The sequence below is a fragment of the Acinetobacter sp. 70_2 genome (assembly GCF_056736115.1).
This window is the reverse complement of sequence record NZ_JBWZIP010000005.1, coordinates 1-49,440: the sequence shown is the minus strand read 5'-3', so window position 1 is coordinate 49,440 and position 49,440 is coordinate 1. Positions and strand designations below refer to the sequence as shown.

45 protein-coding genes and 2 pseudogenes are annotated in these 49,440 nt (G+C 38.3%); 27 read left to right on the top strand and 20 right to left on the bottom strand.

All coding sequences use genetic code 11. The features are described 5' to 3' along the window. Positions 1 to 344: 344 nt before the first annotated feature. Positions 345 to 902 carry a peptidylprolyl isomerase gene (locus tag AC1PJ9_RS03320; RefSeq protein ID WP_311087018.1) on the bottom strand — a complete coding sequence of 186 codons (558 nt, stop codon included), beginning with the start codon at positions 900 to 902 and terminating at the stop codon, positions 345 to 347. A gap of 145 nt (positions 903 to 1,047) precedes the next feature. Then, complete coding sequence (locus AC1PJ9_RS03315; protein WP_311087019.1) at positions 1,048 to 2,118, bottom strand: alpha/beta hydrolase; 1,071 nt, start codon at positions 2,116 to 2,118, stop codon at positions 1,048 to 1,050. Between the two features lie 210 nt (positions 2,119 to 2,328). Here AC1PJ9_RS03315 and AC1PJ9_RS03310 point away from each other — a divergent pair, with 210 nt between their 5' ends. Further along, on the top strand, positions 2,329 to 2,655 hold the full coding sequence (locus tag AC1PJ9_RS03310) for a hypothetical protein (RefSeq protein WP_086223627.1): 327 nt from the start codon (positions 2,329 to 2,331) through the stop codon (positions 2,653 to 2,655). Between the two features lie 168 nt (positions 2,656 to 2,823). On the opposite strand, the gene AC1PJ9_RS03305 is transcribed toward AC1PJ9_RS03310, so the two are convergent. Further along, positions 2,824 to 3,054: a hypothetical protein gene (locus AC1PJ9_RS03305; RefSeq protein ID WP_002051903.1), complete on the bottom strand. Its 231-nt coding sequence runs from the start codon at positions 3,052 to 3,054 to the stop codon at positions 2,824 to 2,826. Between the two features lie 392 nt (positions 3,055 to 3,446). After that, entirely contained in the window at positions 3,447 to 4,313 is an 867-nt protein-coding gene (locus tag AC1PJ9_RS03300) for an MBL fold metallo-hydrolase (protein WP_311087020.1), read from the bottom strand. Positions 4,314 to 4,420: 107 nt separating this feature from the next. On the opposite strand from AC1PJ9_RS03300, the pseudogene AC1PJ9_RS03295 reads away from it, so the two are divergent. The 6 genes and pseudogenes from AC1PJ9_RS03295 (at position 4,421) to AC1PJ9_RS03270 (ending at position 10,942) form a co-directional block, all read left to right on the top strand. Further along, a pseudogene (locus AC1PJ9_RS03295) lies at positions 4,421 to 5,349 on the top strand (LysR family transcriptional regulator). A 128-nt stretch (positions 5,350 to 5,477) separates the two neighbouring features. Next, positions 5,478 to 6,032 carry a nucleotide exchange factor GrpE gene (gene grpE, locus AC1PJ9_RS03290; RefSeq protein WP_039250138.1) on the top strand — a complete coding sequence of 185 codons (555 nt, stop codon included), beginning with the start codon at positions 5,478 to 5,480 and terminating at the stop codon, positions 6,030 to 6,032. A gap of 152 nt (positions 6,033 to 6,184) precedes the next feature. Continuing rightward, on the top strand, positions 6,185 to 8,125 hold the full coding sequence (gene dnaK / locus AC1PJ9_RS03285; RefSeq protein WP_019456665.1) for a molecular chaperone DnaK: 1,941 nt from the start codon (positions 6,185 to 6,187) through the stop codon (positions 8,123 to 8,125). 331 nt (positions 8,126 to 8,456) lie between these two features. Then, positions 8,457 to 9,374, top strand: a complete 918-nt coding sequence (locus AC1PJ9_RS03280) for a matrixin family metalloprotease (RefSeq protein WP_311087021.1) — start codon at positions 8,457 to 8,459, stop codon at positions 9,372 to 9,374. Between the two features lie 82 nt (positions 9,375 to 9,456). Continuing rightward, positions 9,457 to 10,466: pseudogene (locus tag AC1PJ9_RS03275) on the top strand (M57 family metalloprotease). Between the two features lie 101 nt (positions 10,467 to 10,567). Beyond that, positions 10,568 to 10,942 carry a hypothetical protein gene (locus tag AC1PJ9_RS03270; protein ID WP_311087022.1) on the top strand — a complete coding sequence of 125 codons (375 nt, stop codon included), beginning with the start codon at positions 10,568 to 10,570 and terminating at the stop codon, positions 10,940 to 10,942. A gap of 63 nt (positions 10,943 to 11,005) precedes the next feature. Here AC1PJ9_RS03270 and AC1PJ9_RS03265 read toward each other — a convergent pair whose 3' ends face one another. From AC1PJ9_RS03265 to AC1PJ9_RS03250, 4 genes are all read right to left on the bottom strand, one after another. Continuing rightward, positions 11,006 to 12,304, bottom strand: coding sequence for a lytic murein transglycosylase (locus AC1PJ9_RS03265; RefSeq protein ID WP_311087023.1), 1,299 nt, complete (start codon positions 12,302 to 12,304; stop codon positions 11,006 to 11,008). Positions 12,305 to 12,975: 671 nt separating this feature from the next. Then, entirely contained in the window at positions 12,976 to 14,097 is a 1,122-nt protein-coding gene (locus AC1PJ9_RS03260; RefSeq protein WP_032041595.1) for a 5-(carboxyamino)imidazole ribonucleotide synthase, read from the bottom strand. A gap of 9 nt (positions 14,098 to 14,106) precedes the next feature. Next, complete coding sequence (gene purE / locus AC1PJ9_RS03255; RefSeq protein WP_000994663.1) at positions 14,107 to 14,619, bottom strand: 5-(carboxyamino)imidazole ribonucleotide mutase; 513 nt, start codon at positions 14,617 to 14,619, stop codon at positions 14,107 to 14,109. 183 nt (positions 14,620 to 14,802) lie between these two features. Continuing rightward, positions 14,803 to 15,165, bottom strand: a complete 363-nt coding sequence (locus AC1PJ9_RS03250; protein ID WP_004711246.1) for a DMT family protein — start codon at positions 15,163 to 15,165, stop codon at positions 14,803 to 14,805. 241 nt (positions 15,166 to 15,406) lie between these two features. Between AC1PJ9_RS03250 and mpl the strand changes: the two genes are divergently transcribed. Continuing rightward, a complete protein-coding gene (mpl, locus tag AC1PJ9_RS03245) occupies positions 15,407 to 16,780 on the top strand; it encodes a UDP-N-acetylmuramate:L-alanyl-gamma-D-glutamyl-meso-diaminopimelate ligase (RefSeq protein ID WP_311087024.1) in 1,374 nt (457 codons plus the stop codon). 70 nt (positions 16,781 to 16,850) lie between these two features. Here the strand turns inward: mpl and AC1PJ9_RS03240 are convergent, their stop codons facing one another. Further along, a complete protein-coding gene (locus AC1PJ9_RS03240) occupies positions 16,851 to 18,101 on the bottom strand; it encodes a low temperature requirement protein A (RefSeq protein ID WP_233930763.1) in 1,251 nt (416 codons plus the stop codon). A 137-nt stretch (positions 18,102 to 18,238) separates the two neighbouring features. On the opposite strand from AC1PJ9_RS03240, the gene AC1PJ9_RS03235 reads away from it, so the two are divergent. From AC1PJ9_RS03235 to AC1PJ9_RS03200, 8 genes are all read left to right on the top strand, one after another. Continuing rightward, positions 18,239 to 18,835: an undecaprenyl-diphosphatase gene (locus AC1PJ9_RS03235; protein WP_311087025.1), complete on the top strand. Its 597-nt coding sequence runs from the start codon at positions 18,239 to 18,241 to the stop codon at positions 18,833 to 18,835. Positions 18,836 to 19,153: 318 nt separating this feature from the next. Beyond that, complete coding sequence (locus tag AC1PJ9_RS03230; RefSeq protein WP_005120728.1) at positions 19,154 to 20,110, top strand: TerC family protein; 957 nt, start codon at positions 19,154 to 19,156, stop codon at positions 20,108 to 20,110. A 187-nt stretch (positions 20,111 to 20,297) separates the two neighbouring features. Further along, positions 20,298 to 20,663, top strand: coding sequence for a hypothetical protein (locus AC1PJ9_RS03225; RefSeq protein ID WP_311070323.1), 366 nt, complete (start codon positions 20,298 to 20,300; stop codon positions 20,661 to 20,663). 21 nt (positions 20,664 to 20,684) lie between these two features. Beyond that, positions 20,685 to 21,845, top strand: coding sequence for a glutathionylspermidine synthase family protein (locus AC1PJ9_RS03220; protein ID WP_311070324.1), 1,161 nt, complete (start codon positions 20,685 to 20,687; stop codon positions 21,843 to 21,845). Positions 21,846 to 22,136: 291 nt separating this feature from the next. After that, the gene (locus AC1PJ9_RS03215) at positions 22,137 to 23,192 is read left to right on the top strand and encodes a Rieske 2Fe-2S domain-containing protein (protein ID WP_311087026.1); all 1,056 of its coding nucleotides are present in this window, start codon (positions 22,137 to 22,139) and stop codon (positions 23,190 to 23,192) included. Between the two features lie 56 nt (positions 23,193 to 23,248). Continuing rightward, a complete protein-coding gene (gene guaD, locus AC1PJ9_RS03210) occupies positions 23,249 to 24,574 on the top strand; it encodes a guanine deaminase (RefSeq protein WP_311070326.1) in 1,326 nt (441 codons plus the stop codon). Positions 24,575 to 24,788: 214 nt separating this feature from the next. Further along, a complete protein-coding gene (hpt, locus tag AC1PJ9_RS03205) occupies positions 24,789 to 25,316 on the top strand; it encodes a hypoxanthine phosphoribosyltransferase (RefSeq protein WP_002051884.1) in 528 nt (175 codons plus the stop codon). A gap of 172 nt (positions 25,317 to 25,488) precedes the next feature. After that, positions 25,489 to 25,740, top strand: a complete 252-nt coding sequence (locus tag AC1PJ9_RS03200; RefSeq protein WP_000269732.1) for a GlsB/YeaQ/YmgE family stress response membrane protein — start codon at positions 25,489 to 25,491, stop codon at positions 25,738 to 25,740. A 47-nt stretch (positions 25,741 to 25,787) separates the two neighbouring features. On the opposite strand, the gene AC1PJ9_RS03195 is transcribed toward AC1PJ9_RS03200, so the two are convergent. Then, a complete protein-coding gene (locus tag AC1PJ9_RS03195) occupies positions 25,788 to 26,486 on the bottom strand; it encodes a DsbC family protein (protein ID WP_311070327.1) in 699 nt (232 codons plus the stop codon). A 242-nt stretch (positions 26,487 to 26,728) separates the two neighbouring features. Between AC1PJ9_RS03195 and AC1PJ9_RS03190 the strand changes: the two genes are divergently transcribed. After that, the gene (locus AC1PJ9_RS03190) at positions 26,729 to 26,992 is read left to right on the top strand and encodes a metal/formaldehyde-sensitive transcriptional repressor (RefSeq protein ID WP_100291111.1); all 264 of its coding nucleotides are present in this window, start codon (positions 26,729 to 26,731) and stop codon (positions 26,990 to 26,992) included. Positions 26,993 to 27,037: 45 nt separating this feature from the next. Here the strand turns inward: AC1PJ9_RS03190 and mnmE are convergent, their stop codons facing one another. The 5 genes from mnmE to rpmH form a co-directional block, all read right to left on the bottom strand. Continuing rightward, positions 27,038 to 28,393 carry a tRNA uridine-5-carboxymethylaminomethyl(34) synthesis GTPase MnmE gene (mnmE, locus tag AC1PJ9_RS03185; RefSeq protein WP_311087027.1) on the bottom strand — a complete coding sequence of 452 codons (1,356 nt, stop codon included), beginning with the start codon at positions 28,391 to 28,393 and terminating at the stop codon, positions 27,038 to 27,040. A 91-nt stretch (positions 28,394 to 28,484) separates the two neighbouring features. Beyond that, positions 28,485 to 30,245: a membrane protein insertase YidC gene (yidC, locus tag AC1PJ9_RS03180; protein WP_311087028.1), complete on the bottom strand. Its 1,761-nt coding sequence runs from the start codon at positions 30,243 to 30,245 to the stop codon at positions 28,485 to 28,487. Between the two features lie 5 nt (positions 30,246 to 30,250). Then, a complete protein-coding gene (gene yidD, locus AC1PJ9_RS03175; RefSeq protein WP_311087029.1) occupies positions 30,251 to 30,571 on the bottom strand; it encodes a membrane protein insertion efficiency factor YidD in 321 nt (106 codons plus the stop codon). Positions 30,572 to 30,581: 10 nt separating this feature from the next. Beyond that, positions 30,582 to 30,974, bottom strand: a complete 393-nt coding sequence (gene rnpA / locus AC1PJ9_RS03170; RefSeq protein ID WP_311070331.1) for a ribonuclease P protein component — start codon at positions 30,972 to 30,974, stop codon at positions 30,582 to 30,584. 30 nt (positions 30,975 to 31,004) lie between these two features. Next, positions 31,005 to 31,139 carry a 50S ribosomal protein L34 gene (gene rpmH / locus AC1PJ9_RS03165; RefSeq protein ID WP_000831329.1) on the bottom strand — a complete coding sequence of 45 codons (135 nt, stop codon included), beginning with the start codon at positions 31,137 to 31,139 and terminating at the stop codon, positions 31,005 to 31,007. 670 nt (positions 31,140 to 31,809) lie between these two features. On the opposite strand from rpmH, the gene dnaA reads away from it, so the two are divergent. From dnaA to cybC, 5 genes are all read left to right on the top strand, one after another. After that, entirely contained in the window at positions 31,810 to 33,207 is a 1,398-nt protein-coding gene (gene dnaA / locus AC1PJ9_RS03160) for a chromosomal replication initiator protein DnaA (protein ID WP_311087030.1), read from the top strand. A gap of 97 nt (positions 33,208 to 33,304) precedes the next feature. Next, complete coding sequence (gene dnaN / locus AC1PJ9_RS03155) at positions 33,305 to 34,453, top strand: DNA polymerase III subunit beta (RefSeq protein ID WP_263612616.1); 1,149 nt, start codon at positions 33,305 to 33,307, stop codon at positions 34,451 to 34,453. 14 nt (positions 34,454 to 34,467) lie between these two features. Then, entirely contained in the window at positions 34,468 to 35,550 is a 1,083-nt protein-coding gene (recF, locus tag AC1PJ9_RS03150) for a DNA replication/repair protein RecF (protein ID WP_311087031.1), read from the top strand. A gap of 52 nt (positions 35,551 to 35,602) precedes the next feature. Beyond that, a complete protein-coding gene (gyrB, locus tag AC1PJ9_RS03145) occupies positions 35,603 to 38,071 on the top strand; it encodes a DNA topoisomerase (ATP-hydrolyzing) subunit B (protein ID WP_311087032.1) in 2,469 nt (822 codons plus the stop codon). A 37-nt stretch (positions 38,072 to 38,108) separates the two neighbouring features. Then, positions 38,109 to 38,504, top strand: a complete 396-nt coding sequence (gene cybC, locus AC1PJ9_RS03140; protein ID WP_311087033.1) for a cytochrome b562 — start codon at positions 38,109 to 38,111, stop codon at positions 38,502 to 38,504. An 88-nt stretch (positions 38,505 to 38,592) separates the two neighbouring features. Here the strand turns inward: cybC and AC1PJ9_RS03135 are convergent, their stop codons facing one another. Together AC1PJ9_RS03135 and AC1PJ9_RS03130 are read right to left on the bottom strand one after the other, a co-directional pair. Beyond that, positions 38,593 to 39,150, bottom strand: a complete 558-nt coding sequence (locus AC1PJ9_RS03135; protein ID WP_002051888.1) for a VTT domain-containing protein — start codon at positions 39,148 to 39,150, stop codon at positions 38,593 to 38,595. A gap of 266 nt (positions 39,151 to 39,416) precedes the next feature. After that, positions 39,417 to 41,351, bottom strand: a complete 1,935-nt coding sequence (locus tag AC1PJ9_RS03130) for an ATP-binding cassette domain-containing protein (protein ID WP_311087034.1) — start codon at positions 41,349 to 41,351, stop codon at positions 39,417 to 39,419. A 252-nt stretch (positions 41,352 to 41,603) separates the two neighbouring features. Here AC1PJ9_RS03130 and AC1PJ9_RS03125 point away from each other — a divergent pair, with 252 nt between their 5' ends. The 4 genes from AC1PJ9_RS03125 (at position 41,604) to erpA (ending at position 45,682) form a co-directional block, all read left to right on the top strand. Then, positions 41,604 to 42,608, top strand: a complete 1,005-nt coding sequence (locus AC1PJ9_RS03125) for a putative solute-binding protein (RefSeq protein WP_311087035.1) — start codon at positions 41,604 to 41,606, stop codon at positions 42,606 to 42,608. A 255-nt stretch (positions 42,609 to 42,863) separates the two neighbouring features. After that, positions 42,864 to 43,871: a putative solute-binding protein gene (locus tag AC1PJ9_RS03120; RefSeq protein WP_311087036.1), complete on the top strand. Its 1,008-nt coding sequence runs from the start codon at positions 42,864 to 42,866 to the stop codon at positions 43,869 to 43,871. 346 nt (positions 43,872 to 44,217) lie between these two features. Continuing rightward, positions 44,218 to 45,222: a putative solute-binding protein gene (locus AC1PJ9_RS03115; RefSeq protein ID WP_311087037.1), complete on the top strand. Its 1,005-nt coding sequence runs from the start codon at positions 44,218 to 44,220 to the stop codon at positions 45,220 to 45,222. A gap of 124 nt (positions 45,223 to 45,346) precedes the next feature. After that, on the top strand, positions 45,347 to 45,682 hold the full coding sequence (erpA, locus tag AC1PJ9_RS03110) for an iron-sulfur cluster insertion protein ErpA (RefSeq protein WP_000993572.1): 336 nt from the start codon (positions 45,347 to 45,349) through the stop codon (positions 45,680 to 45,682). 56 nt (positions 45,683 to 45,738) lie between these two features. Here the strand turns inward: erpA and AC1PJ9_RS03105 are convergent, their stop codons facing one another. After that, positions 45,739 to 46,584 carry an alpha/beta fold hydrolase gene (locus AC1PJ9_RS03105; RefSeq protein WP_311087038.1) on the bottom strand — a complete coding sequence of 282 codons (846 nt, stop codon included), beginning with the start codon at positions 46,582 to 46,584 and terminating at the stop codon, positions 45,739 to 45,741. A gap of 126 nt (positions 46,585 to 46,710) precedes the next feature. Then, the gene (locus AC1PJ9_RS03100) at positions 46,711 to 47,838 is read right to left on the bottom strand and encodes an anhydro-N-acetylmuramic acid kinase (RefSeq protein ID WP_004711281.1); all 1,128 of its coding nucleotides are present in this window, start codon (positions 47,836 to 47,838) and stop codon (positions 46,711 to 46,713) included. A 61-nt stretch (positions 47,839 to 47,899) separates the two neighbouring features. On the opposite strand from AC1PJ9_RS03100, the gene tyrS reads away from it, so the two are divergent. After that, positions 47,900 to 49,132 carry a tyrosine--tRNA ligase gene (gene tyrS, locus AC1PJ9_RS03095; protein WP_311087039.1) on the top strand — a complete coding sequence of 411 codons (1,233 nt, stop codon included), beginning with the start codon at positions 47,900 to 47,902 and terminating at the stop codon, positions 49,130 to 49,132. Positions 49,133 to 49,226: 94 nt separating this feature from the next. On the opposite strand, the gene AC1PJ9_RS03090 is transcribed toward tyrS, so the two are convergent. Continuing rightward, a partial coding sequence (locus AC1PJ9_RS03090) for a hypothetical protein (protein ID WP_400200562.1) occupies positions 49,227 to 49,440 on the bottom strand: 214 nt, incomplete at its 5' end.

Sequence of the window (49,440 nt, the reverse complement as noted above, 5' to 3'; positions counted from 1 at the left end):
TCAATTACTGACTTAAATTTCGCTCAAATAAACTTCGAGTAATTTAAACCAATCAATCAATGAAAATTATTTCGATTAATCAATCAGTAAAAATCCACACAAGTTGTTCTTCAATTCTCTTAATGATTTTTCTGCTCTTCGTCAGAGACAGATTCGACACAATACTAAGCTTTTATCTTAACCCTGTAAGCTAAGATATTCTCGTGTATCGCGTCGGGATGAGTGCATTATAGGGAAAAAAAACCGGTACGCAAGCACTTTTATAAATATCCGTGTTCGACCGGTTCTTTTTCACTCAAATAAAACTTTTTAAAATTATTAAACAATTGATTTATATCATTAATTTATTTTTTCGCTGTTTTAATCTTTATATCTACAATCTTTATAGGCTGTTTTGGCACGTTTTGATGCATGCCATAGTTTGATGTAGGAACCTGAACAATACGGTCAACTACATCCATTCCTTTTACCACTTTACCAAAAACGGCGTATCCTGGATTTCCCGGTGAACGGTTAAGAAATTTATTATCTGCAACATTTATAAAAAACTGACTAGTAGCTGAATCTGGATCTGATGTACGAGCCATAGCTAAAGTACCGCGTGTATTTGCAATACCATTTCCTGCTTCGTTCTTAATAGGTGCTCGTGTTGTCTTTTCCTGCATATTTGCAGTCATACCACCACCTTGCGCCATGAAACCAGGAATGACTCGATGAAAGATTGTCTCTTTATAAAAACCAGACTTTATATAGCTTTTAAAGTTATTCACACTAATCGGTGCTTTGTCATCATATAACTCTATTTCGATGTTGCCCAAATTTGTTTGCATCTCAACTAAGCTATTAGCCCATACTGAGTGACTACTTAGACCTAGACAAAACAACATCAATAGCTTTTTCATATTTTCCTACAATAAACTTTATAAAAAGATAATCATTAAATCTAATCGTCTAAAGCAAAGAATTCTAGTGAGTATTTATTAAGAATTTTAATGCTACTTTTTATTTAATCCATGTTCCACGTGAAACATGGATTGTTGAGTTTGCTTAACTATTTTTATCCCAGAATTTTCTAAAATTTTTACTAATTTCGATAGTATGGCGTTTTGCTTTTCTAGAAATTGGTGTCAGGTTAATAAAACCATGGGTCTGTTCCGGAAATTCTTCGTAATACATTTTTACGCCATTTTGTCTTAATTTATGACTATATATTTTTGCTTCGTCATGTAAGACATCATGTCCAGCTGTAATCACAAAAGCCGGTGGATTTTTCTTTAGGTTGCCATAGGTAGGTGAAATAATTGGATCGTCAAGTTCTACATTATGCTGAGTTGCATAATATTGTGTGACGTAATCAATATCGGTATTTGTTAACACCAACCCTTCGTTATAAGCATAAAAAGAAGGATGTCTGCTTTTGAAATCCACTGTTGGATAGATAAGTAATTGTGCTTGCGGAGCATAAGCTTTATTTACTGATCTTTGCGCAACAACAGTACTAATATTTCCACCTGCACTGTCCCCTGCAACCGCAATTCTATTTTTTAATATTTTTAATTGTCTGCGATTTTGATAAACCCATGCTAATGCATCTTCACACGACTGAATTAAATATTGTGGTGAAACTTCTGGAGCAAGAGGATAGTCGATACTGAGAACCTGTACTCTGGCGTATTTAGCTAATAAACGACAAACCTCATCATGAGTATCTAAACCACCTACGACAAAACCACCTCCGTGATAAAACACAATTAATGGCAGTTTCTTGTTAGGAGCAGGATGATAATGTCTGGCAAAGATTGTGCCGCTTTGGAGTGGTAGACGAATATCCTCTACCGACTCAATATAGGTTGGTTTTTGGCGTATGGCATGCATTTGTGAATCAAACATTCTTCTTGATTCAATTGGGTCAGAACCAATAAAGCCCACTCTCCCCTGTTTAATTTGCACAGCCATCATGCATTTAGTAAATGAATCGAGATCTGGATATTGATAAGAATATCCTAAAATTTTAGCGAGAGACTCTTGGGCTATTCGAGGCAACCTATCGAGTGCTCGAGCAGCGGGGCCCTGCCCCTTATCTAGCAATGTTTGAATTTTTTGATTAAATGCTGTCATGCCTGTCTCCTTGAATCCCTCTTATCCTTCATATTTTCTACAGAATTCTTTGTTGTTTGACTATATTCGCATACAACTCATGCAATCAAGATACAAAGGTAAAAACCAATCTACGCTAATCTGATTTATAGCAAATGTCATTAACAAATCTGTCGATTAAAACAGGACTTTTTTGCCAATTATTGTTAACAGACAAAAAGAGGTACTGCTATGTCAGCAAAACTAGTTGTTACTATGTTAGCAACCAGTCTTTTAACTGTAGGCTGTGTTGCTTATCCAGATGACCCTTATTATCGTGGTGGCGGATATGGTTACCATGATCATGATCGTCGCTATGATCGTGACGATCAACGTCGATATAATGATTGGGAACGGAAACGTTGGGAAGAGCGTCAACGAGTATATGAACAACAACGTAAAGATATTCGTGAACAAGAAAAAGATCGTCGTGAATGGGAAAAAAGGCACCGTGATTGGGATAAAAAACGGGTAGAAGATCGAGATCATGATCGCCGAGATTATCGTCATGATGATTAAATTCACTATTATATAAAAAGCCCCAAAGAGATAAGTCTTCTGGGGCTTTTTTGAGAAATATAAATTCTATTTCATTTATAGAAAATGAGTAGCAGCTCATTTCATATATGTATCGGCATCTTGAACATATATGCTCTATAAACTCATATCTCTTATTTTAGCAGTGAATTACTGAGCAGTTGCAGAACCTGAAACTGAACCAGAAGCACCAGCATCTACTTGACCTGGTTGAGCTTGACCAGAAACACCTGCGTCAATACCAGCACCAGCGTGTACACCAGATGGGCTAGCACTTGTTTGAGCAGAACCTGATGCGTTTAAACCAGCTTCAGATGCACAACCAACAGCTGTAAGAGCAACACCAGCAAGTACTACAGAGATAAGACCTAATTTTTTCATGATTGCTTTCCTTTCATTACGACAAACGTTTAAATGCAAAGTTCATCTTCGCGCTGCCTATAATTCACAATTTTTTTTTCTGACGTGCGTATCATTGGTTGTCTTTTGTAGTAGTAGAAGTACAAATTCTGCAATTTTTTATTAAATTCAATTTTTTAATCTGACCAACCTAATTTATAAATTAAACCATAGATAAACGTTTGTTTAATTTTATCAATTTTTTCTTTTTATTTTGCTGAGCCTTTATATTTAAAAATTTTTCATTTATAGAAACGCTATATAAGGTACGTAGACTGTTACAGAGCTTTTTTACCCTTAAAAGTGGTTTCTTCACAAAAAAGCCGCGAATGATCGCGGCTTTTTTTGAAAGTGAATATGGCTTAAACGTTAGATTATGGCCACTGCATTTCACCTTTTACAACTTTAGCCCCTAACTCTAAACTATCCACGCTTTGAAGAGTTGGATATTGCTTTTGCATAAGTTTACTCAACTCAGCAGAGTTTTTAGTTGCCTTAGCTGCTTTTTCATAACTATTTAAATAATTAATTGAGAAATTAACCGCATCAAGACCTTGCGGAGCTCCTTGAACCATATGAGCAGGTACAACAATTTTAGGCTGAAGAGCTTTGATACTTTCTAAAGATTGAATAACTTCGGCACGATCTTTAGTTTTAGGGGTATCGGCCATCCATAAATGAATGCCTGAAGATACAGGAATCCCCCCTACTACTGCTTTTGCAGACGGTACCCATAAATAGGTAAGTTCTTTTTTACCTTTAATCTCGATTGATTCATTTTCAAGTTTTAAAGTCTTAGCTGTATAAGCTTGAGGCACAATAATTTGGCTAGGTGCATTTGCACCCATTTTTGGTCCCCAATATTTAACTTTAAGCGTTTGAGTATCTTGGATATGTTTTACTGTTTCCGGCGTAGCAATGATCTGTACATTCGGGAAATACTGTTTAAATGCGTCTAAGCCGAAATAATAGTCCGGGTCACCATAGCTTACAAAAATAGTTTTTAATGTTTTACCGCTATCGAGAATATTTGCGGCAATGCGCAATGCTTCAGATTTTGAAAATTGTGCATTAACCAATAAAACTTCCTTATCCCCTTCTATTAAGGTTGAAGTCACACCGAAGTGTTCCGGTTTAGCCAGAAAACTCTGGATTTTTAGGTCTTGAGCAAAAGCTGACTGAGCCATAGTGAATGCCATTGCAGTAGCAAGCGCAGAAGCGGTTAATTTAAATAATTTCATTAGGTATTCTCCTGTTTCATGAAGAACACTTTAAATTGCAATTTATGTAAGATAAATGCACTAATTTAAGATAAACTGTTGCATATATTGTAATAATAGCTAGACATATGGATACTTTAAAAGCGATTCAGGTCTTTGTTTCTATTGCACAACATGGCAATTTGACCAAAGCCGCAGAGCATCTTAATTATTCTCGTGCCATGGTTTCGCGTTATCTTGAGCACCTTGAACACACGTTCTCAACTCGACTTTTTCAGAGAAATACCCGAAAAATATCTCTTACTCCCGCAGGTGAGAAAGCTCTGCTCTACTGTGAAAATATTTTACAGCAACAACAACTTTTACAAGAGCTCGCAGCGCCTGAGCAACATAACGGTACAATCCGTTTTACATGCGGTTTATTTTTATTTGAACTTGGGGTAGCAGAATGTATTCGTCAATTTAAGCGACAGCATCCTCATATTCAGTTTGATGTTTACCTAACTGAAAGCACAATTGATCTTATAGATGCACAAGTGGACTTGGCACTACGTATTACTCAAAAGGTAGCTGATGGTTTAATTGCTCGGCCAGTTTGTCAGATCGAGTCTGTTTTCTGTGCTCATCCGGATTATTTAAAACAGCACAGTCCCCTGCTGCATCCTCGTCAGCTGATTCAGCATGAATGTATTGCTCACCATAGCCAGCATCAATTCTGGACACTTTTTGATAATGAACAACAACCTCAGAACTATCCGTTAAATGTTACTTTTAAAAGTAACGATGTGAATGCGCTTTACGATATGTGCTTACATGCCCAGGGAGTTGCGATGTTACCGTCATTATTAGTTGAGAAAGATTTAAAAGAAAAACGCCTGACAGCTTTATTTAAAAATTTTACGGCTCCTGCGTTAAGTTTGTCGGTTGTGTATGCTTCTAGACAACATTTACCCCGAATCACTCAAGAATTTATAGCTTTTATGATCGAAAATCTGGATTTTTACTTAAAACCGCAAAATTAAAAGCTTTAAATTGCCGTGTACGCTTGAATTTTTAGGCAATGCCCATACTTCATCCCTATTAATGAATTACAGCATATGCATGGCAGTTCAGGTTTTACACAGTAAATACTGATGCCAAAAAGGACTGTACATGTTTAAAAACCCATTTAAACGGAGATCATCAATGGCTAATGAGCAAAATGAGCAAGCTCAAGACATTCAAAATGAGCAAGCTGAGCAATCTAACGAGCAAACTCAAGCTGAAGGTGTAGAGCAAGCAAACGACGTTACCGTTGAATCTTTACAAGCGCAAATCACCAAACTAGAAGAAAATCTTAAACTTGAAAAAGCTCGTACAGCAAATGCAGTTTATGAAGCACAAAAAAGTGTAGAGCGTATTCAACGTGAGTCTGAGAAGCATAAAGAAACTGTGCTTGAAAAATTTGCAAAAGAATTGTTGGACTCTGTCGACAATTTAGAACGTGCAATTCAGGCTGCTGGTGGTGAAGAAACACCTGTACTTGAAGGTATTAAGCTAACCTTGAAGTCACTATTAACAACTCTTGAGAAATTTGGCGTTGTAGAAGCTGATACTCAAAATGGATTCAACGCAGATTTACATCAAGCTGTTGGCATTGATCCAAATGCCAAAGCCAATGAAATCGGCACCGTTTTACAAAAAGGCTATACCTTAAATGGTCGTTTGTTGCGCCCTGCTATGGTTATGGTTGGTCAATAAAACGAACAAAAGCGAAGCATCGCTTTGCTAAAAGCACAAGAATTTGAGAGTTTTTTGATTTTTTTTCATAAAAATGCTTGAAAAAAACCGATTGACTCTCATATCGAATAACAAGCAAAACATTGCAACAGAATTTTAGAGGAACACACCAAATGGCAAAAATTATTGGTATTGACTTAGGTACTACCAACTCATGTGTTGCTGTACTTGAAGGCGATAAAGTAAAAGTAATCGAAAACGCTGAAGGCGCACGTACAACTCCATCGATCATTGCTTATAAAGATGGCGAGATCTTAGTTGGTCAAAGCGCTAAGCGTCAGGCAGTAACAAACCCTAAAAATACATTATTCGCGATCAAGCGTTTAATTGGTCGTCGTTATGAAGATCAAGCAGTACAAAAAGACATTGGTCTTGTACCATATAAAATCATCAAAGCAGACAATGGTGATGCTTGGGTTGAAGTAAACGATAAAAAATTAGCACCTCAACAAATCTCTGCTGAAATCTTGAAAAAGATGAAGAAAACTGCAGAAGATTATTTAGGTGAAACAGTTACAGAAGCAGTTATTACTGTTCCTGCTTACTTTAACGATGCTCAACGTCAAGCAACTAAAGATGCAGGTAAAATTGCTGGTTTAGATGTTAAACGTATCATTAACGAACCAACTGCTGCGGCTCTTGCGTTCGGTATGGACAAAAAAGAAGGCGACCGTAAAGTTGCTGTTTACGACTTAGGTGGTGGTACTTTTGACGTATCTATCATTGAAATCGCAGACCTTGATGGCGACCAACAAATCGAAGTGTTATCAACTAACGGTGATACTTTCCTTGGTGGTGAAGACTTTGATAACGCATTAATTGAATACTTGGTTGAAGAATTCAAGAAAGAACAAAGTGTGAACTTGAAAAATGATCCACTTGCGTTACAACGTTTGAAAGAAGCTGCTGAAAAAGCAAAAATCGAGCTTTCTTCATCTAATGCAACTGAAATCAACCTTCCATACATCACGGCTGATGCGACTGGTCCTAAGCACTTAGTGATCAACGTAACTCGTGCAAAACTTGAAGGTTTAGTTGCAGATTTAGTTGCTCGTACAATTGAACCTTGCCGTATTGCTCTTAAAGATGCTGGTCTTTCGACTTCTGACATCTCTGACGTAATTTTGGTTGGTGGTCAGTCTCGTATGCCACTTGTACAACAAAAAGTACAAGAATTCTTTGGTAAAGAGCCACGTAAAGACGTGAACCCTGACGAAGCAGTTGCAATCGGTGCTGCAATTCAAGGTGCTGTATTGTCTGGTGACAAGAATGACGTATTGCTTCTTGATGTAACACCATTAACTTTAGGTATTGAAACAATGGGCGGTGTATTAACACCAATCATTGAGAAAAACACTACGATTCCTGCGAAGAAATCACAAGTGTTCTCTACTGCTGCTGATAACCAACCAGCTGTAGATATTTCGGTTTACCAAGGTGAACGTAAAATGGCTCAACAAAACAAATTGTTGGGTAACTTCCAATTAGGTGATATCCCACCTGCTCCACGTGGTGTGCCGCAAATTGAAGTATCGTTTGACATCAACGCTGACGGTATCTTGAAAGTATCTGCGAAAGATAAGAGCACTGGTAAAGAGCAATCGATTCAGATTAAAGCAAACTCAGGTTTATCTGATGCTGAAATCGAAGCGATGATTAGAGATGCTGAAGCGAATGCTGAGGAAGACCGTAAGTTTGAAGAACTTGCAAAAGCTCGTAACGAAGCTGATGCATTAATTTCAAGCTCGAACAAAGCTGTTAAAGATCTTGGTGACAAAGTGACTGAAGATGAAAAAACAGCGGTAAGCACAGCGGTTTCTGAACTTGAAGCAGCAACTAAAGAAAATGATGTTGAAGCGATCAAAGCAAAAACTGAAGCTTTACAAAACATTTTGATGCCGATCACTCAACGTGCTTATGAACAAGCGCAACAAGCTGGTGGTGCTGAAGGTTTTGATCCTAATGCATTCCAAGGCGGTGAAGCTGGTCAACAAAAAGCTGATGATGGCGTTGTAGATGCTGAATTTACAGAAGTAAAAGACGACAAAAAATAATTTGTCTCTTTAAAAAAAGACCGCGCGAAAGCGCGGTTTTTTTATTGTTTACAAAAAATAACAATTGCAATTTATATATTTTTTGAAATAATTTATTGTCAAAATAGTCACTTATAAAAACTAACTATTTATTATTTATTGTATTTTTTAAAAAATAAAACCACTGTTATTAAATCCATTAATTTTAAAATTAATGCCAAATAAATAGTTTTATTTATTCCGTTTCTTTAGCAAGATCACAAAATGATCGCCTTCTTTGGTCTCCTTTATCACTTTGACGAATCTAAATTACTCACTAACAATAAGAATTTATTAATATTTATATGTTGCCATGAAAAAATTTCTATGGTGGGGAATGAGCTTTTACTTAAGTATGAGCTTACACACATTTGCTTTTGCTCAAAGCAACTTATCAAGTGTTACTTTTAATCAGCCTTTAAAATATAAGATTGATTTCATAGATCCACGCTTTCATCTTACTAAAGAACAATTTATGCAAATTGGTCAAGAAGCTGCTGAAATCTGGCAGAAAGAAACAGGAAAAACTTATTTTATTTATGATGCTCAAGCAGAGCTTACAATTAACTTAGTATTTGATGATTATCAAGCTGTTCAGAACGAAAAGAAAAGTAATATAAACAATTTATTAGAACAACAGAAAGAATGGCATAAGAAAAATGAAGCTATTCATTTGTTAAAACAACAAATAGATCAGGAAACTGTACTTTTGAATGAAGAAAAACTTCAGCTTAATAATAAATTTGAACAGTATCAGCAAGATGTAACTCTTTATAATCAAGGAAATTTGGGAAAATTCAATCAAGTTGATTTAATCAAACGTCAAACTCAGTTAAATCAACAATCATTAGAGTTAAAAGTTAAATTTATTCAACATAGCAATAAGATAGAAAGTCTTAATTCTCAAATTAAGCAAATAAATCAACAGCAAAGCCTGCTTAATGAAGCTATTAAACAAATTAATTTAGCCACGACTAGTGGTCCAGAAACTTTTCATAAGGGCTTATTCAGTCATAATCAAATTCAGATTTATGGTTTTAGTTCATTCGATGATTTACGCTTAACCCTTGCTCATGAGTTTGGACATGCATTAGGTCTAAAACATACAACCGACCCAAAGTCTCTAATGTATCCTCGTTTAAAAGAGCAAGATATTCATAACTTCAAATTAACAGATTCCGATCTAAATTTATTAGGCTCATTTTATAAATCAAATAGTGAAAACTATTAAAGCTAACCAGTTAAATAAACTAAATAAAATATAAATTAATCAAATTTTACTAATAAATGATTTTTTCAAAGGGTAAAAAATAATGAGACTAAAGTCTCATTTATTTATTCAAATTGTACATTTTTTGATTGATTTTTCACTTTATATTCTTATAATACGTTTTTTTTTAAATCTCCCCCATCAATTATGCGTTTAACATCTTTGTTACTAGGCGTAGCCTTTGCTTTTTCTAATTTTCAGGCCAATGCTCACTTGGCTACTTCTGCAAATACTCAAGTTCAGCAAAAAAATGCTCAACATTTGACATATAGAATTGCTGAAGTTGATCCTCGTTTTGGTTTAAGTCAAGATCAATTGCTTGAGATTACTCAGCAAGCTGCTGATATTTGGAAAGAAGGAACAGGTAAAAATTACTTTACTTATGACCCAAATGCAAAGTTAGAAATTCGTCTTGTATATGACGACAGCCAAAATCGTTCAGCAGAGCGTCAGAAAATCTCTGCTCAGTTTAAACAAGATCAACAACGTATCATTGATGAACAGCAGCAAATTAAGCAGTTGAAGCAAAATTTAAGTCAAACTCAATCTGATCTTGAAAATAAAAAACAGATCTTAAATGAGAAGTTGAAAAATTTTGATCAACAAATGATGCAGTTTAATCAAGGTAAATTAGCACCTGAATACACAGCAAAATCGCTTGGTAAAACTCAGAAAGATTTACAGAAACAGACTGTTGCTTTAAAGAAAGATATTGCTGCTTATAATCAACAAGCTGCAGACTTAAATAAAAAGGTTAATCACTTTAACCAAATTAATGATAAGTTCAATCAATCTTTAAATCAGTTTAAGCAAAATGCACAAGCTGATGTATTTAAGAAAGGCATTTATAACGGTAAACAAATCACAATCTATGAATATAGCTCTATCGATGATTTACGTTTAACGATTGCTCATGAGTTAGGCCATGCGCTTGGTTTGAAACATAGCGATCAACCTGGTGCCTTAATGTACTCAGTTCGCAAAGACAGTGATAAAAAAACTAATGTTTTAACTGACGCTGATCGTGATCTACTAAACGCTTTAACTCAATAATTAGATATGAAACATCAATGATGTATCTATTTTATAAGTAGATACATCGAAATTCATGTCAAAGTCATGTTATTGTGGTTGTAAGAGCTGACTAAAATAGAATGGAGATCAAGATGAGTTATTATCATATCCTGATTGAAGTAAATGACCACATTAGTACGATTGAACAAACTCGAGATATCGAAATATTTGATATTATTGAACTTAAACCGTACCTTCATTCTATTTTGTTGCCTTACTTTAACGAGCAAGAAATTGAGCTTGAAGATGAAAATATTGAATATAAAGATATTTTACATCTTGAAGTTAAGCAAACCTTACTCCCTATCGAGCATTTAATCGAAGAAGAACAAAAGCAGTTGCCAAGTGACACTGATGTCACTATTACTGCTTATGAAATCTTTAATGATCGTGATTTAAGCCAAGATGTCACTTCAGTTATTTTGGACATTTTGGAAGCTGTAAAGCTAGATTAATTCATAGTTTAACTGCTAAATAAAAAGGTCTGCATATGCAGACCTTTTTATTTGGTATCGTTATTACTGCATCATTTTTCGAGCTTGCTCTTGGCGAAATGCACGTAAAATCTGTTGCCCTGCCCGTCCATTTGGATTTAAACCTAAACGAGTTTGTTCCTGACGGATAGCAACGCGAGTTTTATCACCAATTAAACCATCCACAGCACCAATATCATAACCACGATTAATCAAAAACTGCTGAATTTCTCGACGTTCTGCTCGTGAAGTACCAGGGTCATCTGTTGGCCAAGAAGCAACGAATGGTTTACCACCTTTCAAACGATCAGATAAATGTGCAATCGCAAGTCCATAACTTTCTGCTGCGTTATAACTATAAATAGCATCAAAATTTTTAAATACTAAAAAGATTGGGCCATTTGCTCCTGCTGGTGCCATTAAACCAGCAGGCGTATTATCAGACAACGCACCTTGAATTAAAGGTGTACCATCAATTCGGGTTACTCCACGAGCACTCCAGCTACTCAATGATTTTTTAGAGCGACGCCCTTCTCCATCAATTGACATACCTGCTGGGATTTTGACTTCAAAGCCCCATGGCATACCCGTTTGCCAACCAGCTTTATTCAAGAAATTAGCTGTTGATGCCAATGCATCTGCTGTACTAGACACTAAGTCACGACGACCATCACCATCAAAATCAACAGCTAAGCGTTCATAAGTTGATGGCATAAACTGTGTATGACCGAATGCGCCAGCCCATGAGCCTTTAAGCTGATCTTCGGTTAAATCACCACGTTGTAAAATACGCATAGTGGCAAAAAATTCTGTACGAAAATAACTTTGTCGGCGCCCTTCACAACTTAAAGTTCCAAGTGCTTGCAATAAAGGATATTTTCCAGAAATATCCCCAAAATTACTTTCAACGCCCCACACTGCCACAATTGTTTCTGGCGGTACGCCATAAGTTTGAGATGCACGATTTAAAATATCTCGATATTGCGCTAATTTCTGTTTCCCAAGCTCAACACGCTCTTCATCTACAAGACCAGATAAATAGTCCCAAATCGGTGTCGAAAATTCTGGCTGATAATTTAACTTATCAATTACTGAGTAGTCTGGCGTTAAATTTTGTGTATAGCGGTCATAAGTGCTACCTGAAACACCTGCAGCAATCGCTTGCGAACGTAAATTTGCCAAACAACTCTGAAAATTATTATTAGACGTGTAAGTATTGCTATTCGTTACAGGAACAGTCGCATTACTAGATATTGTAGAAGTAGAACCATTAATTATCAGCTCTGCTTGAGCCTGAGTCATTGTCAAAAATATAGACCCAACAATACAAGAAAAACGTCGCATATTATCCTAGTTCAATTTTTAAATTTGTCTTTACCATACCATTATGGACTCAAAATTTTCAGAGAGAAATCGTAAATTTGAATTCATAATTAATTCTTTAAATTCATTTCCAGAGTTTTAAATTCAAATTTTGCATCTAGTTTTGAATTTAAAACTTCTTACACAAGATTAATTGGTTTTTAAATTCAGAAATCTCTCCTGTAGTTTAAATTCAAAATGCTTCTTTAAATTTAAAACTATAAGCCCAATCCATCTGTGGATAACTTATAAAACCACAGCTCTAAACTGCCTCAACCCCTATATTAGCTATGCTCTTCATCATCTTTATATGCTACAACCCCTTCACCACTCAGAGAGATATTTTAAATTTAAAAGTTAGATATAGTTTTGAATTCAAAACACCACCGAGATAACATGCATCTTTTTAAATTCAAAACAAACATAAGCTGATCTACTAGATTTAAATTCAAACTTTAGGTGCTGGGGATAACTTATTTTAAATTCAAAACCACTAAAACACCTTGTTTCATTTTTTAAATTCAAAATAAAAGTCCTCATTTAAATTCAAAAAGCTTAATAAAAGTTATCCACAACAGAACAAGCTTAGATTTTTTAAATTTAAAAGACAAAAAAAGCGATCCAAAGATCGCTTTTTAGAAATTTTAACTTAATTAAATAGTCATATCAGCTGTTAATGCGAGTGGTTCTGGCAAAATTTTCGCTAATTGACGGCATAAATTCGTCAATTCATTACTATCCACAGGCATTAACGTAATGTGACCCAACTTACGACCAGCACGTTCTGATTTGTTATAAAGGTGCAGATGAGCGCCATGTAGTGCTAAAACATCTTCAGTTTTAGGATGCTGACCAATAATATTGATCATAACCGTTGGGCGAACAACGTCTGTTGAACCCAATGGTAGTCCTGCAACAGCTCGAACATGGTTTTCAAACTGTGAACATACGGCGCCTTCAATTGACCAGTGGCCTGAGTTGTGCACACGTGGTGCCATCTCATTTGCACATAAGCCTTGTTCTGTCACGAATAGCTCTAGAGTCAACACGCCAACGTAGTTGAGATGATTCAACAAACGCGTAATGTAGTCTTGAGCAACTGGTTGTAGAGCTTCACTGTTCGGTGCAGGCACGATTGAGTGCGACAAAATACCGTTGTGATGATGATTTTCAGCCAATGGCCAAGTTTTTACTTCACCATTTTGGCCGCGTACTGCAATAATTGAAACTTCGCGAGAAAATTTAACAAAACTTTCAGCAACTAAGCTTTTTGCAGGGCCAAGTTCAGACCAAGCAGTATCAATTTGGTCTTCTGAACGAAGTACAAACTGACCTTTGCCGTCGTATCCACCAGTTGCCGTCTTAAGTACAATCGGCAAACCAAGTTCAGCAACAGCTTTTTTCAAGCTTTCTAAGCTATCTACAGCGCGATACGGCGCAACAGGAATCGCAAGTTCATCAAACAATGCTTTTTCAGATAAACGATTTTGTGCAGTTGCTAAAGCAATACGGGGAGGGTGCAATGTTTTGGTTTGTGTTAAAACATCCACGTCCGCAACAGGTGTATTTTCAAACTCAAGGCTGAAAACATCAGCACTTTCAATAAACTGTTTTAAACCTTGTTCATCTTGGCTAGAAAAAACTTGACCTAGAACACCTGCTGGACAATCTGTATTTGCTTCAAAAAAAGTACATTGAATATTTAATGGTAAAGCTGCTTGCGCCATCATACGGCCCAGTTGTCCACCACCAAAAATACCGATAGTTTTATCCATTTCAGCCTCTTAAACTTGTCCCGGAATGTTGTTGCTTGCAACTTTATCAGTTTGTGCAGCACGGAAATCAGCAACATTTTTTGCGATTTCAGGACGAGTTAAACCTAAGATTTGAGCAGCCATAATCGCAGCATTAGTCGCACCAGCCGGACCAATTGCCAAAGTACCGACTGCGATACCTGCTGGCATTTGTACGATTGAAAGTAATGAATCTACACCATTTAAAATTGATGATTTAACTGGTACACCCAACACAGGTAAGTCAGTTTTTGCAGCACACATACCTGGTAAGTGCGCAGCACCACCAGCGCCTGCAATAATCACTTGAATACCACGATCACGCGCAGTTTCTGCATATTCAAATAAACGGTCTGGAGTACGATGAGCAGATACCACTTCCGCTTCAAATGGGACACCAAGCTGTTTAAGCATATTGGCAGTATGTTCAAGCGTTGCCCAATCGGACTGGGAACCCATGATAATTCCGACTAAAGGTTGGGTATCTGTTGCGACCGCGTTCATTGGCATTTCCAAAGCGTAAAAATGGTAAAAACTCGACTTGCACCAAGCCAAGCATGAGAGAAAAAGATGAGGCCAATATTATAGCTGTTTTTTCACTCACCCCAAAGCCCAAGTTTATGAGGAAAAAGCATGAATCCGATGGATTTAACAACGATCTGTCTGAAAACCCGATTTCAAATAATTTTACTGGCTTCTAAATACAAAATAGACGCAGCCAAACAGGCATAACATGGCCCAAACATAGTCTAATTTAAACGGCTGCTTAAATAGCAACACCATGAATGGCACAAATACAATGAGAGTGACTACTTCTTGGGTAATTTTCATTTCACCCAAGGTCCAGTTTTGATCACTCAAGATTCGAGTTGCTGGAATCATAAAACTATATTCCAGTAGGGCGATAATCCAACCGAATAAAATCGCTTGCCAGAATGGAGCATGGTGCAAAAATTTAAGATGCCCATACCATGCAAGTGTCATAAAACAGTTCGAAATAATTAATAGCACAAAAGCTAAAACCGTTGGGCTCAAAGGCACATCCTTCATCGTCACGATGATTTAAGTATTAATATGGATCAAAAACATTATAAAAGATAAAACTATAATTCAGCTTAAATCTAAAAAATAAAGCTGTACTTTTATGAGTGCCTCAAACACATAGAACAACAACGAATTTTGACTATCTTTTCCAGTTGAGCCTTGCTATCGTTGCTGGCAAATTTATCAATAATGAAAACACAGTAATTCACATTAATACTGTGTACAAAAGCAGTGGAGAAGGCGAGCAATGCATCTGCATATCTTGGGTATTTGTGGCACTTTTATGGGCTCTTTAGCACTTTTAGCTCGTGATTTAGGACATAAGGTAACAGGTTCCGATTCAAACGTTTACCCGCCAATGTCTACCCAGTTAGAAAACGCAGGTATTGAACTCATGCAAGGCTATGATCGTAGTCATTTACAGCCTCATCCAGATTTAGTTATTGTCGGCAACGCCATGAAACGTGGTATTGATGCCGTGGAATACATGCTCAATGAAGGCCTGCCATATATTTCTGGTCCACAGTTCCTTGCTGATCACGTTTTACAAGGCAAACATGTGCTTGGTGTGGCAGGTACTCATGGAAAAACCACGACTACCACCATGTTAGCTTGGGTACTTGATCAAGCTGGTTTAAATCCGGGCTTTTTAATTGGTGGTGTCCCACTTGGTTTTAGTGAAAGTGCTCGTTTAGGCGGTGGAAAATACTTCTGCGTTGAAGCCGACGAATATGACTCAGCTTTCTTTGATAAGCGTTCTAAGTTTGTTCACTATCATCCAAAAACGGCGATTTTAAATAACCTTGAATTTGACCATGCCGATATTTTTGATGACCTAGCAGCGATTCAAAAACAGTTCCATCATCTGGTTCGTACTATTCCAAGTGAAGGCCGTATTATTGCGCCAATTACTGAAACTCATATTGATGAAGTGCTTGAAATGGGTTGCTGGACGCCAGTGATCCGCACAAGTTTAGAAGCAAATGAAAAAGCGGCTTTGTCTGCCGAATTAATTTCAATTGATGGCAGCCATTTTAAAGTCCTCGAAAATGGCAATGTCGTTGGCGAAGTGAAATGGAGCATGACAGGGCAACATAGCGTAGCGAATGCTTTAGCAACTATTGCAGCAGCTCAACATGTGGGCGTTGCTCTTGAAACGGCTTGTGAAGCTTTATCTAACTTTGGCGGTGTAAAACGCCGTATGGAGTTACTCGGTACCGTAAATGGTATTGAGGTTTATGATGACTTCGCTCACCATCCAACAGCAATTGACACCACTTTAGATGGCGCACGTAAACGTTTAGGCGAACGACGTTTATGGGCCATTATTGAACCGCGTTCAAATACCATGCGTATGGGTAGCCATAAAGATGGCTTGGCGCATTCAGCACGCTTAGCAGATGATGTTATCTGGTACCAGCCAGAAGGTTTAGACTGGGATTTACAACCTGTAATTGCAGCTGCATCAAACCGTGCTCAAGTCAGCCGTTCACTTGATGAAATTATTGACCGTATTGTCAATGAAGCAGGTGAGGGTGATGCTGTGGTGATTATGTCTAACGGTGGCTTTGGTGGCTTACATCAAAAACTTTTGAGTGCATTAAAAGCAAAAGCTGCTTAACTTTCTCTCTAGATGATTTAATAAAAAAACGGGTTTCAGTTTGAAACCCGTTTTTTTAGTTTAATGGTTTTTAAACCTGCTTTGGCTCTATATCTTCTATAAATTTATTCGAGATGAATAAACGTAAGGTATAGACGATACCCATTGCAAACACGCTATATCCCACGTTATTACAAATGAACGGAATACATAAAATAATAAGCGCGGTAATAGGATAAAACCATTTAGAAATTCCAGCTAAACATTCAAACTCGTATAACATCCATATACAAGTGGTATAAAGCACTACACTTACTGCGACAATTACACCCATATATAAATCAGAGATATGTGCATGATGGGTAGTAACATCCACGGCGGCGGCAAGCGCAGCACCTACGGCAGCAATACTCACAAAAACAAAATAATGGCCATAACCCCATACAAATGGACGCACACCTTTAAAATGATGATGTTGTTCACTGCGATCAAAGTAAGCCCACCACATTGCAAACATCAACATTAATCCGCCAATCATTAAAAAAACAGCCGGAATATTGATAGATTGAGCCGCAAGCGCATCACGTATGGCATTAAAACTACCTACAATTGATTCGCCCAAAACAATAATGGTGAGGAGAGCATAGCGCTCTACAATATGATGAGGGTGCCACGGCGTAGGCGAATGTTTTTCTGCATAGATCGGAACGAATAACTCGAACACAACTAGACATAAAAATAGAGGTATAGAAAGGACATGAGCAAAGTTAGCTACAAGCCAACCAATTTGTACCAAGACTATACCGATCGCATAGCGGTAAGCCGTAACTCGCCGTTCAGGATCATGTTTTGCTGCTCGGAGCCACTGGGTGACTAAAGCCAAGCGCATAATCACATAGCCCACAATAATGATGTCAAAATCCTGACTACGAAACACATCAGGAATACCTGCGGCCATCACCAATGAACCTACAATCTGTACAAAAGTAAGGCACCGATACAATGCATCATCATTATCGTAAGCTGAAGCGAACCATGAGAAATTCATCCATGCCCACCACAGCGCAAAAAACACCATTAGGTAGCTTGGCAGTGCATGCCAGAGATGATTTTCAATAATCGCGTGGTGTAACTGCTGACCTGCTGTTGCAATCGCGACCACAAAAATTAAATCGAACAATAATTCGAGGGGAGTTGCTGCTCTATGCGGCTGTTTAGGATCTCTTGGAGATAAAGGCCTCAAACTTAATTTTTTCTGTTTTTCTTGAGTAGTCATAAAATAACGTTCTCGAATAAAGTGCCAACACGTTAACACTTTAATATTAACCACCAGATCACGCATTAAAAATTATTTAGGTCTGCTGATTAATCTTTACTCATTAGCAAACTATATTTCATTTTTGTGACAATTCTTTATCAAGACAATAGGTTTAATTCTTTATCATAGCTCACGTTTTTTTGTTCTTGTTTGGAATATGAATGTCTTTAGAAACACTCAACCTTAGCTTATTCCATGTCATAAATGGTGCTCAGGATGCGAGTCAATTTATCATTCGTCTTGCTATCTTTTTTGCTAATGATCTCCTCTATATCCTGTTATTCATCCTTACATTTTTATGGTTTTATGGCGATCAAGATTTAAAAAATAGGGTCATTAAATCTGTCTTTTTAACCTGCATATCACTTTTAGTGGGTTATGTTATTTCTTTGTTTTATCACCATCCAAGACCATTTGTAATGGGTATGGGCACCACCTTTATTGAACATGCACCAACAGCGTCTTTTCCAAGTAATCATATGCTGATTTTCAGCACCATCGCGTTGTCTTATTTGTTTGCTCAGCGCAAAATGATTGGAATGATTCTGTTATTTTTGTCATTTGTGGTGGCGTGGTCACGTATTTATTTAGGTGTGCATTTCCCTTTAGACATGTTGGGGGCTTTTATTGTCGCGCTTCTGGTCAACACAGCAGGTTATTACTTCTGGAATGCTTACGGTACAAGTTTGACCGCATTCTTTATTCACCTTTACCAGATTATATGCAAACCGCTTTTAGACCGCGGTTTGATTAAATAATGCGTAGATCTTTTTGGGATTAAAAGCACCCTCTTAAGTTCAGTTGCGTAATACAAAAAAATCTGCCATTCTATATGAAATTGGATAGGTTTTATCCAATACAGAATTTAGTTTGACAAGGGGAGTAGCCTCCTCCAAACATAACAGCAATGTTATGTGTCAGATATCGTCAATACACTTTTATTAAAAAGTCGGTATCTGAGCATCGTGAAATTCATGATGTAGGCAAGACCTTGATCATGTTGATACAGATGTTTAATTCATCTGGCAACTGGTCGAGGTTTTTTTATGCCCAGTTGCCGGATGTATGGAGGATTTATGGAAACAATCGGCAATTTATGGCTGTACGTAGCATTCTTTGGCATAGTCATTGTCATGCTTCTGATTGACTTCTTGGGCTTTAAGCAAAAACAAGGTCAAGATGTCTCAATTAAGCAAGCTGCTTACTGGAGCGTGGCGTGGGTAAGCGTTGCAGCCTTATTTGGTGGTGGTTTATGGCTCTACCTACAACAAACGGTTGGGGTGACCTTAGCAAACCAAAAAACCATGGAATACTTTGCGGGTTACTTACTCGAAAAATCCCTCGCAATTGACAACGTTTTCGTCTGGTTAATGATTTTTGCGGCGTTTGCTATTCCAGCTGCGCTACAACGTAAAATTTTGCTCTACGGTGTATTAGGCGCGATTGTACTGCGTACCCTTTTTATTTTTATTGGTGCATGGTTCGTACAAGAGTTCTCTTGGGTGCTTTATATTTTCGGTGCGTTCTTGGTATATACAGGCTTTAAGTTCTTAAAGGGCCAAGAAGAAGAAACCAATATCGAAGACATCAAAATTTTAAAATGGCTACGTAAGCACATGCGTATTACCCCACAGCTTGATGGTGACAAATTCTTTGTACGTCAAAATGGTTTATTGTGGGCAACGCCGTTATTTCTAGTGTTGATTTTGGTTGAAGCTTCAGATGTAATTTTCGCGGTAGATTCTATTCCTGCTATTTTCGCTGTTACTAGCGATCCGTTTATTGTTTTAACGGCGAATTTAATGGCAATTTTAGGTTTACGCGCAATGTTCTTTTTACTTGCTGGCGCTGCTTCTAAATTGCATTACTTACCGTATGGCTTAGGCATCATCTTATTGTTCATTGGCGCGAAAATGTTGTTGCTTGATGTATTCCACATGCCAATCTGGATCTCGTTAAGCTTTATCGTAATAGTGTTAGCAATTACTGCTTATCTCTCTTTACGACACAACAAAAAGCAATTGCAGTCTTAACTCATCACAACAAGGCATCTACATGTGAGATGCCTTGTCATTTAAATATTTAAAATAGGCTGTACTTTAAAAAAGCAGATTAATATCATATGCCAACCTAAAATTTATCTTTCCTAATCAGAAACATAATAGATAACAGCGATTCGGTTTTTATGCCGAACATACTTATTAAAATGTGTGGAGTCTCATGCGTTCTAAAAAAATTAATCTTGTCGTGGTCCCTTTATTACTCACGGCATGTAGCCATAATGATGGTCCTTTAGTACAAGATATATATAACAACCAATATGACTGTGCTCGCGACTGGAATAACGAAACATGTAAACAAGAAAATAGCTCAAGTGGACATGGTTCTAGTTATGTCGGTAGCCGCTATTTAGGTCCTGCGTATTATCGAAATAATCGGGAAGTTTCTTTTCACGGAAATACCTTACATCCTTACAGCAATTTGAGTGTAGGTCATCCCATTATTTCAAGTACGGCGAAAAGCGCATCTTCTTCATCCCCAATTCGTGGGGGTTTTGGTCGTAGCGGCTTCTCTTTCGGCGGCTAAATTCTCAGGCATTCACTTAATATGAAAAGAAAAATATTTACTCCACGACCAGACTGGCAAGTGGAGCATCAAAATATTGGTTTTGATTATTTTAATTTACCTTCTCTCGATGGCTCAATTTACTGGTCTGAAGGGGTTGCTTATGAATTTACGCTTAAGCAGATTGAAAAACTTGAAGATGCAGCAAATGAGCTGCATCAGATGTGTTTATCGGTAGTAGGAGACCTCATTCAACGGGGCGACTATCCTGCTTATTTTCAAATTCCTGAAGTCGCCATAAACCATATTGAACATTCGTGGAAACAAAATGCTCCGATGCTGTATGGCCGCTTTGATTTCGCTTACGATGGGCGAAATATCAAAATGCTGGAATATAACGCCGATACGCCGACTGGCTTACTCGAAGCCTCTGTTGCACAGTGGCTGTGGATAGAACAAGTCTCAGGCATTGCAAATCGAGACCAGTTCAATAGTATTCATGAAGACCTGATTAAACGCTGGAAGACAATTTTACCGCGTGGTAGCCATGTGCATTTTGCTGCCTGTCAGGAAGCGGGAAGGGAAGACTGGGGCAATTTAGAGTACTTGATGGATACCGCTTATCAAGCTCATCTACAAGTTTCCGAGCTTTCTATGGAGAACATAGGTTGGAACGGGCAAGATTTTGTTGATCTCCATAATCAGCCCATTCAAAACATATTTAAACTCTATCCATGGGAATGGATCTGGGAAGAAGCATTTTCTCAATATATCCATCCACAAACACAGTGGATTGAACCTTGCTGGAAAATGTTACTTTCAAATAAAGCGATTTTGGTTGAGCTTTGGAAGCGTTATCCAAACCATCCATTATTGGTTGAAACCCATACCTATGACCCGCAACAAGCTTTGTCCGGTAAATGGGTGAAAAAGCCGATTTTGGCAAGAGAAGGGGCCAATATTCGAGTTTTACAAGACGGCCATGACCAAGGTGCAGCTTCTGGTAGCTTTTATTTTGATGACTATGACAAATATGGTTATGTCGTACAGAAATGGGTAGATACCCCATTATTTTCAGGGCAACTGCCTACACTCGGTTTATGGATGGTTGGACATCAATGTACAGGCATGTCTATTCGTGAAGATTGCTACGACATTATTGGTAATGATGCTCACTTTGCAGCACATTATTTTGTCGAGTGATAAGCGCATCGATATATAAAAAAGCACTTTTTAAGTGCTTTTTTATTGGGTCTTACTTGCGATCAATTAGTGCATTTTAAGTAAACAGCGAATAATGAGCTTTCATTTTTAAAGTTAAATTAGAACAAAAATTCAAAAACACAATAATATAAATTTATGTATTTTAATAAATTTTTCCTTATTTTCTTTATTAAAAATCAATATTGGCAAGCTCTTTGCATCTCCTAAAAAGAAAAAAGCCTAGATTTTAAGGGCTCGCGAGAGCCCTGATTTTTTTTAAGGAGTGATGCCATGAATGCTATTCCAACTTTAACGCCACTTACCATGCCGTGTAACAGCAGTTTTGAAGGAAAAGATTGGGAAATTTTATCAAGTCACTGGTATCCGGTTGCGCGTATTCAAGATGTCTCTACAGCACCTCAACGCGTCACGCTACTAGACGTCAACATGGCCCTTTATAAAACAGAAAGTGGCGAAATTCATCTGGTTCGAGACATTTGCCCACATCGTGGGGTTCCATTAACCAAAGGTTGGGTCGATGGTGAAGAAATTGTGTGTCCCTATCATGGTCTACGCTATAACACTGAAGGGAAATGTACCCAAATACCAGCTCAACCCGAGTTAACCAAAATTTCTGATCGTTTTTCTCTGACCAAATTTCCTGTTGTTGAACGATATGGTCTGATTTGGACCAGTATTCATGGTCGTGATGTTACTCAAGCCAATATTCCTGTATTAGATACTTGGGACCATGCAGAGCATCAATCAATTTTACCGCCTTTTGTCGATATTGGCGGTTCTAGTGGTCGTCAACTCGAAGGATTTATCGATGTCGCTCATTTTGCGTGGGTGCATCACAATGCCTTTGCCAGTCGCGATAATCCCGTTGTCCCTAAGTACCACACCGAACGCACCGCCCACGGCTTAAAAACAGTCTATATCAGCAATGTCAGTAACTATCCACACGAACTAAAACATCTCGAACCAGAAGGCTTTTTGTGGAAGCGCACCTTTGAGGTCTATCCACCTTTTTCAGCTGTACTTACGGTCGATTTTCCAGAAGGTGGAGTCTTAAAAATCTTAAATGCCTGTTGTCCTGTTTCAAGCAATAAGACCCGTTTATTTGTCCCACTCACGCGTAACTTTGACCAAACTGGCGATTTAGAAAAGGTATATGCATTTAATGCGCAAATTTTTGCTGAAGACCAAGAGATGATCGAATCACAAAAGCCAGAAGACCTTCCGCTTGATTTAATGATGGAAGCACATTTTGAAGCAGACCGTTCATCAACGACTTATCGACGGATTTTGGCAGAATGGGGACTAAGTAAACGTTATACCGTTTAAATCTTGGCTAACTGGGGTACAATCAATCGAAAAAAGTGAAAATATAAAGGCTTTCCATGTCATTGATCGCAAATACCACCGTTGTACGTGGTCGTTTTTTAGATATTCAACAAACTGTCTCTGAGCCAACTGATATTCCAAATCAAGTGCGTTATTTAGAAGATGGTGTATTGATTAGTGAACATGGAAAAATCAAATGGTTTGGTGCATGGGAAGAAGCTCAACAGCATCTTCCTACTGGAGTTGAGGTTCAACATTACCCAGAACAATTGATTGTACCCGGCTTTATTGATACCCATATTCATTTCCCGCAAACAGAAATGGTTGGAGCATATGGTGAACAACTTTTAAGTTGGCTTAATACTTATACTTTCCCAACTGAAATCCAGTTTCATGACAAAGCATATGCAAGTGAAATTGCCCAGTTCTTTGTTCAGGAACTCTTAAAACACGGTACAACTACAGCCCTCGTTTTCTGTACAGTTCATCCCGAGTCTGTTGATGCCTTATTTGAAGCCGCAGAACGCGTTCAGATGCGTTTAATTGCCGGTAAGGTACTCATGGACCGCAATGCCCCTGAAGCGCTGTGTGACACGCCAGAAACAGCTTACAGCGACACTAAAGCACTCATTGAAAAATGGCATGGTAAGGGCCGTGCTCTCTATGCAATTACGCCACGTTTTGCGCCTACTTCTACACCTGAACAATTAGAAAGAGCAGGGCAGTTAAAACAAGAATTTCCGGATGTTTATGTCCATACGCATTTAAGTGAAAACAAAGATGAAATCTCATGGGTGAAATCTTTATTTCCGGAACAAGCTGGCTATTTAGATGTTTATCAACACTATGGTCTTACTGGTAAACGTTCTGTGTTTGCGCATTGTGTTCACTTAGAAGATCAAGAATGGCAATGTATGCATGATACGCAGTCAGCTATCGCATTTTGTCCAACATCGAACCTATTCTTAGGCAGTGGTTTATTTCCATTGAAAAAAACATGGGAAAAACAAGTGAAGGTAGGCTTAGGTACAGACATCGGCGCGGGTACATCATTCAGCTTACTGCAAACCGTTAATGAGGCTTATAAGGTTCAGCAATTACAAGGCGATAAACTCTCAGCTTATGAAGCTCTTTATCATGCCACGCTAGGCGGAGCAAAAGCACTTGATTTGCAAGACCAGTTAGGCAATTTTAACATCGGTAAAGAAGCAGATTTTGTTGTATTGAATCTTAAGCCAACTGCATTACAGGAACTTCGCCAGTCTAAATCTAAATCTGTTGAAGATTCACTGTTTGCATTATTCACCTTAGGTGATGACCGTAATATTGAGGCGACTTATATTTATGGAAAACGTGCTTATCAAAAAGAAACAGTCCAGTAAAAAAGGTATTGTTAAGTTTTTGTTATTATTTGGAATATGTGCTCTTGCATTAAAGCGTGATCGATATATTCCGCAAAATGATAAAATTTCATAGCCATCAAAGGGTGCATGAAACGTCATTTTGCTTTAAAATTTTACCATTAACTCAGTTTTTCGAGGTGTTGCAGGTCAACACCTTTTTTATTTTTTCTTTTATATCTTGTAGGAATCTGCCATGACTGTTGCAATGAGCATCATGATTTCAACCGAAGAAATTCAAGCAAAAGTCAAAGAGCTCGGCGAGCAAATCAATTCTCACTATGCAAATAGTGACAAAGAATTGGTTCTGATTGGTCTACTTCGTGGTTCTGTTATTTTTATGGCAGACTTATGCCGTACCATTACCAAACCACACGAACTCGACTTCATGACAGTGTCTAGCTACGGCGGTGGTACCACTTCAAGTCGAGATGTTAAAATCTTAAAAGATCTTGACGGTGAAATTCGCGGTAAAGATGTGCTTGTGGTTGAAGACATTATCGACTCAGGCAACACCTTAAGCAAAGTTGTGGAAATGTTGCAAACTCGCGAACCAAATTCAATTCAGCTATGCACATTAGTGAGTAAACCGTCTCGCCGTGAAATTGATCTTGAAGTTAAATTTTTAGGTTTTGAAGTAGAAGACAGATTCATTGTGGGCTATGGCTTAGATTACGATCAAAAATATCGTCATCTGCCTTTTATTGGTGAAATTGGCCTATAAATTTCATAAAAATAGCACCATAAGGTGCTATTTTTTTATATAACGTTTTAGCTTTGAACAAAAAAGACACAAAAAGTCGCAATCTGCTACAGACAAAACAGACAGCTCTGTCGCACGATAGAATATGAAGCAAAATCATTAACTTCATCAAAAAAACAACTGGAGAACAAATATGTGGTCACTTATTGTTGCTATTGTGGTTGGTTTCTTCGCTGGCTTAATTGCTCGTGCTTTGCATCCAGGTGATGATAAAGCAGGTTTCATCGTTACGACTTTGATTGGTATTGCAGGTTCACTTCTAGCCACTTATGGTGGTCGTTTGCTTGGGCTTTACGGCGAAAACTCAGCTGCAGGCTTTATCGCTTCCGTGATTGGTGCAGTCATTATTCTATTCATTTACAACTTGATTGCCCGAAAAAGCTAAACTTTAATTCGTTCATAAAAAAGCACCTTGTGGTGCTTTTTTATAATTTATAGGCCTAACTCTTTCCAAACTTCCTGAATTTCTTCAGCAGACCTTGCACCTACTAGTTTAAAACCGTTTGCAAAAATTAGGGTAGGAGTAGCATTAAAACCTAATTTTTTACCCAACTCTAAGTTACGATCAATTGGGTTTGCGCAGCTCGCAACTGTTGGTTTTACACCTTGTTCAATCAGTTTCTTCCAAGAGTATGACTGGCTCGGTGCACACCAAACTTGTCTCGAAACGACAATAGACTGAGGTTTTAAAGGGTAAATAAACGTGTAAATTGTTACATCTTTAAGTTTATCAAGTTCAGGTTCAAGCTTTTTACAGTAAGGACAATTTGGGTCAGAAAATACCGCTAAAACATGCTGACCGTTACCTTTGACTGTTTTAATGGCATCTTTTAAAGGCAATTGTTTCCAATCAATTGAGTTTTGTCCTAAAACCAAATCTTTGGTTAAATTCTTCTGGTCCTTTAAGCGAATCATAGAACCTACCAACATATGCTGACCATCTTCACCCAGATAAATAATTTGTTGATCGAGATTGGCGCTATATAGTCCTGGCATTTCGGTTTTCTGAATATTGCTAATTTTCAAATTAGGATATTGTTTTTTAATATTTTCCCGAACAGTATCTACATTAGCGAAGCTCAAACTTGTAGTTAAGCTAAATAATGCCAATATTCCTATTTTTTTAAGCATAAAACCGACTCATTGGTAGGAGAGGAGATCATTTTAATCAGTTCAGCTCATGAAAACAGAACTGATTACCGAGTTATAACCAAATTCCCACATCGTTATGCTTATGTTTCACGTGGAACATAAGTCGCTTTTAGAAAGTCCTTCAACCTGATTTTGATCATGACGTGATACACTATGATCGTGTATAAAATTCAAACCCAATATACTCCCTACCAGTATATTGAATTATTAAGAGAAAACAGATGAGTCACATTGGTCAGGATAAAAAAATTCTTAATCGTGTAAAACGACTAAAAGGGCAAATCAACAGCATTGAAAATGCGATAGAACAACCAGAATCATCATGCATTGATATTTTGCAGCAAGTTGCGGCCATAAAAGGTGCAATAAACGGTTTAATGAGTGAATTGATGGAACAACACTTACACCACCATGTACTTCAAGGTGCAGAAGTCGATCAAAATGAGTTAGATGAATTTTTAAAAGTTTTAAAGAGATACGGCTGAGAAAAGTACTGGATGACATAACACTCTATATCATCCAGTTTTTTATTATTTTCCAATACAGAACGAACCAAAGATTTTGCCGAGTAGGTCATCAGCACTAAAGTCACCTGTAATCTCACCTAAAGCATTTTGAGCAAGACGTAATGATTCGGCAACAAGCTCACCAGCGTTAAATACAACAAGTTGCTCACGTGCTTCTGAAAGATAGAGCTGTGTGCGCTTCATTGCGTCTAAATGGCGTGTTCTTGCAATAAACGTATCTTCCTCAGGGTGAAAGCCTGCATGAGCTGTAATCGCATCTACGAGGCCTTGTACGCCCATCTCTTGTTTTGCCGAAACGGTAATATGACGGAAACCTTGAAAATCAGTAATTTCAGCTACCTGTCCAGTTAAGTCGCATTTATTACCAATTAACATTAAACGACGTGGTTCAATATGTTCAGCGAAATATTCTTGAGCGAGTTTTAAGGGGTCGTCGCCTTGATTTAAATCATAAACTAACAACAATAAATCAGCTTGTTCAATTTCTTTAATTGCTCTACGAATCCCTTCTTTTTCAACGATGTCACCTGTTTCACGAAGACCAGCGGTGTCTGTTAAGGTAATTGGCAGACCATTTAAGCTAATTTTTTCATGCAAAACATCGCGAGTTGTGCCAGCAATGTCCGTCACAATAGCGCGTTCTACACCAGCAAGCGCATTTAATAAGCTCGATTTACCCGCATTCGGTTTACCCGCAATAACAACTTGCAAACCTTCACGTAAGAGTTGCCCTTGTCGTGCAGAAGTTTGAACCGCATGTACCGACTGCTGGACATCTTCCAGTAAAGCTAAAATCTTACCATCTGCTAAGAAATCGATTTCTTCTTCAGGAAAATCAATCGCAGCTTCGACATGTAATCGTAAATGGATCAGTTTTTCTAAAACCGTATTAATTTTTGTTGAAAATGCGCCCTGTAAAGAGCGAACAGCAGAGCGTGCCGCAGCTTGAGAGGTTGCATCAATCAAGTCAGCAATCGCTTCTGCTTGTACCAAGTCCATTTTGCCATTTTCAAAAGCTCGCATGGAGAACTCACCAGCTTTTGCAGCAATTGCACCTAGCTCAAATAAACGGCCAAGAAGAGCATTTTGAATGACTGGACCGCCATGTCCCTGTAGCTCGACAACATCTTCACCAGTAAACGAATGCGGATTTGGAAAGCACAAGACAATCCCTTCATCCATGATGCTTCCATCAGCATCATAAAACTTACGAAAAACCGCCAGACGCGCTTCAGGCAAGTTTTTTTGCGTCAGCTTTTGAGCAATTTCATAGGCCTTAGGTCCAGATAAGCGAATCACGCCCACTCCACCACGCCCTGGCGGCGTTGCAATTGCAGCAATTGTGGTTTGACTTTGCATATTATTCACCTAAAAAACCTAAAATACAGCCAAAGAAAAATCCGCCTAAGATTACCATCTTAAGCGGATTGATTCAGCAAAAGTTCAACGATTAAGACGCTGATTCAGTCTTGTTTAGACGACTTTTTTCAACACTTTTGTTAATAAACCATTGCTGTAAAATGGTAATACTGTTGTTCACAATCCAGTACAACACGAGACCTGCAGGGAAGAACAACATAAATACCGTGAACATAATCGGCATAATGCGGAATACTTTCGCTTGCATTGGATCAGCCGGTTGCGGGTTCAACATTTGCTGAGCAAACATTGTCGCACCCATAATTAACGGCAAGATAAACCATGGATCCATTGCAGACAAGTCTTGAATCCAGCCTAACCATGGTGCGTGACGTAATTCCACACTTTCCATGAGTACCCAGTACAAGGCAAGGAAAATCGGCATTTGTAGCAATAGCGGCAAACAACCTGATAGTGGATTAACTTGTTCACGTTTATAAAGCGCCATCATTTCTTGCGAGAAGCGCATACGGTCTTCACCGAACTCTTCTTTCATGCGTTGCATTTCTGGTGCAATCACACGCATTTTCGCCATAGAACGATAACTTTTTGAAGATAAAGGCCATAAAATCATCTTCACCATAATGGTAAGCAAGATGATTGACCATCCCCAGTTGCCTACAATGCTATGGAAGAATTGAAGACCTAAGAACAATAACTTAGCAATTGGCCATAACCAACCATAGTCAACAGTCTGGTTCAAACCTACAGCCAAATCTTTTAATTCAGATTGTACTTTTGGACCTGAATAAAGCTTCGCATCTACTTCCATTGAAGTGCCAGCTGGAACATTAATTACTGGCGAAGTAAAGCCAATAATATTCATATGATCCGCAGACTGACGAGATTCAAGCTTAGCAACATAAGGCTGACCATTTGCTTGAGTCAGTTTAAGGTTTCCAGGAATCCAAGCACTTACAAAGTAGTGCTGAACCATTGCAACCCATCCACCTTTAGCATCAGCATTTACTTTTTCTTCTGAGAAGTTAGCAAACTTAAGCTTGTTATAATGTGAATCAGGCGTTCCCCAAGCACCACCTAAGAAAGTTCCTAGAGTGAAAATACCTTGAGAAGACTTACCAGGATCCTCAGAGTTATCACGCTTTAACTGTCCAAACATCTGACCTTGCCAATTTTGTTGGCTACGGTTAATGACTTGATGACTTACAACAATCGGGTATTGACCTTGGGTAAAGGTGAAAGTTTTAATAATTTCAACGCCTTCTGGTGTCTTAAATACCATCGGCACGTTTAAAACTTTTTCAGACTGACCCTTTTGATCCTGTACACCCTTAGCATCAGCCAAAGTATATGATGTTTTTTCAACCGCATATAACGGACGACCACCACGACTACTATCTGGTCCATTCAAACCAATTAAGCCAGACTGAGCAACATATGTACGCTTGGCATCATTTTCAAGCATAACAAATGGTTGATTACTGTCTTTACTTTTGTCGTGAGAGAGTAATTCAATACGAACAATATCACCACCTTTTGGATTGATCCAAAGATGATAAAGGTCAGTTTGTACTGAAATAAGCTGTTGATTCACAGGTGCTGTCGCATCTGTGGTTTGTGACTGCGTAATATTTGCTTGTGGCACATCGGAAGCCACTGTTGCAGTTTTAGCATTTGGCAAATCAGCAGATATTTCATGTGAACTTACAGCCGCCGCTTGTTGTTGCGGTGCAGTTGCAGCATTTCCATAATCTTTTTGCCAAGCCAAAATGAGCAAATATGCGGTGACAAACATGGCCCCGAGAATTGCAAACCTGGCCCATTGTTGCATATCTATTACCCCAAATGGTTAGAGAGATTTTGCTTCATTAAACGATCACGAAAGGGTACAGCAACATGATGCGTTTGAGAATCTATTTGATGAAACGAAATAAAACGAATTGCTTTTGGCGGTACCGGATCATATCCGGAGCCTCCCCATGGATGACATCGACAAATACGTTTAGAAGATAGCCAAACGCCTTTCATTGCACCATGAGTTTGTAATGCTTCTATCGCATATTGGGAACAAGTTGGGATATAACGACAACGGGGTCCAAGAAGCGGACTAATCGCAATTTGATACAGTCGAATGAACCAACGCAAAATACGAACCATTGGTCATCTCTTAATTTTGCGAGGTTGGGACAACTTTAGAATGTTTTTTTGCCAAGCGTTGTAATTTTTGCCAAGCAAAATCTAATTGTTGATATAGCTCAGCGTTCGTAATCGTTTCAATACCAACTTTAGGCATTACAACAACATCTATGTCTAACCCAAATTTCGGCTGATTTAGACGAAAGCTCTCACGAGCAAGACGCTTTATTCGATTTCTTTCATGCGCACGGCGCACTTTTTTCTTAGCAACGACAATACCCAAACGGCTATTAGGCTGTTCGGTTAATTTTGCAAGAAATAAAAAATGGGGTTGATGCACTTTAAAAAGCGCACCATCAAATACACTTTTATAATCTGCAGCACAGCGCACACGACGATCTGTGCTAAAACTGTAAAGTGCCATCACACCCAAGTCTGGTCAGCGTAACAGTAATTAAACAGTTAAGCTATGACGACCTTTTGCACGACGACGAGCTAATACTTGACGACCAGCTTTAGTTGCCATACGAGCACGGAAACCATGAACGCGTTTACGCTTTAATTCAGATGGTTGGAAAGTACGTTTCATATCGAAACTCCCAAAAATGATCTTTCTATAAAGGTCCGCGATTTTATTGTGCAATGTTTACTCTGTCAATGATAAACAGAGAAAGTTTTGTATTTAAGTCAAATTTTTACTTATTCATCCTCTCTTTATATTAAGTCAATTTTTACCATTTAAAAGTTATACACAAAGTAATTGTTTATTTTTATTATGACTTTTAAGATATACACTTCTTATTTACATACTTATCAACAAACCTAGATGTGAAATTAGTTTTGTTCCGGTATATTTGAATTTAAATTCATATTTTTTAGTTATCCACAATTTGAAGTAGCCCTATTAAATAAATTCAAATTTTAAAATTTAAATTTATTCTTATTAGTGTGGACTTTTTCTGTGGATTTCACGGTTTTAAATTTAAAAAACATATATTTGAACTGTTGATAACTCTGTTTTTATTATCTTTATGGATTGTGGATAAGTTTATGTGATAATTTATCCACAGGATGTGCAAAAAGTTATTCACAATTGGTTTTGAATTTAAATTTATTCACAAGAGATTTCTTTTTAGGCAAAATCAACCGAATTCGTCATGACAGATGTGGATAACTTGGGTAGAATGGCGACCCCTTCTTATCAGGAAGGGTTAATCTTTAAATGATTTGAATTTAAAACGCAGACATAGGGGATACACATGCTTTGGACAGACTGCTTAACTCGCTTGCGACAAGAGCTCTCTGATAACGTCTTTGCGATGTGGATTCGCCCTTTAGTAGCTGAAGAAGTGGAGGGCATACTACGTCTATATGCTCCTAACCCTTATTGGACACGTTATATTCAAGAGAATCATTTAGAGTTAATTTCTATATTGGCAGAACAGTTGTCAGAAGGACGTGTACGTCAGGTAGAAATCTTAGTCGATTCTCGTCCTGGTAGTATTTTGTCTTCTAATGAACAACCGGCAACAACTACAGCTGCCTTACAAAGTACGCCTGTATCGCAACCAACTAAGGTTAAAAGAGAACCTGAACCTGTTACCAACACTGCAGTTAGCCCGAAAACATCAAAAAAGAAACTATTAAACCCCCAATTTACTTTTTCACTATTTGTTGAAGGCCGTTCTAACCAAATGGCAGCGGAAACTTGTAGAAAAGTATTAACACAATTAGGTGCTTCTCAGCATAACCCTTTGTTTTTATATGGCCCAACGGGTCTTGGTAAAACTCACTTAATGCAAGCGGTTGGTAATGCTTTACTTCAAGCTAAGCCGAATGCGAGAGTCATGTATATGACTTCAGAAAGTTTTGTACAAGATTTTGTGAGTTCCTTACAAAAAGGAAAGGTTGAAGAGTTTAAGAAAAATTGTCGTTCTTTAGATTTGTTATTAGTTGATGATATTCACCTTTTGGCTGGTAAAGAAGCTAGTCTAGTTGAATTCTTTTATACATTTAACGCCTTACTCGATGAATCTAAACAAATTATTTTAACTTCTGATCGCTATCCTAAAGAATTAACAGAACTTGATCCTCGATTGGTTTCTCGTTTTTCTTGGGGACTATCAGTAGGTGTTGAACCACCAGATATTGAAACACGAATCGAAATTCTGCTTAAAAAAGCTGAAAATAGTGGTGTTGATTTGCCAAGAAACTGCGCATTATTTATTGCACAACAAGTGGTAGCGAACGTACGTGAACTTGAAGGCGCATTGAATAAAGTTGTCGCAATTTCACGTTTTAAAGGTGCGCCAATCGATCTTGATGTGGTGCGAGAGTCTTTAAAAGATGTATTGGCGATCCGTGCGCGTACAATTAGTGTGGAAAATATCCAACGTGTGGTGAGTGAATATTTCCGCATCCCGCTCAAAGAACTCGTAGGTCCAAAACGAACACGAATCTATGCGCGACCACGCCAATTGGCGATGGGGCTTGCTCGTGAGTTGACTGGTGATAGTTTTCCGGAAATTGGAATGGCTTTTGGTGGCCGAGACCATAGTACCGTGATGCATGCTTGTGAAAAAGTAGTCAGTTTAAGGGAAGAAGATCCTATCTTTGACGAAGATTATAAGAATTTACTACGTCTTCTTCAGAGTTAATGAAATCATAAGACGTTGTTGCAAAGTCTCCATAAGTGCAGCATAGTACACAGCTAAAAAATGAAATGTTTGCTCCAAGTTGCTAGAGGAATGAATCGTGCGTTTGAAAATCGCTAAAGAAAGTTTACTCAATGTTTTATCACATGTTGTCGGTGCGGTAGAACGTCGTCATACCTTGAATATTCTTTCAAACGTCAAAATTCAGGCTAATGGTCAAGCACTCACCATTACTGGTTCGGATTTAGAAGTTGAACTGGTGGCGAGCACTGCTTTATCAGAAGGGGCGTGCCTCGAAGCAGGTGAAACGACTGTTCCTGCTCGTAAATTGATGGACATTTGTAAATCTTTGCCTACCGCCGCATTGATTGACTTACAAATTACAGAAGATCAAAGATGTATTTTAAAGTCTGGTAATAGCCGTTTTGTGCTAGGTACTTTACCAGCAGAAGATTATCCGTTGTTAAATACTGAGAATAGCCAAGGTACGCAAGTACAGGTGACCCAACGTGAATTAAAGCGTTTATTTGAAAAAACTGCTTTTGCGATGGCCGTACAAGATGTACGTTTTTATTTAACTGGTACGTTGTTAGAAATTGATGAAAATCAATTGCGTGCAGTCACAACAGATGGTCACCGTCTTGCTCTTTGTGAAATTTTGGCTTCTTCTAGTTCATCTCAATTAGTACAAGCAATTGTGCCGCGTAAAGCTGTGGGTGAATTACAACGCTTACTTAGTATTGAAGATGAGCAACTTACTTTGCTTATTGGCCGTGAATTATTAAATGTAACGATCAATACGCCAAGCCGTGATAAAGAACAAGGTGATATTACTGTTCGTTTTACGACAAAATTGATTGATGGAAAATTCCCTGATTACCGCCGTGTAATTCCACGTGGTGGTGATAAACATGTTTTGATTGGTCATGATGTATTTAAACAATCATTACAACGTGTCGCAATTTTAAGTAATGAAAAATTACGTGGTGTTTTCTTAAACTTTAATCAGGATTCTTTGCAGCTTCGTGCAAATAACCCTGAACAAGATGAAGCGATTGAGGATTTAGCAATCCAATATCAAAATACCCCATTAGAAATGTCATTTAATGCTCAATATTTGCTTGATGTATTGGGTGTATTAGATGGTGATGACGTAAATATGAGCATGACTGAAGCAAACCAGTCAGTATTGGTACAAGATCCAGCTCATCCTGACCAGACTTATGTTGTTATGCCGATGCGTGTTTAATCTGGTTTAATTCTATGCATCTTACGCGCTTAAATATAGAACGCGTGCGTAATTTAAAAACGGTTGCACTCCATGGTTTGCAACCGTTTAATGTTTTTTATGGCGCTAACGGTTCGGGTAAAACATCAATTTTAGAAGCGATTCATTTGCTTGCAACTGGTCGTTCATTCCGTACACATATTCCCAAAAATTATATTCAGTATGCAGCTGACGACGCGATTGTATTTGCTCAGTCAACAACTGAAAAAATCGGTATGCAGAAACTCGCTTCTGGTGAGCAATTGATGAAAGTCAACGGCGATACAGTTGCGACCCAAGGTCAACTCGCCAAATTGCTCCCTTTACAGCATATTGACCCACAAAGTACAGATATTATTGACCATGGTGCTAAGCCAAGACGTCAGCTTTTAGATTGGCTAATGTTCCACGTGGAACCTGAGTTTTATTTTGCTTGGCAATATTACTCTCGAGCTTTAAAACAGCGGAATACCTTACTCAAAACAAGACGCAATCTTTCCTTGGCTGACTTAGAGCCGTGGAACAAAATGTTGAGTGATTATGGCGAAATTTTGCACTCACAGCGTTTAAGTATCGTAGAGCAATGGAACGTTTATTTTCAAAATGACTTAAGTCAGTTATTACCTGATTTAGAGATTGAGCTGGAATACAGCCCCGGTTTTCATACAGAGCAGGGGCTCATGCAAGACTTGCTGAATCAGCACCAAAAAGACATTGAAAGACGTTATACAGAGTATGGTCCACATCGGGCTGACTTGCGCTTAAAAACGCCTTTTGGACACGCAGATGATGTTTTATCAAGAGGTCAGAAAAAACTCTTGATTATTGCCTTAAAACTGTCACAAATTGCAATGTTGCATGCGAGTAATAAGGAAACTGTGGTATTATTAGATGATCTGACAGCAGAATTAGACTTAACCGCACAACAACGTTTAATTGAACGATTAAGCCAACTTGGTAGCCAGGTTTTTATGACAACTTTAGATCATGCATCGGTAAAAAAACATTTACATGATCTGTCTATTTCATATCAATTATTCAGTGTTGAATCCGGTCAAGTTAGTCTTGCTTCACCATAATTTTTTGATGTTACCCATCTTTGAATAAACCTATATTTGCTAGGGAGAAACCATGAGTTCAGAGTCTCAATCAGCCTCTCAAACAGAACAAACCAATGAAAAGGCTTATGATTCCTCTAGTATTAAAGTATTACGTGGATTAGATGCAGTTCGTAAACGTCCGGGCATGTATATTGGGGATACAGACGACGGTACCGGTTTACACCATATGGTATTCGAGGTTGTCGATAACGCAATCGATGAAGCCTTAGCAGGACACTGTGATGAAATCATTGTCACGATTCACGAAGATGAGTCTGTGAGTGTTTCAGATAATGGCCGTGGTATTCCAACTGATATTCACCCTGAAGAAGGTGTTTCTGCAGCAGAAGTTATTCTTACTATTCTGCATGCAGGCGGTAAGTTTGATGACAACAGCTATAAAGTTTCAGGTGGTTTGCACGGTGTAGGTGTTTCAGTTGTAAACGCACTTTCTAGTAAATTACATTTAATTATTAATCGTGCTGGCCAAGTACATGAACAAGAATATCAACATGGTGATCCGCAATATCCATTACGTGTGATTGGTGAAACGGATAACACGGGTACGATTGTACGCTTCTGGCCAAGTGCAGAAACTTTTAGTCAAACCATTTTCAACGTTGAAATTTTAGCACGCCGCTTACGTGAACTTTCTTTCTTAAACGCTGGTGTACGTATCGTTTTACGTGATGAGCGCATTAATCTTGAGCATGTTTATGACTATGAAGGCGGTTTATCTGAGTTTGTTAGATACATTAACGAAGGTAAAAACCACTTAAATGAAATCTTCCATTTTACGGCTGATGCAGATAACGGTATTGCTGTAGAAGTTGCATTGCAATGGAATGATAGCTATCAAGAAAATGTTCGTTGTTTCACAAATAACATTCCACAAAAAGATGGTGGTACGCACTTAGCAGGTTTCCGTGCAGCATTAACGCGTGGCTTAAACCAGTATCTTGAAAATGAAAACATTCTCAAGAAAGAAAAAGTGAATGTGACTGGTGATGATGCGCGTGAAGGTTTGACTGCTATTATTTCGGTTAAAGTTCCTGATCCAAAATTCTCTTCTCAAACTAAAGAAAAATTGGTATCGAGTGAGGTAAAACCAGCAGTAGAGCAAGCAATGAACAAAGAGTTCTCTGCTTACTTACTTGAAAACCCACAAGCTGCAAAATCAATCGCTGGTAAGATTATTGATGCTGCTCGTGCACGTGATGCGGCGCGTAAAGCACGTGAAATGACACGTCGTAAGAGCGCATTAGATATCGCAGGTTTGCCAGGTAAATTGGCTGATTGTCAGGAAAAAGACCCAGCACTTTCTGAATTATATCTTGTCGAGGGTGACTCAGCGGGTGGTAGTGCCAAGCAAGGTCGTAACCGTAAAATGCAGGCTATTTTACCTTTGAAAGGTAAAATCTTGAACGTTGAACGTGCCCGCTTTGACAAAATGATTTCGAGTCAGGAGGTCGGTACATTAATTACAGCACTTGGCTGTGGTATTGGCCGTGAAGAATATAACCCTGACAAGCTTCGTTATCATAAAATTATTATTATGACCGATGCCGACGTCGATGGTTCGCACATCCGTACATTGTTATTAACGTTCTTCTTCCGTCAAATGCCGGAGTTGGTGGAGCGTGGTCATATCTATATTGCACAGCCACCTTTATATAAACTGAAAAAAGGTAAGCAAGAGCAATATATTAAAGATAATGATGCCTTGGAAACTTATTTAATTTCAAATGCAATTGATGAGCTTGCTTTGCATATTAGTGCAGAAGCACCTGCGATTACAGGCGAAGCATTAGCAAAAGTGATTCAAGACTATCAAGTTTCACAAAAGAGCTTACAACGTTTAACGTTGCGTTATCCAGCAAGCTTACTTGATGCATTACTTGAAGTAGAGGCGTTTAAAGCTGATCAGAACCACGATCAGGTTTATGTACAGCAATGGGCAGATCAAGTACGCGAAGCTGTACAAAGACTACAGCCAAGTTTGCGTCCTGAAATTACGCTTGAAACCTTCGAACGTGAAAATGCTCAAGGCGAGAAAACAGCGCATTATTGGCCACGTGTGACGGTATATGTCCATAACTTGCCACATGCTTACTTGCTTGATGCTGGCTTATTAAACTCAGCAGAATATGCGCGTTTATTGAAGAACTCTAAGAGTTGGTTCAATTTAATTGAAGATGGTGCATATTTACAGAAGGGTGATCGCCGTATTCAAGTGGCTAATTTCCATCAGGTATGGCAGCACATTCTGCAAGATTCGCGCCGTGGAATGATGATCCAGCGCTATAAAGGTCTGGGTGAGATGAATGCTGAACAGCTTTGGGAAACCACAATGGACCCTGAAAACCGTAATATGTTACAGGTGACTATTGATGATGCAATCGAAGCAGATCGTATGTTCTCATGCTTAATGGGTGATGACGTTGAACCACGTCGTGCCTTCATTGAAGAAAATGCATTAAATGCAGATATTGATGCTTAATTGATAGCTAGATTCTAAATCAGTCTAAGGAGAGAAGATGATGAGTCAAAAGTTTATAGCAAGTATGCTGATTTCATGTGCAGCTTTAGTGAGTCATTCTGCATTTGCAGCTGACTTGTTGGAAGCTGACATGAAAACTTTAGCAAAGAGCACAAAAGCCTTTGCTGAAGCGAAAGATCTCAATAACGCAAAACAGCAGCTTGTGATTATGCGTCAGGCAGCAGTATCTTCAAAAAAATCTTTACCTCATAAGTTGGAAGGTTTACCGCCGGAAAATGTACAGGTAAAACAATATCAAGCGGGTTTAGATCAGTTGGTTACTGAAATTGATCGAGTAACTGTATTGGTTGATAAGGGTCAATTAGACCAAGCAAAATCAGAAGCAATTAATCTGGTTAATATCCGTAATGAAAACCACAAAAAATTTAGATAGATTCATTTTGATCTAAATAAAATAAAGGGAATGATTGATTCATTCCCTTTATTTTTTGGTCTATTTAAGTGTATTAAACCTAAAAAGATCAATTTTCTACTAAGTCTGTAACCTGAATGAGCGCGTGGCCAAATAAATATCCAGCTGTTAAGAGAATGCAGATCCACAAAATAGCTCCAGCGACATTATAGATTAAAAATTTTCCATAACTCATATTGCTAGAGCCCGCAGCTAATGGTGCAAAAGAACGTGCAAAAGGAATAAAGCGTGCCAGAAGAATGGTTTTCCCACCGTGTTGCAAGAAATAACGGTTGGTTTTATTTAAATATTCTTTTTTAATAAAGCGTGATTTTGCTTCAAAAATACGGTTACCAAAATGACGACCAATAGAGTAGTTCACAATATAGCCTAGGGTGGCAGCTACGGTAAGCAAAGTAATCATATAACCCAGATGCATCATTTCGATCACTGAGCAAAGCGCCCCTACAGTGAGAAGTAAACTATCTCCAGGCAAAAAGAACATAAATACAAAAGCTGTTTCAGAAAAAATAATTAAAAAGAGTATGGCATAGACCCATGCGCCATACTCCTGAATTAAAATAGGTAAAAAATGTTCAAAATTAGTAATAAAATCAATAAAATTCATTCAGTTTGTCTGATCCCGAATTAAATACCTACTCAAGAAGGGTAAAAACGAAGTTACAGAATTTAGTTAAATTATCTGTGTATCGCAACCCTTAAGATGTAGCTTAAGTCTTATATGTTATCAAATTTGAATCTATCTCAAAAATTTAACAGCTGAATGAAATATTATTAAAAGTCATTCAAATTTTTATATAGTAGCGCAAATAAAGCTCTGATTTGAACTAAAAGCCAGTACTGGTCCTTAAAAATACCAGTACTGGCAAGAACTTAGTTTTCGAAAGAGGCTTCCATTTCCTCAAGTTCCATCATGAGTTCTAAAAGTTGCTCTTCATGTTGTTCAAGCTTAGCCTTCAGCTCAGTCTGTTCATTCATCAATTTCAGCAAATCGTCTTTACGATTCGCTTCATATAATGAGCTATCCGCTAAAGCTTCTTCAATTTCAGCAAGTCGCGGTTGAAGCTTTTCAATTTGTGATTCAACCTTCTCAATATTTTTACGAATAGGTCGGGTCTGTTCACGACGGCGTGCGGCTTCCTTACGCTGTGCTTCTTTATCAACTTTAGTAGGAGCAGGGGGAGCAGATGATGATGAGTTGTTTGCTGCTACAGCAGTCTGAGCATTGATTTGCTGCTGACGTGCTTCACGTAACCATTTAGCATAATCCTGCAAATCACCTTCAAACTCGGTACATTTGCCGCCGTGTACTAAAAGAAGTTCATCACACACACTAGCAATAAGTTGACGTTCGTGAGAAACCAGAACAACAGCACCTTCAAAATCTTGTAAAGCCATGCTTAGTGCATGACGCATATCAAGGTCTAAATGGTTCGTTGGCTCATCGAGAATTAAAACGTTTGGACGCTGCCATACAATCAGTGCTAGAGCCAAACGAGCGCGCTCACCGCCAGAAAAGCTTTCACATGGTGTATCCATGCGTTCACCACTAAACCCAAAACTACCAAGGAACGAGCGTAAGGTGGCTTCACTAATTTGTTTATCTGCCAAACGTGCAAGCTGTAGCATCGGGCTAGCATGGCCATCTAAAGCATCCATTTGATGCTGTGCGAAGTAGCCAATATTAAGCAACTCTGAAGCTTTACGTTCACCTGCTAGAAGTGGTAAATCACCGACCAAGCTCTTAATCAAAGTTGATTTACCTGCACCGTTCATACCAAGTAAACCAATACGTGAGTTCGGTGTAATTTGAAGTTTAATTTTTTCAGCAATTTGCTTATCGCCATAACCTATGCTGGCATTCTCTAACGTCAGCAAGGGTGAACTCATTTTGGTCGGTTCACGGAAACTAAAAGTAAACGGCGTATCGACATGAGCAGGGGCGAGTTGTTGCATACGCTCAAGTTGTTTAATACGACTTTGTGCCTGACGAGCTTTAGTGGCTTTTGCTTTAAAACGGTCAATAAATTTTTGTAGGTGAGCACGGGTTTCTTGCTGCTTCTCAAAGGCTTGTTGTTGTTGTGCTAAGCGTTCACTTCGAGTTGTTTCAAAAGTGGAGTAATTACCCGTGTAAAGCGTGAGTTCCTGATTCTCAATATGGAGAATATGATCTGTAATTGCATCTAAAAAATCGCGGTCATGCGAAATGAGGATGAGAGTGCCTTCATAGGCTTTAAGCCAATCTTCTAACCACAAAATTGCATCTAAATCTAAGTGGTTGGTTGGTTCATCTAGTAATAATAAATCAGAACGGCTCATTAATGTACGCGCCAAGTTTAAGCGCATACGCCATCCACCAGAAAAACTAGCAACATTTAAACGTAATTGATGCTCTAGAAAACCAAGACCAGCCATGAGTTGGGCAGCTTTAGATGGCGCTGAATAACCGTGAATTTCATCAAAGCGGCCATGTAGTTTGGCCAAGTCTGAATCTGTGAGTTGATCTGGTTGAGCAAGCTTATTTTGAATATCCCAATATTCTTCATCACCAGACAGAACAAAATCGAGGGCAGGCATGTCTAGAGCTTTAACTTCTTGCGCCATATGCGCCACAGTCCAGACTGAAGGACGAGTAAGTGTACCTTCATCTGCACCTAAGCTGCCCAGTAACGCTGCAAATAACGTTGATTTACCTGCACCATTGACCCCAGTCAGACCAATCTTCCAACCTGGGTGTAATTGCATAGACGCTTTTTGAAAGAGAACACGTCCACCGCGGCGTAAAGAAACTTGGTCAAATTGAATCATCTTGTCTTATCGAGGTGAGTTAGGGATGCTGTATTTTAAAGAGAACTGACCGTGAAGACAAAACTTTCAGAGTTTTAGTTTATAAATGCTGAGATTGCATGGCTTAACCTATCTCTATTTAAGCTATTCGTCTGAAAATATCTAAATTTTTAACGAGATAGACCACATTTTAAAAAATATGGCTAAAATAAAAACAATTTAAAACTTGGTTGATAAATGAACTCCTAATAAAACTAGACTAAGGAAAGTCAAATGAAAAAAGGATTGGGGATAATTGGTACAGTATTTTGCTGTGCTATGGGAACAGCACATGCCGGACAAAATGTATGTGTATTCGATTTATTGGGAAAATCAGGTGAATCCTACAAAATGATGGAAGAGTGGGCACTTGCAGCCAAAAGTTGGCAGGCTGACATTACTTTAATTCCATTTCAAGATGAAGCTTTGGTAGATCGTAGACTGCGTGAGGGCAAATGTGATGCGGCTTATATGACTTCCATGCGAGCACGAAATTACAATAAATTTGCAGGTTCGATTGATGCGATTGGTGGTGTAACCAGTAATGCCATTGCTCAAAAGGCAATTAGTTATGTTTTGGACCAGCGCAATAAACATCGCATGGTAACTGCACAAAATGGAACAAACTACGAAGTGGTGGGGATTGTCCAGATTGGTTTGGCTTACTTGTTTGTAAGAGATAAAAACCTGAACTCAATTGAAAAAGTACGTGGTACTAAATTTGCTATTTTACAATATGACGCAGCTCAAAAAATTATGGTGGAAAGTGTAGGTGCACATCCTATTCCGTCAGAAATTACCGATTTTGTGAAAAAGTTTAATAGTGGCCAAGTCGATGCGATTGCTGCACCTGCTTATGCGTATAAACCCTTAGAAATAGGCAAGGGTATTGGAACAAATGGAGCGATGTTTACTTTTCCAGTGGTCAACGTTACAGGGGACTTAATTGCAAGAAGTGGTAGATTCCCAGCCAATTTTGGAATGAAGTCTCGTGATTGGTTTATTAAGCAGTTGCCGCAGAATTTTGCAATGGTGAAACAGTTAGAAGCTGGAGTACCACCTAAAATTAAATTAAATTTTTCAGCTGAAGATAAATTGAAATACCAAAAGATATTACGGGAAGGTCGCCTTGGTCTAACAAAGCAAGGTGTATACGATGCGACAATGATGAGTGTGTTGAAGCGTGCCCGATGTACCATTGAACGTACAAATTTTGAATGTACGCTCAATGGAGAGTAGATTGTTTTTTAATCACAAAATCGCTACACATATTTCAAAGCTGAATATGGGTATGAAAATTGTGAATATAAAAAGTAACTTACGGAAAATTAGAGATTTTTACTTCTAATAAATAATTTAAATAGAACAAACAATGATCCAATCAGATAAAAATATTTGAGTAAAAGCTCTATTTTTTTCTAAAAAACATGATTAATATCTGTGTTTGAAAGGAAACTTCAAACAAAAAATCTGTTCCGTGGAAGGATGAAGAAAATGAAAAAAATCGTACTTGCTATGGCTGCCGCTTCTGTTGTTGGTTTTTCTGCTTCAGCGCAAGCAGCGAGTACCGTGTGTGTATTCGACCTCTTAGGAAAAGCAGGCGACTCATATAAAATGATGGAAGAATGGGCTCTAGCTGCAAAAGGCTGGGGTACTGAAATTAACTTGGTTCCTCGTCAGGACGAGGCTGTTGCAGATAATGATTTCAAAGCTGGTAAATGTGATGCTGTAGCAATGACTGCTATGCGTGCACGCCAATATAACAAATTCGCAGGATCAATCGACTCGCTTGGTGGTGTTCCTAATAACCAAATCGCACAGCGTGCTATTACCTATGTATTAGATGCACGTAATGCTGCAAAAATGACAACTAACCTTGGTGGTAAAAAATACGAAGTTGCTGGTATCTCTCCATTAGGTTCAGCATTCATTTTCGTACGTGACAAAAACATCAGCTCTGTTGAAAAAGCTGCGGGTAAAAAATTCGCCGTATTAGGCTATGACGATGCACAAAAAATTATGGTGCAACGTGTAGGTGCTCAGGCAGTTCTTTCTGATATTTCAAACTTTGCTGCTAAATTTAACAATGGTCAGGTAGATATGGTAGGTGCACCTGCTTATGCATACAAACCATTAGAATTGAACAAAGGTTTGGGTGCAAACGGTGTAATGTGGAACTTCCCAGTATTACATGTAACTGCTGACCTTGTATTACGTGCAGATAAATTCCCTGCTGGTTTTGGTCAAAAGTCTCGTGACTGGTTTGTAAAACAATTACCTAAAAACTTTGCGATGATTAACCGTTTAGAAGCGCAAATTCCAGGTAAATACAAAATGAACCTAAGTGCTGAAGACAAACTTAAGTACCAAAAAATGTTACGTGATGGTCGTATGGACTTAACTAAACGTGGTATTTACGATGCAGGTATGATGTCTGTATTGAAAAAAGCACGCTGTTCTGTAGACAAAGCTAACTTTGAATGTTCAATGGCTGGTGAATAATTCATATTGAACTTAAAAGCCTAGATTTATTCTAGGCTTTTTTGCTTTATACAGGCTGTCAATTCAGCCATTGTGGTGTATTAAAAAGTCGCTAATCTAAATTGAGGATAAAACTTCATCTGGATATATGAAGGTATTAAAAGGGAACAAGGATGTGAGTGATCAAAGAGCTACTATAGATATTTAAATAGTTATTTTTCTTTAATTGAGCTCATATAAACAGAATTGCTCGTAAAAATATCTTAATCGTGAATTTTAGATGAAGCATATCTCATGAGAATCATGCCAACCAGCGTGAAATTTCTTGATGCCAAAAACAAAAAATCTACAAGGAAAGGAAAAGAATATGCGATTTTCCAAAACGCTTTTACTTGCGATGGGACTCACAACAATTTCATTTGCAGCCGAGGCCAAACAAACCATTTGTGTTTTTGACTTCGTTGGTAAAAATGGTGATGTCTATGCACTCATGAAAGATTATCAGCTTGCAGCGAAAAACTGGGGAGCTGATATCGAACTCAAAGTAAATCAAAACGAAGCAGTGATTGCTGAAGATTTTAAAGCTGGTAAATGTGACGGCATTAGCGTATCAGGTATGCGCGGACGTCAATTCAACTCATTTACAGGTTCATTAGATGCAATTGGTGCGATTCCAGATCTCAAACTTGCTGTTAAAGTCATGCAAGGTTTAGCGAGTCAAACCTTTAGTAAATATATGGTCAACGGACGCTATGAGGTCGTGGGTGTTATTCCGGTAGGGGATGCTTACCTTTTAGTAAACGACCGTAGTATTAATACAGTAGCGAAAGCGGCGGGTAAAAAAATTGCTGTTCTTGACTATGATGAAGCACAAAAAATTATGGTTCAGCAGGTCGGTGCGCAGGCTGTGAGTGCAGATGTGACGAACTTCGGCGCTAAATTTAATAATCATCAGGTCGATATTATTGGTGCACCAGCAGCAGCGTTTAAACCTTTAGAACTACAAAAAGGCTTAGGTACCAAAGGAGCAATCGTTAACTATCCAATCTTACAGGTAACTGGAAATATTATTATCCGTCCAGATAAATTCCCAGCTGGATTTGGTCAAAAATCTAGAGAATGGGTGGCAGGCCAGTTACCACGTGCCTTTACTATCTTAGGTAAAATGAAAGCGGATATTCCGCAAAAATACTGGATGGATGTACCCGTTGCTGATAAACCAGGTTATCAAAAGCTTATGCGTGAATCACGAATTAACCTTACAAAGCGCGGAGTTTATGATAAACGGATGATGAAACTATTATGGCAATTCCGTTGTAAGCAAGATGCGAAAAACTTCGAATGTGGCTTACAAGATGAGAATTACAAATAATCTTGATAAAAATACTCAAGATTCGCTTTAAACTTCGAAGACAGACCCTATATTGATTATGCTATACTCAATATAGGGTCTTTTTTATTTTGAAAGGCACAGCAAAATCCGAGGAACAATCATCATGAATGCCCAAGCTCTAGTTTTGACAGATAATGCTGCCAATAAGGTACGCCAACTCCGTGATAGTGAAGGGAATGACGATCTCATGTTACGTGTATATGTAACAGGTGGTGGATGTTCAGGGTTTTCATATGGCTTCAATTTCGCCGAAAGCGTAAATGAAGATGATGCAGAATTTGTAAATGGCGATGTAAAGATGCTTGTTGACTCACTCAGCTATCAGTATTTAGTTGGCTCAGTGGTTGATTATGTTGAAGGCCTTGAAGGTTCACGCTTTATTGTGCAGAACCCAAATGCAACAACAACTTGTGGTTGTGGTTCTTCATTCTCGATTTAAAAAGAATTTTAAATAAAAAAGCCTCTCTATTTTGAGAGGTTTTTTTATTGATGAAATCATCCGCGATCATCTATAGATTCTAAAAAGTATTGTACGAGTTCGGGGGCATTCTGATAAGGAATCCAATGAGAAGCGTTCATGAAAATGGCTTTATAACTATTTTTAAAATAACGTGAGTTTAGCTCGGCGCTTTTTTCAGTAACGGCAATATCATCTTTACCCCAAATAAACAGAGTTGGCACATCTATTAATTTAAAAGGATTCTGAGGTTTATCCCAGAAAAATCCACGATACCAATTCAACGCCGTAGTTAGCCTATTTTCTTTTATAAACTCAGTCTCGAATATTTCAATTTGCTGCTGGGTCATGCCAGATGACTTAAGAAAGTTACGGCCTAATTTAGGCATCTTTTTAAATAAAAGTTCGGGCAGAATAGGAAGCTGAAAAATTGCAAAATAATAAGATTTAAAAAGTTGTCTGCTGCTTAAACAAGCTTTTAAAAAAGCAGCTTGATGAGGTACAGAAACTAAAGTGAGATGTTGAATATATTGTGGATATTTGATGGCTACACTAGACGCAATTACAGAACCCCAATCATGCCCAATTAAATAAACTGGCTGACCAAGCTGCTTAATCAAACTTGCAGCATCTTCGACTAGCTCACTTAAAGCATATTGAAAGCGACTTTGGGGGCTAGCATTTAAACTATACCCACGTTGATGAATCGCAAGCGTTCTAAACTCATGCTGATGCAATAGTTCAGAGGTTTGCTCCCAACTATGGGCTGTCTCAGGAAAACCATGCAATAAAACTACGAGCGGACCATCGATAGGGCCTGAATCAATCACATCGAATGTCCAGGCCCCACGTGTGTATTGATGAATACGGTTGGTCAAATCCATAACAACATGCCTTACTTATTTTTGTTGGCATTTATCATGAGTTTTTATGTACATTTAAATAACAGCATTTCGGGTCAGTAAATGTGCTATGAGGTCGAATCTAGGTAAAAGAACTTATAAAAAATCTTATACCGCCGTGATTGTTCCTAAAATTCTAAAATCAGATGCACCGGTTACTGCTGGTAAATTACCACTTAAACTATTCACAAAACGCATTGCTAACCAAGCAAAGGCTGTAGCCTCGACCCAAGTAGGGGAAAGTCCTAAAACATCTGTGGTTTGAACTGACCAATTGTGCTTACGTAAACGCCAGCGTAATTGTTCTAACAAATAAGAGTTATAAGCTCCACCACCACATACATATACTTCACCTGTTTCCATGTCAGAGCGATAAATCGCTTTTTGAATAGCACGTACCGTAAGCTTTAATAAGGTGGCTTGGATATTTTCAGGTGTATCTTCTAGTTCATCGTAAGTTAAATCATTACGCCAATCGATTAACTGATCATCTAACCAGTCAATATTGAAATCTTCACGACCTGTGCTTTTAGGTGGCTCTTTAGAAAAATACTCATGAGCATGAAGACGGTCGAGTAATGAACGAATAGGATGACCGTAAGCAGCCCAATCGCCATTTTCATCATATGGATGACCTGTATGGCGATGACACCATGCATCCATCAAAATATTCGCAGGTCCCGTATCAAACCCAAATACGCCATCAGGATTATTGGCAGGCAACATACTTACATTGGCAATACCACCTAAATTCAAAATCACACGATGAATGCTTGGATGTTGAAATAATGCCTGATGAAATGCTGGTACTAATGGCGCACCTTGACCACCCGCAGCCATATCTCTACGACGGAAATCTGAAACAACCGGAATCTGAGTAATTTCAGTAATAATGTTGGGATCGCCAATTTGTAACGTAAAGCCATGCTCGGGACGATGACGAATAGTTTGCCCATGCGAACCAATCGCTTTAATTTGGCTACGGTCTAATTGGTGCTTCTCAATTAAGCTATTAATCCCGTGACCAATCATTTTGGCTAGAGCAACATCAGCTTTACCCATGCGGTCAATTTCATTGTCATCGGGTAAAGTTAATGCCATAAGCTCATCACGTAACTCGGGTTCGAATGGAACTGTAAGAGTGGCATGAAGCTGTAGTGGCTCAAATGAAGCCGCAACAATATCTACACCATCCATACTAGTGCCAGTCATTACGCCGATATAGATTGCGCTCATATGCAACTTCCCCTGCAAGACGCTGAAAAAATGTTAGTATATCGCACAAATTGAATAACTGATGTGTTTAGGTTTTGTGATGTCAAATTTCTTGCCCGCCGAAGAACAGCTTGCCCTCATCCAACGAGGCACGCACGAAATTATTTCAGAAGAAGATTTACTGAAAAAGCTTAAAGAGAATCGTCCTCTTAAAATTAAAGCTGGTTTTGACCCTACAGCACCAGATTTACACTTAGGACATACGGTTCTTATTAACAAACTAAAAACTTTCCAAGACTTGGGCCATGAAGTTACCTTCTTGATTGGTGACTATACAGCGATGATTGGTGACCCAACTGGTAAAAGTGCAACTCGTCCGCCGTTGTCACGTGAACAAGTCGAAGCCAACGCAAAAACTTATCAAGAACAAGTTTTTAAAATCTTAGACCCAAATAAAACAAAAGTACGTTTTAACTCAGAATGGTTTAACCAAAAGTCTGCTGCTGACCTTATTCAGTTAGCAAGTCAACAAACCGTATCTCGTATGTTAGAGCGTGATGACTTTACTAAGCGTTATAGCAACCATCAGCCAATTGCAATTCATGAGTTCTTATATCCTTTAGTTCAAGGTTATGACTCAATTGCGCTTGAAGCTGACGTTGAGTTGGGCGGTACAGACCAGACCTTTAACTTACTTATGGGCCGTACGTTACAAAGCCGTTATGGCCAAGAATCACAAGTGTGTATCACGGTGCCGATTCTAGAAGGTTTAGATGGCGTAAATAAAATGTCTAAATCTTTAGGTAACTATATTGGTGTTTTTGATGCTCCAGGTGCAATGTACCAAAAAGTATTATCAATGCCTGACTCTTTAATCGAACGTTACTTCGATTTATTAAGCTTCAAATCTCTTGATGAGATCAAAGCTTTATTAGACGAAATCGCTGCTGGACGTAATCCACAAGAAGTAAAACGTATTCTTGCGCTTGAGTTGGTTGAACGCTTCCATGATGTCGAAGCTGCTGCCAATGCTCATAAGAGTGCGGGTAACCGTATTACAGAAGGTGAGGTGCCAGAAGATACACCGGAAGTGACTATTTCACGTGGTGAGTTTGGTGGAGAGATCTTCATTGCTACGATTCTACGTGTAGCAGGATTAAACCCAAATGCAGCAGCTGCAAAAGATGCAGTAGCACGTGGTGCAGTAAAAGTTGACTGGAATGTAGTTGATGCAGGTTTCTCTGTAAAAGAAAATGGGACTTTCATTATTCAGTCAGGTAAGAAAGCAATTGCACGTGTAACTTTCACTGACTAAGAAAGTTATATAGTAAAAAAAGCAGGAGTAATCCTGCTTTTTTTATTTCTGGATCACAAAATCAATTAAGCGTTCCACGTGGAACAATTTGTAATTAACTTAATAAGTAGAAAAATAGAAAAAGAAAAGAATAAAAAGTATTAAACAATAAATAGAGTATTTGCTCTAGTCTATCTTTGGAATCTTTGGAATCTTTGGAATCTTTGGAATCTTTGGAATCTTTGGAATCTTTGGAATCTTTGGAATCTTTGGAATCTTTGGAATCTTTGGAATCTTTGGAATCTTTGGAATCTTTGGAATCTTTGGAA

Bases quoted from the DNA above. Each gene is read 5' to 3' on its own strand.
- dnaA (WP_311087030.1), top strand. From the start codon at position 31,810: ATGCTTTGGACAGACTGCTTAACTCGCTTGCGACAAGAGCTCTCTGAT.
- AC1PJ9_RS03270 (WP_311087022.1), top strand. From the start codon at position 10,568: ATGGAGATCAAGATGAGTTATTATCATATCCTGATTGAAGTAAATGAC.
- AC1PJ9_RS03200 (WP_000269732.1), top strand. From the start codon at position 25,489: ATGTGGTCACTTATTGTTGCTATTGTGGTTGGTTTCTTCGCTGGCTTA.
- AC1PJ9_RS03130 (WP_311087034.1), bottom strand. From the start codon at position 41,351: ATGATTCAATTTGACCAAGTTTCTTTACGCCGCGGTGGACGTGTTCTC.
- mnmE (WP_311087027.1), bottom strand. From the start codon at position 28,393: ATGCAAAGTCAAACCACAATTGCTGCAATTGCAACGCCGCCAGGGCGT.
- yidD (WP_311087029.1), bottom strand. From the start codon at position 30,571: ATGGTTCGTATTTTGCGTTGGTTCATTCGACTGTATCAAATTGCGATT.
- AC1PJ9_RS03250 (WP_004711246.1), bottom strand. From the start codon at position 15,165: ATGAAGGATGTGCCTTTGAGCCCAACGGTTTTAGCTTTTGTGCTATTA.
- gyrB (WP_311087032.1), top strand. From the start codon at position 35,603: ATGAGTTCAGAGTCTCAATCAGCCTCTCAAACAGAACAAACCAATGAA.
- AC1PJ9_RS03220 (WP_311070324.1), top strand. From the start codon at position 20,685: ATGAAAAGAAAAATATTTACTCCACGACCAGACTGGCAAGTGGAGCAT.
- erpA (WP_000993572.1), top strand. From the start codon at position 45,347: ATGAATGCCCAAGCTCTAGTTTTGACAGATAATGCTGCCAATAAGGTA.
- cybC (WP_311087033.1), top strand. From the start codon at position 38,109: ATGATGAGTCAAAAGTTTATAGCAAGTATGCTGATTTCATGTGCAGCT.
- AC1PJ9_RS03235 (WP_311087025.1), top strand. From the start codon at position 18,239: ATGTCTTTAGAAACACTCAACCTTAGCTTATTCCATGTCATAAATGGT.
- yidC (WP_311087028.1), bottom strand. From the start codon at position 30,245: ATGCAACAATGGGCCAGGTTTGCAATTCTCGGGGCCATGTTTGTCACC.
- AC1PJ9_RS03315 (WP_311087019.1), bottom strand. From the start codon at position 2,118: ATGACAGCATTTAATCAAAAAATTCAAACATTGCTAGATAAGGGGCAG.
- AC1PJ9_RS03260 (WP_032041595.1), bottom strand. From the start codon at position 14,097: ATGGATAAAACTATCGGTATTTTTGGTGGTGGACAACTGGGCCGTATG.
- AC1PJ9_RS03320 (WP_311087018.1), bottom strand. From the start codon at position 902: ATGAAAAAGCTATTGATGTTGTTTTGTCTAGGTCTAAGTAGTCACTCA.
- mpl (WP_311087024.1), top strand. From the start codon at position 15,407: ATGCATCTGCATATCTTGGGTATTTGTGGCACTTTTATGGGCTCTTTA.
- tyrS (WP_311087039.1), top strand. From the start codon at position 47,900: ATGTGTTTAGGTTTTGTGATGTCAAATTTCTTGCCCGCCGAAGAACAG.
- AC1PJ9_RS03135 (WP_002051888.1), bottom strand. From the start codon at position 39,150: ATGAATTTTATTGATTTTATTACTAATTTTGAACATTTTTTACCTATT.
- AC1PJ9_RS03305 (WP_002051903.1), bottom strand. From the start codon at position 3,054: ATGAAAAAATTAGGTCTTATCTCTGTAGTACTTGCTGGTGTTGCTCTT.
- AC1PJ9_RS03240 (WP_233930763.1), bottom strand. From the start codon at position 18,101: ATGCGTGATCTGGTGGTTAATATTAAAGTGTTAACGTGTTGGCACTTT.
- AC1PJ9_RS03115 (WP_311087037.1), top strand. From the start codon at position 44,218: ATGCGATTTTCCAAAACGCTTTTACTTGCGATGGGACTCACAACAATT.
- recF (WP_311087031.1), top strand. From the start codon at position 34,468: ATGCATCTTACGCGCTTAAATATAGAACGCGTGCGTAATTTAAAAACG.
- AC1PJ9_RS03120 (WP_311087036.1), top strand. From the start codon at position 42,864: ATGAAAAAAATCGTACTTGCTATGGCTGCCGCTTCTGTTGTTGGTTTT.
- AC1PJ9_RS03105 (WP_311087038.1), bottom strand. From the start codon at position 46,584: ATGGATTTGACCAACCGTATTCATCAATACACACGTGGGGCCTGGACA.
- rnpA (WP_311070331.1), bottom strand. From the start codon at position 30,974: ATGGCACTTTACAGTTTTAGCACAGATCGTCGTGTGCGCTGTGCTGCA.
- AC1PJ9_RS03190 (WP_100291111.1), top strand. From the start codon at position 26,729: ATGAGTCACATTGGTCAGGATAAAAAAATTCTTAATCGTGTAAAACGA.
- guaD (WP_311070326.1), top strand. From the start codon at position 23,249: ATGTCATTGATCGCAAATACCACCGTTGTACGTGGTCGTTTTTTAGAT.
- AC1PJ9_RS03195 (WP_311070327.1), bottom strand. From the start codon at position 26,486: ATGCTTAAAAAAATAGGAATATTGGCATTATTTAGCTTAACTACAAGT.
- AC1PJ9_RS03300 (WP_311087020.1), bottom strand. From the start codon at position 4,313: ATGAAATTATTTAAATTAACCGCTTCTGCGCTTGCTACTGCAATGGCA.
- AC1PJ9_RS03265 (WP_311087023.1), bottom strand. From the start codon at position 12,304: ATGCGACGTTTTTCTTGTATTGTTGGGTCTATATTTTTGACAATGACT.
- purE (WP_000994663.1), bottom strand. From the start codon at position 14,619: ATGAACGCGGTCGCAACAGATACCCAACCTTTAGTCGGAATTATCATG.
- hpt (WP_002051884.1), top strand. From the start codon at position 24,789: ATGACTGTTGCAATGAGCATCATGATTTCAACCGAAGAAATTCAAGCA.
- AC1PJ9_RS03225 (WP_311070323.1), top strand. From the start codon at position 20,298: ATGCGTTCTAAAAAAATTAATCTTGTCGTGGTCCCTTTATTACTCACG.
- AC1PJ9_RS03215 (WP_311087026.1), top strand. From the start codon at position 22,137: ATGAATGCTATTCCAACTTTAACGCCACTTACCATGCCGTGTAACAGC.
- dnaK (WP_019456665.1), top strand. From the start codon at position 6,185: ATGGCAAAAATTATTGGTATTGACTTAGGTACTACCAACTCATGTGTT.
- AC1PJ9_RS03230 (WP_005120728.1), top strand. From the start codon at position 19,154: ATGGAAACAATCGGCAATTTATGGCTGTACGTAGCATTCTTTGGCATA.
- rpmH (WP_000831329.1), bottom strand. From the start codon at position 31,139: ATGAAACGTACTTTCCAACCATCTGAATTAAAGCGTAAACGCGTTCAT.
- AC1PJ9_RS03100 (WP_004711281.1), bottom strand. From the start codon at position 47,838: ATGAGCGCAATCTATATCGGCGTAATGACTGGCACTAGTATGGATGGT.
- AC1PJ9_RS03125 (WP_311087035.1), top strand. From the start codon at position 41,604: ATGAAAAAAGGATTGGGGATAATTGGTACAGTATTTTGCTGTGCTATG.
- grpE (WP_039250138.1), top strand. From the start codon at position 5,478: ATGGCTAATGAGCAAAATGAGCAAGCTCAAGACATTCAAAATGAGCAA.
- AC1PJ9_RS03280 (WP_311087021.1), top strand. From the start codon at position 8,457: ATGAAAAAATTTCTATGGTGGGGAATGAGCTTTTACTTAAGTATGAGC.
- AC1PJ9_RS03310 (WP_086223627.1), top strand. From the start codon at position 2,329: ATGTCAGCAAAACTAGTTGTTACTATGTTAGCAACCAGTCTTTTAACT.